The sequence below is a fragment of the Pseudomonas sp. NFACC25 genome, from assembly GCF_900100935.1.
In the GTDB taxonomy this organism is placed as follows: domain Bacteria; phylum Pseudomonadota; class Gammaproteobacteria; order Pseudomonadales; family Pseudomonadaceae; genus Aquipseudomonas; species Aquipseudomonas marginalis.
In genome coordinates this window covers 1-53367 of sequence record NZ_FMUC01000025.1, presented here as the reverse complement: position 1 = coordinate 53367, position 53367 = coordinate 1, and the positions used below count along the sequence as shown (strand labels likewise).

Here is a 53367-nt window from a genome sequence, read left to right as displayed (position 1 = left end):
CCAGACTGTTGAGCATCCTTTTGGAACGCTCAAATATTGGATGGGAGCCACCCACTTCCTGACCAAAACACTTCCGCGAGTAAGTACCGAAATGAGCCTTCATGTACTCGCCTACAACCTCAAACGAATGATGAGCATCTTCGGCATTGCAGGACTGCTTGAGGCGATCAGGGCGTGAATCCAGCCGCTTGGCTCGCCAGTTAGCGGCTGTTTGGGCCGCTAACGCGGCCCAAGCAGCATTACGAACGTCTATGTAGCTGACTAGTGCTATTCGCGCTTCCGTCTGCTGGTTTCGCAGACAACGCCCGTCGTTCTCAACTTTCGACGTATTTAGTGCGTTTTCACACAGCCTGGACCCAAACCGGCCCTCCGTGGATTTCAGGGTAGCAATACAACTGACAACCAGAACCAGAGCTATCTATACGATCTGAACGATGCTCATGTGATTGCCCAACCGAAGCAACACCCATTACTGCGCTGAGTTTTCTGAATGAAACCGTCTAGGTTCGGCGCCTTGATGCGTACAGGGTTGACCCTGTGTGGCAATGACAACCACTACGATCGCCCTGCCCTCCTAAGCCTGACCGCGTCATGAATGCCGTATTGTCAATGAGCCGCATCAAACTGCTGAGTCTCTAGGCTCTCTTGCCAGCGCTCATTGGTGTCCCATTCCTTACGACCCAAGCCAAGAGGGATCCGGGCCTCGAACATTTGAATTAATTTTTCGTATTCACCTAATGGCCCAGTGAAATCAGCCGATCTTATTGTTAGAGGGGTCCTAACCTTCATTCGTTAGAGGGCAGCTATAGCCCAGTTTTGTATTTTCTTCGTTCATTGATCAGCAACCCACTGCCGCCATCAATAACTCGTAGAAGCAGAAAGAAAATGATCGAACCCGAACGGATCGTCTCCCTCTCACGGGAAGTGGAGTCTCTGGCGAATCGTGGTGTCAGTGATATACATGCGATCACTCGCCAAACTCGATTGCTGGCAATCAATGCACTCATTGAAGCCGCACATGCAGGCAAGGCCGGGATGGGGTTCTCGGTTGTGGCGGAAGAAGTCAAAAATATCTCCGAGCGTATCTCGAAAATTGCCAGCGGGCTGACCGAGGACTTGCAGGTTTCGGTCAATGAACTGACGGCACTCGGTCGGGGCATGTGCTTTGACGTGCGCGGACAGCGATTGGCTGATCTGTCGCTTAACATGATCGAGATCATCGATCGAAACCTTTACGAGCGCACATGCGACGTGCGCTGGTGGGCAACGGATGCATCCCTGGTAGACGCGCTGACGAGTCACTCCCCGGAAGATTGCGCCCACGCCAGCGAGCGTCTTGGGATCATTCTCGACAGTTACACCGTGTACCTAGACATCTGGGTCGCTGATAACAGTGGGCGAATCTTGGCATCGGGCCGACCGGGAACCTTTGGCAGGGTGATCGGTGCCACTGTTGCAAAGGAGCCTTGGTTCAAGAAAGCAATGCAGCACGCTTCAGGTGATCAGTATTTCGCTGGAGAAATAACGGCCGAACCGCTGTTGAACGACTCGCAAACCTGCACATTCAGTGCGGCTGTGCGCAGCAAGGCAGGTAAACAGACCCCGGTGATTGGCGTTATCGGAATTTTTTTCGACTGGAAAAATCAAGCTGACTCGGTGCTCAAAGGCGTGCGCTTGAGCGAGGATGAACGCTCGCGAAGTCGATTGATGATCATCGACGGCAATCACAAGATAATTGCCAGCTCTGATACACAGAATCAGCTGGGCGAGCGAATTGAGTTGCAAACTAAAGCCGCCCAAACGAGTGGTTACAGCATCTTGAGTAAAAACCTCATCCAGGGTTACTCGATAACGCCTGGGTTTGAAACCTATGCCGGTATGGGATGGCTAGGCGTCATCGAACAACATTTGCCCACAATTGACGCGTAACCCAACGCGCTGAACCAACACTGCTAGCTCGCTTAGCAGATCTCTAAGCAGACATTAAAAATCAGCACAACTGGTTGCGTACAACGCAGATTTCTTATGTTTAGACTTCGTTACGGCGTTCAATCGGGCGCCGCGTGTATCCCCACATGTATCCCTAACCACACAACATATAAACAAAACAAATAAAATCAATATCTTATCCACCCAATTCAAATGACTGTGTACCACCAAGTACCGATCCATAGATGTCTACAGCAGTCTATGAATCACCTCAAGAAGCCCGCCTCGTGCGGGCTTTCTTGTGTCTGGCCGTTTATCCCTGTCTATCCCTCCCCACCCCGCACCATCGCTGCCCACTGGCATGCCGGACATCTATACCTGTCCTTTTTAACCAAACGGTTGTCCATTCGAGCCAAGCACACTTCATCTCCCCTAGATAATGTTCACTCCACGCCGTGTCCCTAAAAACACAAATGACGAGGTGTCTCATGCATCTACGAGAACAGCAGCGACTATCCGATTCATCCTGGTTTTTACACAGATGGGACATGGCACCCGAAGAGTTTGCCACTTACCTGCTGCAACTCGGGACCTTGGTGCTGCAACGCCGATGGAATGGGAGCAATCGTAAAACACCAACGTCCACGGCGATCTAGAACAGCGAACCGTCCGGTCAAGACAGAAATAAAGGAACCCCAGTCACGGACCATATCTCCCCCCATGGCCGCAGGACCAGTTCCGATGTCAGCATTCTGCGTCGGCTGCAAGCACGGTTTTCCTAAGCCGTTGTCCGTCTAGACCAAACGATTGTCCTTGCCAGCAAAGCGTGCGCTCGACAGCAGCTCTAATTTTGTATTCGTCGCACGTTCTCGCGCCCTTTATCAACCGTGCGGAACACGACATTGAGCGAATCAGATCGTCCCCAGCCGAAACGGAGAAACCGCATCATGACCGACCAGCAACCATCCGTGGAACAACAGCCCTCCCTCTATGCGCGTCTTGGGGGCTACGACGTCATTTATCAGTTCGCAGGTGCAGTTTTGAGGAAGACCATGGGACATCCCGCTATCGGCCATATCTGGGCCCACATGTCCGAATCAACATTCCAGAAGGAACACATCAACTTTGTCGATTTCCTTTCTGAACATTGGGGTGGCAGCGCCAAATACCGGGGCAGGGACATGGTCACCGCGCATCGCGGAATGGGTCTTACCGAGGTGCACTGGCAAGCCGTGCTCGATTGTCTTGAGGAATGCTACAACGACTACGATCTGGCACCGGACCTGCGCAAAGAGGTCAATGACTTTCTGATCAAGTTTAAACCCGCCGTGATTGGTAGCCCCTCCTACCGCGACGTAGTACTCGCACACCCCGAAATGGACCCCGCCAAAGGAATGAAAAGCGTTGGGGTAATTTGGCCGAAACGAGGAAAGTAACCTGTGAAAAAGCTGGCGCCGGATACGGGTATTGCTGCACTCGTCGAGTAATGCAGGGAGCGATTTCACCAACTTCAGAGGGGGCAAAGACATGAGCCATACGCACGAACATCATCACGATCACGACCACACTGAGCCACCGGAGGCCATAGCGCTACGCGTCAAAGCGCTCGAGTCCCTGCTGACGGAAAAGGGCCTGGTCGATCCCGTCGCCATGGATGCTTTGGTGGACACCTACCAACACAAGGTCGGCCCGAGAAACGGCGCCCAGGTCATAGCGAAAGCCTGGTTCGACCCTCTGTACAAACACAGGCTGCTGGAAGATGGCACTGCAGCCATCGCCGAGCTGGGCTTTTCTGGTGTTCAGGGTGAAGACATGGTGGTCGTGGAGAACAGCCAGACCGTGCACAACGTGACGGTATGCACACTGTGCTCCTGCTACCCGTGGCCGACCCTGGGCCTGCCACCGGTCTGGTACAAGTCCGCACCTTATCGCTCGAGGATAGTCATTGACCCGCGCGGCGTGCTGGCGGAGTTCGGTCTGACGATTCCTGATGACAAGGAAGTTCGCGTCTGGGACAGCAGCGCTGAGCTGCGCTATCTGGTATTGCCGGAACGTCCGGCGGGTACTGATGGCTGGAACGAGGAACAACTGGTCGAACTCGTGACTCGCGACGCCATGATCGGTACCGGACTGCCTAAGAATCCGGATCAAGTAGCCTGAACCTGAAAAGGAGAAAACCCATGAATGGTATACACGACCTGGGCGGCATGCATGGTTTCGGCCCAGTGCTCACGGAAGAGCACGAACCCATCTTCCATCATGATTGGGAGCGCAGGGTTTTTCCGCTCTTCGCCTCGCTCTTCGTCGGCGGGTACTTCAACGTCGACGAATTCCGCCACGCCATCGAACGCATGAAGCCGGCCGAATACCTGCAGTCGAGCTACTACGAGCACTGGCTGCACGCCTTCGAGACCCTGCTGACAGAAAAGGGCGTCATCAGCGCCGCCGAACTGCAGGGTACGGCCAAACCAACCCCACCGACACAGCCCGTCACGGTTTTAACTCCGGATATCGTCGACGCCGTCGTGCTCGGCGGCGCCTCGTCACGAGCAAAAGAAGATGTCCCCGGCCAATTCCAAGTCGGTGACCGGGTGCGGACGAAGTGCCTCAACCCAACCAATCACACCCGGCTGCCACGCTACGCGCGCGGTAAGGTCGGCACAATCGTGATTGCACATGGCGCGTTCGCTACCCCGGACACGATGGCCCACGGTTTGGGCGAACAGCCGCAGCAGGTCTATGCCGTACGCTTCAGTGCCGAAGAATTGTGGGGAGTACGGCGACCAGACAGTGTGTGCATCGACCTATGGGACAACTACCTGGAGGCCGTATGAACACGAGCATGCGCCACGCCTACAAGGCCGTCGGCCTCCCTCTCGACGATGAAGGCCCGGTGTTCGACAAGCCTTGGCAGGCTCAGGCTTTTTCCCTGCTGGTGCACTTGCACCAAGCCGGCGTGTTCCCCTGGAAGGACTGGGTGCAGGTATTCAGCGAAGAGATCAAGGCTGCCCCGGCGCAACCCGGAGAAAGCGTCAATGACGCCTATTACCGGCAATGGATCACGGCCATGGAAAGAATGGTCACCACCCTCGGCCTGACCGGGATGGAGGACATCGTCCAGCGGGGCGAGGAATGGAGGCAGGCCTACCTGAATACTCCCCATGGACAACCGGTGGTTTTGCTCAATGCAAGCTGTCCACCGGACCACGGGCACACCGGTGAGCATCTGCCGCATCGCGAGCCCGTGGCGATCAGCCGAGCCTCTCACTGAGGGCGGAGCAGTTTTTTGTTGTCCTTTTTTACCTAGCAAGCCGCAGAGGCGGCCAAGGAGTCATCGTCATGCATATCGAACCTGGCCTCGTGGAAGCCGGAAAACTCTGGCTGAGCTATGTTACCGCCGCAAGCGTCGGCACCTACACCGTCAAACTCGTTGCGGACGCCATTGGCGAACGCGGTGCCGTCTCGCTGGTGGTTCGCGCCGTCGCCACCACGGCGCTGGTGTTTGGCTTCTTTGAACTGCTACCGCATCATCCGGTTGGCGTCTCGGAGGTGCATCTCATACTCGGTTCGACGCTGTTCCTGTTGTTCGGTGCAGCACCTGCCGCAGTAGGTCTCGCTTTGGGGCTGTTAATCCAGGGTCTGTTCTTCGCCCCATTCGACCTGCCGCAGTACGGCATGAACGTCACCACCCTTTTGGTACCGTTGTTGGCAGTTGCTGCCCTGGCGCGGCGTATCATCGCGCCAAACACGCCCTATGTTGATCTGGGCTATCGCCAGGCACTGGGCCTGTCGACGGCCTTCCAGTCAGGCATCGTCGCCTGGGTTGCCTTCTGGGCCTTCTACGGGAAGGGCTTCACGGCAGAGAACGCACTGTCAGTCCTGACCTTCGGCAGTGCCTACATGACCGTCGTCATCCTCGAACCGCTGTTGGACCTGGCCGTGCTGGCCGGTGCCAAGGCAACGCATCGCCTGCGTAACAGCCGGCTGGTCGAGCGCCGTCTGTATCAGGCCGCCTGAGTCGACAGACGCCAGTCCAAGCCAGACTGCCCCGGGCATTCGAAGACCGCGATGCTCGGGGCATCAAGAGCGAGAACGACCTCAACACCTCGTGAGCAAAACTGGAGGTAGTTGATGCTTTTCAGAAATAGCCCCCGCAAGTCAGTCCGGGGAGTACCGCTGGCTCCATATTCATGGCGAAACGCGCCGTGATGAACGGGGACTACCAACAGATGACCGCGGGTCACCCTGCGCCGCATCCCATCCCATCCCGGCACCTCGCACCTTGATCGCCTTTGTAGTTCCTGAACCTTGTCTTCACCTGATCAGAAGATCCTGGACCGATCCACAACTGTTCGTTCCTGGCTTGGCTTCACCCTCTACGCTGGCTGCAAGCCCCCTTGGGGAAATCCCGAACCGCTGCTTGAACAACCGGGAGAAATGCGAGGCATCGTTAAATCCCCAGCGCAGCGCTACGGCGAGCACGCCAGGATGGCTGGAACTGCAGAGATCGCGCGCGCTGTGCCGCAAGCGCAGCTCCCGGATCAGGCCACTGACGGAAAATGGCTCTTCCTCGAACAGGCCATAGAGTGTCCGGCGCGAGACCTTGAATCGCGCCGCAAGCAGGTCCGGCCCGAGCCCGGGTTCAGATAAATGATCGGCTATATAGGTCTCGACCGCCTGGCGGAAGGCTGTCCGCAGCGGCACCCGGTCCTGTTCCTGCGCCTCCAGCGTGGCGCCCAGCGCGACGGCGATGACACCGTTGAGCGCGGCGCTAAGCCCGTGCTGCGCCTGTAGGCCGACGCTGGCGTCCATCTGTTCAAGTGAGCGGGCGAAGCGAGCCGCGACCAGTCCAAGTCCCGCTTGTCCGCTGACGCAGCGCGCTGTCGCCTGGCGCGGTGCCGCGAGCCTGGACACCAGTTGCTCCCTGGGTATACGGAATGACAGCACGCGCCAATCTTCCCTGAAATCGAGAAAGTAGGGACGCGTGGAGTCCACGACGGAGAAGTCACCGGGCAACACCAGTGTCTCCTGCCCATCCTGACGTACCACGCATGACCCTTCCAACTGGAAGTTCGCGAAGCAGAACTCGACCGGGTTGCGGCGGATTTCATCCCAGCGTCGTTGGACGAACTGCGCACGGGAAAACACGCGGGTCTGCGCGCTCATGGAGAGGGGCCGGGAGCTCACCTCGCCCGTGAAGTTCGATCCTGCAGGCTCTTGCTTGAGGATGGGATTGAGCGAGACGAAGGCTTCGCAGAGGACCTCACGCCAGTAGCTGAATCTTTCGCGCTGCACGCACGCTTCGGTAGTCCAGATTTGCATCCTGCGGTCACCCCTCAGTGGCGCAAAAGACAATCATCACGAGCGCAAGCCAGCGACTGATTTCTGAGCCAATGTCACGGTATGGCGGGCCGCTCAGACGTGTCATGTGGTCCTCCTGTTGCACAGATCGTCAACTGGTCTTGCACGCAAAGGCAAGTCGTCGGTTGATGGGCGTTCAGGCACCCTGGCACGGCATTTTCGTTTGTGCCTGCGCTGTGCACGGCGGGAATGCGAATGCGTCATGCCGGTGCAGTTTTCGCCGGATAAACAGGCGCAGGACTGAACCCATGTGACCTGCGGCAGGAAGACGCAAAGTCCGCGCCAGAACCAAGGGGGCATTCACCCGCCACAGGCTCTTTCTGCAGAAGGCACGACCTCAGTCGGGAAAGCCCTGTGCCCTTGCGCAAATCGTCAATTGGGCTTGCACGCTCCGGCGAGACCGAGGCAGTCCGGCTGCCTACGATGGGTTGTCCGTTACCTAACCCACCGCAAGAAAGGTCGCTTCCCATGGCTATCGATTTCCAGCTCACCGAATCACAGAAGGCTTTACAGGCAAGCGCGCGCACCTTCGCCGCCGAAGTCCTCAGCAAGGTCGCCCCCACTATCGCCCCAATCGCGCGACCGGAAGACCGGTTCTACGCCACGCGGCCGTTCTACGATGCAATGGTCGACGCCGGCTTCATCAAGGCGTTGCTGCCCGTCTCGTGCGGCGGCAGCGCCCTGACCACGCTGGATTTTGCCTTGGCAGCCGAAGAACTCGCCGCCACCGACGTCAACTTGCCTTCGGCCTTGCTGGGCACCGGCCTGGGTTTGCACGCGGTGCTGCACCACGGCACCGAGGAGCAGAAGCGCCGCTTCCTGCCGGACTTCGTCGAAGATGGCTCGCGCCTGGCCGCCCTGGCCTTCACTGAGGTCACCGGAGGCGCTAACTACGACAACCCCGACCCCTCCGCCGGCGTGCAGACATTCGCCCGCCTCGAAGGCGACGAATGGGTCATCAACGGCGCAAAGCACTACACCACCAACGGCACCGGTTGGGACGGCAAGGGCGCGCACCTGTACAGCGTCATATGCCGCACCGATGCGACCCTGCCGCCGCAGCAATCGCTGGCGGTCATCATGGTGCCCGGCAGCGCCCAGGGCATCGAGATCGCGGGCTTTCTCGATACCGTCGGCCATCGCGCGACGATCTCGCCGCGCATCCACTTCAACAATGTGCGCGTGCCGGCGGCCAATATTGTGGGCAAGCCGGGCGATGGCATTGCCATGGTGGAAGATGCCTTCTCCTGGACTGCGGCGCTCATCGGCGCGGCCTGCGTAGGTGTGATGCGCGCGGCCTTCGACGTCGCCTTGAAGTTTGCCCGCACCGACAAGCGCTCCGGCACGGTGCCTGTGATTGAGCACCAGAACGTTGGCTTCATGCTGGCCGATATCAAGATGCGCATCGAGGCCGCGCGCTACCTGACCTGGAAAGCCTGTCACCAGCTCGATATCACCCAGGGACGCAGCCGCGAACTGGCCATCATCACCAAGGTTCACTGTTCGGAACTGTGCGTTCAGGCTGTCTACGATGCCATGCGCGTTGTCGGTGTCGATGCCTATACCGACCTCTACCCGTTGGCCGGCCTGATGCAGGACGCGCTGTGTTTTCCCCTGTACGACGGCGGCAACATGGGGGTCCGTCGCCGGCAACTCCATGCGCTGCTGCGCTCGCCGGCCTACGACGCCATGGCCGGTGCAGAGGCACGCAGTTGAAGCGGCCGCCGTGCCACGAGGCGTAAGCGCCGAGCAGCTGTCCTTCCCAGCACAACGAATGACCGCCCCAACAAAGCGACTTGGGGCGCGTCCCCCCTATCTTTGTCATGCGCACTGCCGCGTTGTCCTGTGTCGCCGCACTTCGCCGACCGATCAATGACAGATGACTACTCGAGAGAGGACTTCCGTAATGACCCAAGCATTCTCCAGCGTCGCCCGCAGGACCGGCCACGTGTCAAAGGCCGGTACCCACTCGCCCCTGAGCAGCATGAACAAGGTATTGGCCTTGGCCTGTCTACCGATGGTCACGATGGTGCCGATGACCGCGCGCGCCATCGATGTGGACATCGGTGATTTCGTCCCGGCGCCGGAGGGTACGACGGCGGGGTTGCTGTACCTGCAGCATGCCGAGCGCAACAAACTCTATGCCCAGGGACGGCAGACGGCGCGGGATCCTCGGCTGGTCTCGGATGTCGGCATCGGGAGGCTGGTGCACTACACCACGATTGGCGGGCTGACGGTAGGCCCCCAGATCCTGGTACCGTTTGGCCGGCTGGATGCCGGGCGCGACACGAGTGCACTGGGCAAAACCAGCGGGGTAGGTGACGTTATCCTGGCCGCACCAGTCTGGTTGATCAACGACGCAGCGTCTCGCACCTATCTAGCCATAGCGCCCTATCTGTACCTTCCAACGGGTAGCTATAGCCACGACCGCCCGCTCAATCTGGGTGAAAACCGCTGGAAGTTTGATTTACAGGTAGGTTTCGTCAAAGGGCTGACCGACAATTGGTATGTCGACTTGACCGGCGACGTCATGTTCCACGGCAAGAACGACAACTACGGCGCTGCCGGCGACACGCTCAAGCAGAAACAGCTCTACCAGGGGCAGGGATATTTGCGTTACCAGTTCACCCCCGGCGCCAACGCTTTCGTCGGCCTGTCACAGACCTGGGGCGGTGAGACCCGAGTCAATGGCGTTGACAGCGACGACGAAGCTCGGCAACGAAAAATCAGCGTGGGTGGCAGTTACTTCATCCGCCCGAAGACGCAGGTGCTGGTGGCGCTCGGGCGCGATCTTGAGGTGGAAAATGGCTTCAAGGAAAGCGCCCGCATCAACGTTCGACTGTTGCAGGTGTTCTGAGCAAAAATCTCATTCAGGGCTACTCGATAACGCCTGGCGTTGAAACAACGCCGGGCATGAGGTGGCCAGGTGTAATCGAACAGCAGTTGCCCTCAATTGACGCGTAACCCGGTACTGATAACGGCTTACCGAAAGGTAGACCGTTTTTTATGCCTTGAAGAAAGTGCCTGGGGCATACTCGCAGCCCCCTCCTGGATACAGAACTGAGCCAATAGGATGCCCCTTCATGAGCCTTGATGTGTTCGCAATCATCATGCTGGGCGCTGCGTTGCACGCGACTTGGAATGCCGTGGTCAAGGGCGGTGACAACAAGCTGCTGACCACCTGCATGATCGCGTCCATTGCATCGCTGATCGCAGCGACGGTCATTCCGTTTCTGGAGTTGCCGGCCAAGGAAAGCTGGCCCTTCATCGGTGCGTCGGTGATTTTGCAGGTGGTGTATTTCGTGCTGGTCGCCTCGACTTACCGCATTGCCGACATGAGCCAGACCTACCCGATCATGCGCGGCACTGCGCCGTTGCTGGTGGCGACAGCGGGCGTAGGGCTGTTGTCCGAATCCTTGTCCTCATTTGCCTGGCTCGGTATTGCCATCATCTGCATCGGCATTTTGAGCATGGCTGCCGCCCCCAGCATCGGTCAGCGAAAAGGCATGCTCCTGGCGCTGGTCAACGCGGCAGTCATCGCCAGCTACACCCTTATCGACGGTGTGGGTGTGCGCAAATCCGGCGCGCCGGCGGCCTATACGCTGTGGATATTCCTGCTCACCGGCCTCGCGCTTGCCGTATGGGCATTTGCCGTCAGGCGGCGCGAATTCTGCCGCTATCTGGCGCGCCACTGGCGCCCAGGTGTTATCGGTGGCTTCGGCACCGTCGTGTCCTACGGCCTGGCACTTTGGGCAATGACGGCGGCACCGATCGCCACGGTTTCGGCGCTCAGGGAGACGTCGATCCTGTTTGGCGTGGTGATCTCGGCACTGGTGCTCAAAGAGCAACTGACCCGCCGCCGCATCATGGCTGCGTGCATCATTGCCGGCGGGGCGATGGTGTTGCGACTGGGCTGACGCGCCGGTCGAACCCATGACATGCCCGGCAGGACTGCTCTCCAAACAAATCACCCGCCACCCTATCAAATGAGACCACTTCTCATTAGTATGCCTGCTATTAGCGCAACGCCGCATCAGGGTATCGGGGCCATGGAGACAGGGACGCCAGGAGATCAGGAAAAACTCAGCGCCGTTTTTATCGGGCAGCGCAGTGCGTTAATCCGTATGCTGTCGCGCGTCGTCGGCTGTTCGAGCCAGGCGGAGGACCTGGCCCAGGAAACCTACCTGAAGGTGGCGAAAGCGCTGTACGCTCGCCCTATCGAACACTTGAAGCCGTTTCTTTATCAAACTGCGCAGTACCTGGCTTTTGATCATCTGCGCAGTGTGCGCAGTAAAAGGCGCTATGAGTGCCATCTGGCCGAAAGCCTGGTTGTCGAGGTGCCCACCACGGCACCCGGTCCGGAGAGCCAGGCCCAGGGCCAACAACAACTGCTGCAGTTTCAACAGGTGCTCGCTACCTTGCCCAAACGCCAGCAACAAATCCTGGTATTGCATCGATTGCATGACCTGTCCCAAAGCGAGATCGCCCAACGCCTGCAGGTGTCGTTGAGCACGGTGGAAAAAGATCTGCGCCAAGCCCTCATTGCCTGCGTCAAGCAAACGACCGACCATGATTGATCGCACCGACACCCCCGATGCCATACGTAAGCAGGCGACCGACTGGTTCGCCCAGCGCGATGAGACGGTGCGCAACCCCATCACCCGCCAGCGCTTTGAGCAGTGGCGCGATGCGGATCCCCGGCACGCCACGGCGTATGCGGAATTGGCCGCGATGTGGGAAAGCCGCGCCTTCGAGCAAGCCTTGAAAAACCTCGCCGGCGACCTGGAATTGCCCCCTGCCCCGCAAGCTGCCACGCACCGCAAGACACGCTTCATGGCTACCGCCGCTGCCGTATTGATCACGCTGGGCATCGGTTGGATGACCGATGTGCCGATGCGCCTGCAGGCTGACCACATGACCGACGTTGCGCAGTTGGAACGCTTTGACCTGGAGGACGGCTCGCACATCGTGCTGGGCAGCCACAGCGCAATCAGCATCGCCTTCGACGGCGCCCATCGCCGCATCAAGCTGCTGCGCGGCGAGCTCTACGTCGAAGCCGCACATGACTCAGAGCGCCCTCTCAGCATCGAAACCGCCGAGGCCAGCGTGACCGTAGTCGGCACGCAATTCAGCGTCAGCCAGCGCGACGCGGGCGTCACCGTCGCCGTGCGACAAGGCCGCGTGCGCTTCGCCAACCGCAAGGGCGAACAGAGCCTGTTGCAGGCGGGCAACTGGCAACAGTTGCTGGGTGGGCACCTGCAACCGCTGTCCCTGGAAGGTGGCGAACAGCAGATGGCCTGGATCAACGGACGGCTGTCGTTCCAGAACGCGCCGCTGGCACAGGTGTTGTCAGAGATCCGTCGCTATTACCCCTCACCGATCCTGCTATTGAACGATACCGCTGCCGGTGAGCGGGTCAGCGGCAATTACCAATTGGATGACCCCCAGGCGATCGTGCAGGCGTTGAGTAAAGTCACTTCCACCCACATCCAGCGCCTGCCGGGTGGCATCCTGATTATTCGCTGATACAGAGCCCCTGACACCGTCGCAAAAAGTTTTACGGCTTTCGAAGCTTCAACCCGTCAAGAACTTTGCCTTTGCAAATCATTCCTATTTCTAACGGGGCTCACATGTACTTTCCAGCACTCAATCCGACCCACGCCCGTAGCATCCTTGCGCTTGCCGTCTGCCTGGCGTGCAGCACTGCGGTTGCCGTGGAACCGGCGGGCAAGCCGGCCATTCGTGAAGCAGCAGATACCCGCAGCTTTGCCATAGCGCGTCAGTCGCTGGTCAATGCCCTGGATCAATTGAGTGTGCAGAGCGGGCTGCAAATTGCCTATGCGGCGGACTTGGCCCAAGGCGTCGAGTCGCCTGGCGTCAGCGGCCGCATGACCGCCCTGGAGGCGCTGGCCCAGTTACTCAAAGGCACGCCCCTGAGCTTCGAGCTCAATGGTCCCAACGCGGTCATACTGACCCGCACCGCACAACCCGGCGCGGCCCTGCAACTGGGCACCACCACCGTGATCAGCAACCAACTGGGCACCGTCACCGAAGGCACCGGCTCCTACACCCCGGGCACCATCGCCACGGCCACGCGCCTGGTGCTGACCCCGCGTGAAACGCCGCAGTCCATCAGTGTCGTCACCCGCCAGCACATGGATGACTTCGCCCTCGACAGTGTCGACGACGTGATGCGCCATACACCTGGCATTACCGTGTCGGCCTACGACACCGACCGTAGCAATTACTACTCACGCGGTTTTTCGATCAACAATTTCCAGTACGACGGTATCCCTTCGGCCGTGCGCAACGTGGCCTATTCGGCGGGCAACACCCTGAGCGACATGGCGATCTATGACCGGGTCGAAGTGCTCAAGGGCGCCTCCGGCCTGCTCAGCGGCGCCGGTTCCCTGGGCGGCACCATCAACCTGGTGCGCAAGAAACCTACGGCGGAATTTCTCGGCCACATCACCACGGCGGCGGGCACCTGGGATCACTACCGCACGGAAGTGGACGTCAGCGGCCCGCTGACCGAAACCGGCAATGTGCGTGGGCGTGCCGTGGCGGCCTATCAGGACAACAAGTCGTGGATCGACCGCTACTCGAACAAAAGCTCGGTGTTCTACGGCATTCTCGAATTCGACCTGTCACCCGACACCTTGCTCACCGTGGGCGCCGATTATCAGGACAGCAAACCCAAAGGCTCCACCTGGTCCGGCAGCTTCCCGCTGTTCAACCATGCCGGCGAGTTGAACAATGCCAAGCGCTCCTTCAGCAATGCCACTGATTGGAGCAGTTGGCAGCAATACACCCGCACGGTGTTCGCGAACCTGGAACACGACCTCGGCGACGGCTGGGTGACCAAACTGCAACTGGACCACAAGCTCAACGGCTACGACGCCCAGATGGGTGCGATCCAGTTCTACCAGCCGGCGGCGGACGGCACCGCCAATATCAACGCCCAGCGCTACAAGGGCGAAACCACCAGCGACTCGGCCGACCTGTATATCAGCGGCCCGTTCAATTTCCTCGGGCGTGAACATGATCTGGTGATCGGTGGATCCATCAGCACCGCCCACTGGAAGGGCAAGGGCTATTGGGACGAAACCTTCCCCACCGCCAACCTGGTCGACTACGTCAACTGGCATGGCAACCTGGCCAAGCCCGACTGGGGCGTGGCCTCCCAAGTCACCGACGACACCATTCGCCAGACCGGCATGTACCTCACCACCCGCTGGAACCTCAGCAACGACCTGAAACTGTTGCTCGGCGGGCGCGTGGTCGACTACACCCTGACCGGCAGCACCGATACCTACCGTGAAACCGGACGCTTCATTCCCTATGCCGGAGCCATCTATGACCTCACGGACAACCTGTCGGCCTATGTCAGCTACACCGATGTCTTCATGCCCCAGGAAAGCTACAACCTCGACCGTAACCGCAAGTTGATTGACCCGGACGAAGGCGAGAACTATGAAGTGGGCCTCAAGGGTGAGTTCCTCGACGGTCGCCTGAACGCCAGCCTGGCGTACTTCGAGGTGAAGGAAAGCAACCGCTCGCTGCCCGACGATGCGTACAACAACCAGACCCCGACACCGCCCAACTTTGCCTTCAAGGGCACCGACGCGACGACCAAGGGCTACGAACTGGAACTGTCCGGCGAAATCGCTCCAGGCTGGCAGTTGCAGGGTGGCTACACCCACAAGGTGGTACGCGACGACGCCGGCAAAAAAATCTCGACCTTCGAGCCCGAGGATCAAGTGAGCATGTTCACGATCTACAAGCTCAAGGGCGAGCTGGACAAAGTCAGCGTCGGCGGTGGCCTGCGCTGGCAGAATACGGTGTGGCAGGACATCTACAACAGCCCCAAAGACACCACCGAGAAATTTTCCCAGGAGTCCTACTGGGTGGTGGACCTGATGACGCGCTACCAATTCACGAAAAACCTGTCGACCACGCTGAACCTCAATAACGTGTTCGATAAGCCGTATTACACCAACGTAGGCTTCTACAACTCCGCCATCTACGGCGCACCACGTCACTTCATGCTGACCACGCGCTGGGACTTCTGATTGCCTGAGCCACACGGCCTATCCCGAGGGTAGGCCGCTTTTGACGCACTCACTTACCACTGTTAGTGTCCAGCCTCCCCCACGCACGGAGTGCTTCACGGTGAAACTGGACATCTACCAAGTCGACGCCTTCAGCCAACATGCCTTCGGCGGCAACCCTGCCGCGGTGTGCCCGCTCACCGAGTGGCTGCCCGATGAGCAACTGCAGCATATCGCCGCCGAAAACAACCTCTCCGAAACCGCCTACTTCGTGCCCCGCGATGGGTTCTATGAGTTGCGCTGGTTTACCCCGCAAGTCGAAGTCGACCTGTGCGGCCATGCCACGCTGGCGACAGCGTGGGTGTTGATTCACGCGCTGGCGGATGCACCCCAGATGCTGCGCTTTGCCACCCGCAGCGGCGAGCTACGGGTGACGCGCAAGGGTGATGAGCTGGCGATGGATTTCCCCGCCCGGCAACCACAGCGCTGCGAACCGCCCGCTGGAATGTTGAGTGCCCTGGGGATCGAGAGCGCCGACGTGTTCGGCACCGATGACTACATCGTGCTGGTGGACGACGAAGCCCAGGTCGCCGCGCTGACGCCTGACTTTTCGCGGCTCAAGGGCCTACCCAAGCGCGGGATTGCAGTCACCGCCAAGAGCACCCGGTTTGATTTCATTTCGCGCTGGTTCGGGCCGAATGTGGGGATCGATGAAGACCCGGTCACCGGTTCGGCACACACCTCGCTGGCACCGTTCTGGGCCGAGCGCCTGGGCAAGTCGCACTTGACGGCCGAGCAAGGGGGCCAGCGCAAGGGCCAGTTGCACTGCGAGCTGCAGGGCGACCGCGTGATTATTTCCGGCAAGGCAGTGTTGTACATGCAAGGCACGATTTACCTGTAAACCGCAGCGCCCCACGGACAACAGATCATTCGCACAATGAACGGAGTTCAGCACGTGTTTTCGATTTCCCGCCGCCAACTGTCACTCATGGCCGCAGCCCTGACCCTGGCTGCCTGCCACACCCCGGTCAACGACCAGCCACCGGCACCGGAGTTGGGCTCGGGCTATCGCACCGACCTCAGCACCCGCCATGCCGAGCGCCATATGGCCGCCGCCGCCAACCCGCTGGCGGCCGAGGCCGGCCGCGAGATGTTGCGCCAGGGCGGCTCGGCCATTGACGCCGCCATTGCGATGCAGGCGGTGTTGACCCTGGTGGAACCACAATCCTCCGGCATTGGCGGCGGTGCGTTCATCATGCTGTGGGACGGGAAAAACGTGCACGCCTATGACGGCCGGGAAACGGCTCCGGCCGGGGCGACCGAGCGGTTGTTCCTGAACGCCGACGGCACGCCGATGGCCTTCACCGACGCACAGATCGGCGGGCGTTCGGTGGGCACGCCCGGGGTGCTGCGGGCCCTGGAAATGGCCCATAGGAAGACCGGCCGCCTGCAATGGGCCAAGCTGTTCGAGCCGGCGATTCGCTTGTCGGAGCAGGGCTTCGCGATTTCACCGCGCTTGCACAGCCTGATCGCCGCAGACCGCTTTATCCCGCAATCGCCGGAGATGGCGGCCTACTTTCTGAATGCCGACGGCACGCCAAAAGCCGCCGGTACACGGCTGAAAAACCCGGCGCTGGCCGCTGTGTTCAAGCGCATCGCCAAGGAAGGACCGGACGCCTTGTACCACGGGCCGATTGCCGATGAGATTGCGCGCAAGGTGCAGGGCAACCGTAATGCCGGCAGCCTGACTCAAGCCGACCTCAAGGGCTACGTCGCCAAGGAACGCGCGCCGTTGTGCACCGATTACAAACGCTGGAAAGTCTGCGGCATGCCGCCGCCGTCCTCAGGCGGGATTGCGGTCGCGCAGATGCTCGGCACATTGCAGGCCCTGGAAGCCCGCGACCCGCGCCTGGCCATCGCGCCGATGACACCGATAAAAAGCGCTTCGCCTGCCGGGCTTGAGCCCACGCCCGAGGCCGTGCACCTGATCGCCGAAGCCGGTCGCCTGGCCTTTGCCGACCGTGCGCTGTACGTGGCCGATGCGGACTTCACACCGGTGCCGGTGGCCGGCCTCGTGGCCCCGAACTACCTGGCACAGCGTGCCACGCTGATCGGCGAGCGCAGCCTGGGCATCGCCAAGCCAGGCCGACCGGCCGGTATTCAAGTCGCGTATGCACCGGACCGTTCGCCGCTGCGCATCTCCACGTCACAAGTCGTCGCCGTAGATGACCTGGGTGGCGCCGTGTCGATGACTACCACGGTGGAAGCAGCGTTTGGCTCCCATGTAATGGTCCAGGGCTTCTTGCTCAATAACCAGATGACCGACTTCTCATTCATCCCCGAAGAAAACGGCCAGCCGGTCGCCAACCGCGTGCAACCCGGCAAACGCCCGCGCTCGGCGATGGCGCCGACCCTGGTGTTCGACCGCGAGAGCGGTGAATTGCTGGCTACGCTCGGTTCGCCGGGCGGCTCGCAAATCATCGAGTACGTGAGCAAATCCCTGGTGGCGCTGCTCGACTGGAAACTCGACCCGCAAGCCGCCATCGGCCTGCCCAATTTCGGCAGCCGCAATGGGGCTACCGAGCTGGAGGCCGGGTTGTTCAGCCCAGGCCTGAAGCAGGTATTGAAGGACAAGGGCCATGAGCTGAGCGAGATCGACATGACCAGCGGCATCCAGGCCATCGTGCTCAAGCGGGACGCCCAGGGTAAGGTGTCGCTCAGCGGCGGCGCCGACCCTCGGCGCGAAGGCGAGGCGCTCGGCGACTGATTTTATTGAACGGAGGTAAGCCCTTGCATCAGGCTGAAAATCTCGCTGCCATCCCTGGCATCGACCACGGTTTCTGTTCGATCGACGACCCACGGCGCCCGGATGAAGTGTTCATCTGCAAGCAAGTGCACAGCGCCTCTGTGATTGAATGGCAGGCCGGCCAGGTGGCCAATACGATCGAGGCCGATGGTGTGTTGACGCACCACGCTCACTCGATCGCGGTGATCACCGCCGATTGCCTGCCCATTCTGTTCGCGTCGAAAACCGGCGAACGGGTGGCGGCAGTCCATGGCGGCTGGAAGGGGCTGCAACGCGGGATTATCGCCAACGTCATGCAGCGCTTTGCCGCCGAAGGGATTGCAGCCGACCAGCTGCAAGTAGCTATCGGCCCCTCGATCAAGCCGTGCTGTTATGAAGTGAGCGACGGGTTTATCGCCGAGTTCCAGAGTGACCAAGGGCACCTGTGGCAACACGCCCAGGCGCCGTGGAGCTACGTGCAACCGGCACCGCTGCGGTCCCCGCAAATCAGTCCGCCCCATGCAAGGCAAGCAGGCAGTGCGTGGTTTGACTTGAGCGGGTATGGGTTGTTGCTGCTGCAAGCGGCGGGTGTCAAGCGTGAGCAGATCGACGTGAGCGAGGTGTGTACCTACTGCACGTCGCCGACGTTTGCCAGCTACCGCAGAAGGACGCATCAGCCGGAGGAAGCGAAGACGTTGATTTATTCGTGGATTGCTCGCACAGACTAATAGGAGAAGGCCTACAACACTCTTTCTCAAATCCTCTACATGTCTTCAGAGATTTACGGCAAGGGCGCTACGGAGAATATTCCAGCGCACATCCTGTACAAAATTGCGAAGGAGATGAACCATGCCTCTCACTGATAAACAACTGCAGGAACGTGACGCCAAACGCAATATCGGCGAAGAATTACTGAGCGCTGTTCAGGATGTTAAAGCAGGACGCTACGGCGCCATGCACCAGGTCGAAATCACTCAAGCTGCCGAAGCAAGAAGCAAGACAGGACTGTCGCAACCCAAATTTGCCGAGCTTTTGGGGGTTTCGGTAAGGACCCTTCAGGAGTGGGAACAGGGGCGTCGTTCCCCCTCCGGCGCAGCACGCTCACTGCTGCATATTGCGGCCATAAGGCCAGACGTTTTTCGGGAGGTCCTCAGTAAGGCCTGATGGCATTACTGGCCACTCCCTGAAGATCAACGGCTGATCTTCAACCCCTTCCGCCCCGCATGCCGCTCCAACGCCAGCTCGATCAACCGGCTCACCAGCTCGCTGTAGCTCATCCCCGCCGCCTGCCACAGCTTGGGGTACATGCTGATGCGGGTGAAGCCGGGCAGTGAGTTGATTTCGTTGATCAGCACTTCGCCGTCGTCGGTCAGGAACACATCGACCCGCGCCAACCCCGCGCAGCCCAACACCTCAAATGCCTCAAGGGCCAAGCGGCGAATCCGCTCACTGGCTGCATGGCTGATGTCCGCCGGCACCACCACCTGGGCCGCCTGGCCGTCGATGTATTTACTGTCGTAGGAGTAGAAACCGCTGTTCACCACGATCTCGCCGCAGCCGCTGGCCACAGGGTTTTCGTTGCCCAGCACGGCGCATTCGATTTCGCGGCCCTGGACCGCCGACTCCACCAGCACCTTTTGATCAAAACCCAGGGCCAGTTCAACCGCGGCGTGGTACTCAGCCTCGTTGCCAACCTTGCTCACGCCCACCGAAGAACCCTGGTTGGCCGGTTTGACGAACATCGGCAGGCCGAGTTTATTCACCGCTGTTTCAAAGGAAGTACGCGCGGCGTTGCTGCGGGTCAGGGTGATGAACGGCGTCACGGCAATGCCTGCGTCGCGCAGCAGGCGTTTGCTGATGTCCTTGTCCATGCACACCGCCGAGCCGAGCACGTCGGAACCGACGAAAGGCAGGTCAGCCATGCGCAACAGGCCTTGCAGGCAGCCGTCTTCGCCGAGGGTGCCGTGGACGATGGGAAAGATCACGTCGATGTGTGCCAGCAGGCCGTTACCGGAGGTTTCCACCACCTGCTGGCTGGCCTTGCCGGGTACCACCGCCAGTTCGCGGTTGGATTGGTTGAGTGCGATGAGTGCCGGGTTTTCCTGGTTGATCAGGAAGTTCGAGGTGTCGTTGAGGTGCCAGTGGCCGGCCTTGTCGATGCCGATCAAAACCGGCTCGAAGCGGGTGCGGTCGAGTGCATCGACAATATTGCGCGCCGACTGCAACGAGACCTCGTGCTCGGCCGAACGGCCACCAAAAATAATCCCTACCCGCACCTTGCTCATGACCCGGCCTCACTGTTGAAAGTAAGGCTTCTTACCACGGACGGTCAGCGATTCGCTACCAGGTGTGCGCCGAACAACACGTAGCAACCGCCGGCAAAACGGTCGAGCCATTTGCGCGAGCGGCTGTAGAGGTTGGCCATGTGCGCACTGGAAAACACCAGGGCCACGCAGGAATACCAGCTGAACGACAGGGTGGCCATGGTGATCACCGCCAGGGTCAGCAGCATCGGCGACGGCGACGGCGGCATGGTGGAGGCGAAGATGGTGGCGACGAACAACGCGGCCTTGGGGTTGGACAGGTTGCCCAGCAACCCCAGGCGCCAGGCGGAAAACAACGAGCGGCGCGCTTCGTCCGGCAACAGGCTCTGGCCCATCGCCGGTGCCGAGCGCTTGAACAGTTTCAGCCCCAGGTAAATCAGGTAGCAGCCGCCGATGATCTTGAACGCCAGGTACAACATGGGCGCGGCGGTAAACAGCGACTTGATGCCCAGCCCACCCGCCAGCCCCCACATGATCGTGCCAGTGGACACGCCCGCCGAAGCCACCACGCCATGGCGGCGCGAACAACTGGCAGCCAACTGTGCGGTGTTGAAGAAGTTGGGACCCGGCGTCACCACCGCCACCGTCCACAGCAGGGCCAGCGAGACCAGAGGCGCCACATAGGTGGGGTTGATAAATTCCATGGGGCGGCTCCATCAGCGCAGGGCACGAGCAGGGAGCATAGACCTCGCCCGCCGCCTGCACAATCGTACAAGACCCCGGCAGACAAGGGATGCAGACTGGGTTAACGTGTTTCCACCTCTTTTTGTGACAAGCCACCATGGGCAAACCGACCCGCAACTTCGACTGGCTGCACCGTGCCCCCCACGCCAGCGGCCTGGACCGTATCGAGGCGTACTTCGCCGGTTTCGCCTTCGACCCCCATCGCCATGACACCTATGCCATCGGGCGTACCTTGTCTGGCGTACAGAGTTTTCACTACCGCGGCGACATGATCCACAGCCTGCCCGGCACGACCATGGTGCTTCATCCCGATGAGACCCACGACGGCCACGCCGGCAGTGAGGAAGGTTTCAAGTACCGGATGATTTACGTGGAGCCGTCGCTGATCCAGCAGATCCTTGGCGGCAAGCCATTGCCGTTTATCCCCGGCGGCTTGTCCACTGACCCCAGGCTGTTCCGCGCCAGCGATGTGCTGCTGCAAAACCTGGATAACCCCATCGACCCATTGCAGGAACAGGACGCGATGTTCGACCTGGCCCACGCGCTGAGCAACGCCGCGGGCGCCATCGTCAGCCGCAAGGCGTTCGATTACGTCGCCGCCGAGCGCGCCCGGGAGTTTATCCACAGCGCCCTGGGCCGCAGCATCACCCTGGACGAAATGGCCGACCACGCCGGCCGCGACCGCTGGGCATTGTCGCGGGACTTTCGCGTGCTGTTCGGCACCAGCCCCTATCGCTACCTGACGATGCGCCGTCTGGACCTGGTGCGCAGTCTGCTGGCACAGGGGCAGTCGCTGGTGGACGCGGCGCTGACCGCCGGCTTCACCGACCAGAGCCACATGACCCGGCAATTTCGCAGCACCTACGGTATGCCGCCGTCGCGATGGGTGAAGATGCTCGGGCGTTGAGTACGCTTATAGCGAATGCCCATCGATGGGCTCGCCGATGCTCAGGAAATGACCACCCGCTACATGGTGCAAGGTGCGTAACTGATCATGCCCTTCAAAGTGCCAGCGGCCTTCGCTGAACACACGTTCGTCGGCATAGGCTGCGACCACTTCGCCGAGGAACAGGTCATAGGCCTGCTGGTTGTGGGGCTCGGGGAGCAAGCGGCATTCCAGCCAGGCTACACAGCCTTCCAGCAACGGCGCCTCAGTGTGTTCACCGTTGAAGGTTTGCAGGCCATAAGCGGCGAACTTGTCACGCTCGGTGCCGGTGGTATTGCCGACCGTCTGCACGAGGTCGACCTGGGCCACACAGGGCACCTGCAGCACGAAGCTGCCGGCACCTTCCAGCAATTGGCGAGTCCAGGTGGCCTTGTCCAGCACCACGGCGACTTTCGGCGGTTCGAAATCCAGCGGCATGGCCCAGGCGGCCGCCATGATATTGCGCTGGCCGTTGTGGGCCGCACTCACCAGCACGGTTGGCCCGTGGTTGAGCAAACGATAGGCCTTGGGCAACGGAACGGGGCGGCAGTGGGTAGGGCTCATGGAGGATCGGCTCTTCAAACGAAAAAACCTACGATACCTCAAGCATCAGCCCTATGGATCAGCTCGACAGTTGGTTAGCGAATTGTCCTACGGCGCTGACCACCTTCTGTGCGCCGTCCTGGATCTCCACGATCACCGTGCCCGCTTCCGCCGCCAGGGCCAGGCCTTGCTCGGCTTGCAGGCGGCCGTCGGTCATCAGGGCCACCGCGTCGCGGGCCATATCCTGGTTCTGACGCACCACACCAACAATTTCCTCGGTGGCTTTGCTGGTCCGTGATGCCAACTGGCGCACCTCATCGGCCACCACCGCAAAGCCCCGGCCTTGCTCGCCGGCACGTGCCGCTTCGATGGCCGCGTTGAGCGCCAGCAAATTGGTCTGTTCGGCAATGCCGCTGATGGTCTTGACGATGGTGCCGATCACTTGGGATTGCGCGTTCAGTGCCTCGATGCCTTCACCCGCCGCCTGCATGTGCGTGGCCAGGTCGCGCATCACCTCCACCGCCTGCGTCACCACGGTGGTACCGCGCTGGGCGCTGTCGTCGGTATGCAACGAGGTGCTGTAGGCAATGTTCGCGGCCTCGGCGACGGCTTGCTCCCGATTGACCTGATCGGTAATCACCGTGGCGAACTTGACCACTTTGTACAAACGATCATTGGCGTCCAGCACCGGATTGTAGGTGGCTTCCAGCCACACCACGCGGCCATGGCTGTCCACACGCTTGAAGCGCGCTGCGACGAATTCTCCGGCGTTCAGGCGTTTCCAGAAATGCTGGTACTCGGCGCTGTTGTACTCCTGCGGCTCACAGAAGATACGGTGATGCTTGCCCTGGATCTGCGCCAGGCTGTAGCCCATGCCGCTGAGGAAACGGTCGTTCGCGGTCAGCACGTGCCCATCCAGGTCAAACTCGATCACGGCGGTGGAACGCACCAGCGCGGTGATCAGGTTTTCATGCTCGCGCGACGCTTCGATGGTGCGGGTGAGGTCGCTGGAGTAAATCGAAAAATGCTTGATGCGCCCATCGGAACTGCGCACCGGCTGCACAATCGAGCGCAACCAGGCTTCCTGCCCGTTACCGCGCATCAGGCGTACGGCGCCGGCGAAATGCTCACCGCGCAGCAGGGCGTTCTTGAAGCGCTGCTGGAATTCGTCCTGGCGCACATGGGCGGGCACCAGGTCTTCGATGGGGCGCCCCAGCAGCGTGGAACTCTGGTAGACCAGTTCCTGCAGAAAGTTGGCATTGGCCCATTCAACCCGACCTTCTGCGTCCAGCGTCAGGCAGAGCATTTCGCTTTCCAGGCTCTCCCTGACCTGTTGCAAGCTGGACAGTTCTTCGCGAAGAGCGGACAGCTCCTGCTTCAAGCGGGTGTTAAACATAGGGCACCGAGGTCGATGGGAGAGAAGTATCAGATCTGCATCGGCCCTATGGGCTGTTTCTGAAGCGAACTCAGGCGCTACACCCCACTCTTTTTTTGACGCCATTAACTGCCGTTATTTCGGCACACGCCCATGACTTGGTACTCCAACGTGGTGAGCTTGCCGCTGGAGTCTTCATAGGTCATGCGCGAAGGCACGGTATTGCACGCGCGGATCGGCGGCGTCACGTTGACCACCTTGGCAATGTCCAGGTCCATGCCATAGCGATACACCTGGACCTGGGGCGCCGGCTTACCGTTTCTCTCGGCGTAGGCGGCCATGGCTTTTTCATTGCGTTCCATCATCAGGGCAAAGGTCCGGTCCCCCCCGCCTTCGGCCAATGCGCCGAATGACAGGACGGCCGTTAGTACACCCACGCCTGCGGTAGAAAAGTTCATCACCTGTTCCTCGACTGAAAGTTCAGTGCCGAGACTAACGAACGAACCCTGACGCGATGTTCACCAGAACATTACTTATTTGTTAGGTGGCGACGAGCTTCCAGAATTGTAATGTTCACGCCACCCAATCGTTATCCACGGTTTGCAACTATCAGCCCGGGCCAGATCAATAAGAACGCCCGCCTCCATAAGAAGCTGATAACTGCCAACACCGAGGAGCGAAACATGCGGATCCGTTATTACACCCTTCCCCTTTCACTGATCGCCACATTGCCCCTGGCAGCCGTGGCCGCGGAAGACAAACCTGAAGGGTTTATCGAAGGCAGCAGCGTGAACGTGCTGGCGCGCAATTTTTACTTCAACCGCGATGACCGCAAGGGCCAATCCAGCCCCACCGGTAATGGCTATTCCGAAGCCTGGGCCCAGGGACTGATCGGTCAATTCGAATCCGGTTTTACCCAGGGCACCGTGGGGTTTGGCCTGGACGCCTTCGCCATGGTCGGCGTGAAGCTCGACTCGGGCACCGGCCGCAGCGGCGGCAAGGGCTCGTTCGGCGTGCTGCCGGTGGACAGCAACAACCATCCTGAAGACAACTACAGCAAGGTCGGCGGCGCGGCGAAACTGCGGGTATTGGACACGGTGATCAAGGCCGGCGACGTGTTCCCGCTGACCCCCGTGGTGGCCTACGGCGATTCGCGGGTGTTGCCGGAAAGCTTCCGTGGCGTGACCCTGCAGAACACCAGCCTGGAAGGCCTGACCTTGCAGGGCGGGCGTCTGAGCGGCATGAGCCAACCCAACGAAAGCGGCATGAACAAGGGCTTTGCGACGTTTTACGCAGGCCCCGTGGACTCGCCCTGGATCGGCTATGCCGGTGGTGATTACCAACTCAACAAACACCTGAGCCTGAGCCTGTACAGCAGCCGCCTGAAGGACGCCTGGGACCAGTACTACGTCGGCAGCGCCGCCAGTTACCCGCTGAACGAAGACGTTTCGCTGTTCGGCGACATCAACTACTACAAGGCCGTGGACGAAGGCAAAAAGCTGCTGGGTGAATTCGATAACAGCATCTGGAGCGCCCGGCTCGGCGTGAAGGTGGGCGCCCACAGCCTGGCCGTTTCGCACCAGCGCAACAACGGCGATGACGACTTCGATTACCTGCGCCAGTCGGACTCGATCTTCCTCAACAACTCGATCCAGTACAGCGACTTCAACTCGCCCAAGGAGCGCTCGTGGATGCTGCGCTACGACCTGGACATGCAGCCATTCGGCATTCCCGGCCTGTCGTTCATGACCCGCTACGGCAAGGGCACCGGCGCCGACTACAGCAACGCCAACGCGGTGTATATGCGCCGCGATGCCGCCGGCGATCCGCTCACCGACCAACGCCGCTGGGAGCGGGATATCGAAGCCAAGTACGTGGTGCAAAGCGGCAACTTGAAGGACTTATCGCTGCGACTGCGCCAGGCCACCGTGCGCTCAAGTTCATTCGAGTCCGACCTTGAAGAAGTCCGCGTCATTATCGAATACCCACTGGCGGTGCTTTAAGACGCGCTTACATTCACTTGCCGATGCCCTACATCTGTTCACAGGTTGAAGTCTGTCAGAACTGTAATATCGGCCTCACCTTCTCGTTAAGTTGCACTTTTTATACTGCGCATCGAACACCTCTCATCTCTGCGGCTTTTGTGTAGCTCCTTTGGAACAGAGATGAATTTTATACGCCCCAGCCGGGGCGTTTTTTTTGCGTGCCCGGTCAGTGACGAATCGTCGCACCGGCCTGACGCGGCTTGACCCTAAAGCTACTTTAGGCTTCAGAGTTTTCCTACAGCCCATTCAGCCTCTATGAGGCCATCTCCTTTCGTTTTCCTTGAAGGTAAATCCCCATGCGTATCCTTGTGGTTGAGGACGAGCAGAAAACCGCCGATTACTTGCAGCAAGGCCTGACCGAAAGTGGCTACGTCGTCGATTGCGCCGCCAGCGGCATCGACGGCCTGCACCTGGCCCGGCAGCACACCTACGAACTGGTGATCCTCGACGTGAACCTGCCCAATACCGACGGCTGGGAGGTACTGGAACAACTGCGCCGGGACGGCAACCAGCGCGTGATGATGCTGACCGCGCGCGGCCGCCTGGCCGACAAGATCAAGGGCCTGGACATGGGCGCCGACGATTACCTGGTCAAACCCTTCGAGTTCCCCGAACTGCTGGCCCGTGTGCGCACCTTGCTGCGCCGCAGCGAACATATCCCGCTGCCGGATGTGCTGCGCGTCGCGGACCTGGAGCTGGACCCGCGTCGCCATCGCGCCTATCGCGGCAGCCGGCGCATCGACCTGACCACCAAGGAATTCGCCCTGCTGCATGTGTTGATGCGCCAGGCCGGCGAGGTAATGACCCGCACGCAGATCATCTCGCTGGTGTGGGACATGAACTTCGACTGCGACACCAACGTGGTCGAGGTCTCCATCAGCCGCCTGCGGGGCAAGGTCGATGACCAGAGCGAGGTCAAATTGATCCACACCATTCGCGGCGTGGGTTATGTGCTGGAGGCGCGCCAATGAGGACCAGCAGCCTGTCGATGCGCCTGGGGCTGACGGTCAGCCTCATGGGCGCCGGGCTGGTGGTGCTGTTGGCGACCCTGGCCTACCTGGCCTTGACCCATGAGCTGGAAAAGCTCGCGCGCAAGGGCCTGGAAAGCAAGATGGAACAGCTCCAGCACAGCCTAGCGCTGGGCCTGGACACCCACGCAATCAAAGCCCGCCCCCACTCGTTGCTGGACCTGGTGATGGGCCATGACAATTTCTACCTGACCATCGTCGGCACCGCACCCGATAACGCGGTGCTGCTCAGTGTCGGCGCCAAACCCCAGGAACCGTTGCTGACCGACTTCTCCCCTCGGGAAACCCTCGGTTACCTCAACTGGCAAGACCAGGACGGCAACCAGGTACTCAGTGCCTCCAGCCTGATGCGCCTGGCCAGCGGCGAGCGCGTACGGGTGTTGCTGTCGCTGGACCGCAGGGATGACCAGGCCCTGCTCAGTGCCTACCTGCGCGCCACCCTCATCGCCCTGCCGATGCTGCTGGTCCTGATCGGCATGGGCGCCTGGTGGCTGGTGCAGCGTGGGTTGGCGCCGTTGAAGCAGTTCAGCCATGTCGCGGCCCAGGTGACGACCCAGGACCTGACCCACCGTTTATCCATCGACAACCTGCCCCAGGAGCTGGGCGAGTTGGCGCAAAGCATCAACGTAATGCTGCGTCGCCTGGACGCCGGTGTGCAGCAGTTGTCGCAGTTCTCCGACGACCTCGCCCACGAGCTGCGTGCGCCGCTGACCAACCTGATGGGCAAGGCCCAGGTGACCCTGTCCCGCGAACGGCCCTCGGAGGAATACAAGGCGGGGCTGGAATCCTGCACCGAGGAAATGGAACGCCTGTCGCGCATCGTCTCCGACATGCTGTTCCTGGCCCAGGTCAGCCATCCGGCGGCGCGGGCCGGGTTTGGCCCGGTGTCATTGGGTGAAGAAGCACAACGGGTGATGGCGCTGTTCGCCCTCAGCGCCGAAGACAAACACGTGACCCTCAACCTGCGCGGCGACGCCTGGGTGACGGGCGATCGCCTGATGATCCAGCGGGCGATTTCCAACCTGCTGTCCAATGCCATCCGCCATACGCCCGAAGGCTCCAGCGTGCTGCTGCTGGTGGAGACCTACGACCAGAGCGTGGCGTTGTCGGTGGGCAACCCCGGGCGTGGCATCGAAGCGCACCACCTGCCGCATCTGTTCGAACGCTTCTACCGCGCCGACAGCAGCCGTACCCGCGCCGAAGGTGGCACGGGGCTGGGGCTGGCCATTGTGCAGTCGATCATGCAGCTGCATCAGGGGCACACCGACGTCAGCAGCCAGCCAGGCCGGTTTACACGGTTCAGCCTGGTGTTTCCTCTTCCTTGCGATGGGCCCACTGGTACAACGCCGGCAGCACCAGCAAGGTCAGCAAGGTAGAAGAAATGATCCCGCCGATCACCACCGTCGCCAACGGACGCTGCACTTCGGCGCCGGTGCCGGTGGCCAGGGCCATGGGGATAAACCCCAGGGAGGCCACCAGCGCGGTCATCAATACCGGGCGCAGGCGGGTCAGCGCGCCCTCGTGGATAGCCACCGACAGCGAGCGTCCTTCCTCGCGCAGGTTGCGGATGAAGGCAATCATCACCAGGCCGTTGAGCACCGCCACGCCGGACAAGGCGATAAAGCCCACGCCTGCCGAGATCGACAGTGGAATATCGCGCAACCACAGCGCCATGATCCCGCCGGTCAACGCGAACGGAATCCCGGTAAACACCAGCAGCCCGTCCTTGAGGTTGTTGAACATCATGAACAGCAACCCGAACACCAGCAGCAACGCCACCGGCACCACGATCTGCAAACGCTCGGCGGCTTCCTTCAACTGTTCGAACTGGCCGCCCCAGGTGGTCCAGTAACCCGCTGGCACTTTCACCTGCGCCGTGATCGCCGCCTCGGCCTCTTCCACGAACGATCCCATATCCCGCCCGCGCACGTTGGCACTGACGATCACCAGACGCTTGCCGTTCTCGCGGCTGATCTGGTTCGGGCCGAGCACCAGGTCCAGGCTGGCGACCTGGGACAACGCAATGAACCCCAACTGCCCCGCCGCATTCCCGGCCAGCGCCGGCACCGGAATCAGCAGCCGCGACAAGCCGTCGATATCAGTACGCAGCGCGTCGGACAAGCGCACAACCATGTCGAAACGCCGGTCACCTTCATACAGGGTACCGGCCTGGCGCCCACCGACGGCGACGGCAATGGTGTCCTGCACATCGCCGACATTCAGGCCAAAGCGCGCGGCCTTGTCACGGTCGATATTGATGGTCAGCACCGGCAGGCCGGACGTCTGTTCGACCTTCACTTCCGAAGCGCCATCGAGGCCTTGCAGGGTCTCGGCAATGTCTGCGGCGGTGGTGTTGAGCACCGCCATGTCGTCGCCGAATACCTTCACCGCCACATCACTGCGCACCCCGGAAATCAGCTCGTTGAAACGCAGCTGGATCGGTTGCGACAACTCGTACGCACTGCCCGGCACAATCGCACTGGCGCGCTGGATATCGGCGATCAGGGTGTCGCGGGATTTATTCGGGTCCGGCCATTGCGCCTTCGGTTTAAGCATCACGTAGCTGTCGGAAATATTCGGCGGCATCGGGTCGGAGGCGATTTCCGCCGTACCGGTACGGGCGAATACCCGCTCGATTTCCGGCACATGGGCCATCAAGGTTTTTTCCAGCTGCTGCTGCATCTGCACCGATTGCGTCAGGCTGGTGCCGGGCACGCGCAGGGCCTGTTGGGCGAAGTCGCCCTCGCTGAGGCTGGGGATAAACTCACTGCCCATGCGGCTGGCCACCACGCCCGACGCAACAATGGTCAGCACGGCCAGGCCGAACACCAGTGGCCGGCGCGCCATCACCCAATCCAACACCGGCCCATAGGCCCGGCGCGCGGTACGCATCACCAGGTTTTCTTCTTCCTTGACCTTGCCGGTGACGAACAGCGCAATCGCCGCCGGTACGAAGGTCACTGACAAAATCATCGCCCCCAGCAGCGCGATCACCACGGTGAACGCCATGGGGTGGAACATCTTCCCGGCCACACCGGTGAGGGCGAAGATCGGCAGGTAAACGACCATGATGATCAGCTGCCCGAAGATCAGTGCACGCCGCGCTTCCTTGGCCGCCGCGAACACCTCGTGCAGGCGCTCGCTGCGGGTCAGCAGGCGGCCATGGCGCTGCTGCGCATGGGCCAGGCGGCGGATAGCGTTCTCGACGATCACCACCGCGCCGTCGACGATAATGCCGAAGTCCAGCGCGCCGAGGCTCATCAGGTTGGCGCTGACTTTGTGGGTGAACATGCCGGTAAAGGTGAACAACATCGCCAGGGGAATCACCATCGCGGTGATCAGCGCCGCGCGGATATTGCCGAGGAACAGGAACAGCACCGCGACCACCAGCAGCGCACCCTCGAAGAGGTTTTTCTTCACCGTGGCAATGGCTTTTTCGACAAGGTTGGTGCGGTCGTAGACGGTCACCGCCACCACGCCTTCGGGCAGCGAACGGTTGATTTGTTCGAGCCTGGAAGCCACCGCCTGGGACACCGTGCGGCTGTTTTCTCCGATCAACATAAACACCGTGCCCAGCACCACTTCACGGCCGTTTTCCGTGGCGGCGCCGGTCCGCAGTTCACGGCCGATCTCGACCTGGGCGACATTGCGCACGCGGATCGGCGTGCCGTCGGACGTGGTGATGACGATATTGGCGATGTCGTCGATGGACGCCACCTGCCCCGGCGCGCGGATCAACAATTGCTCGCCGTTGCGCTCGATGTACCCGGCGCCGACGTTGGCGTTGTTGCGCTCCAGTGCCGTGACCAGATCGTTCAAGGTCAGGTTGTAGGCCGCCAGGCGCTTGGGGTCGGGGGCGATCTGGTATTCCTTGGCGAAGCCGCCGATGGTGTTGATCTCGGCCACACCGGGCACGTTGCGCAGTTGCGGCTTGATGATCCAGTCCTGGATCACCCGCAGGTCGGTCGGCGTGTAGGGCGTGCCGTCGTCCTTGCGGGCGCCCTCTTCAGCCTCCACGGTCCACAGGAAAATCTCCCCGAGGCCGGTGGAAATCGGCCCCATCGCCGTTTCAATCCCCACAGGCAATTGCTCGCGGGCAACCTGCAGGCGCTCGTTGACCAACTGGCGGGCGAAGAACAGGTCGGTGCCGTCCTTGAAGATCACCGTCACCTGGGACAAACCGGAGCGTGACAGCGAACGGGTCTGCTGCAGGCCCGGCAAGCCGGCCATCGCGGTTTCGATGGGAAAGGTAATGCGCTGCTCGGTCTCCAGCGGCGAAAAACCGGCCGCCGCCGAGTTGATCTGCACCTGCACATTGGTGATGTCGGGCACCGCGTCGATGGGCAGTTTCTGATAGCTGGCAATGCCGACACCGGCCATCAACAGCACCGCCAGCAGCACGATGATGCGCTGCTCGATGGCGAATTGGATAAGGCGCTCAAACATGGGAAATCACTCGCAGGATCAATGGGCGTGCTCGGCCGAGCCCTTGCCCAATTCGGACTTGAGGATGAAGCTGCCGGTGGTGGTCACCTGGGCTCCGGCCTCCAGGCCCTGGCGCACTTCGACGTAGCCGTTTTCACTGGCGCCAAGCTCAAGATGGCGGGTGATAAAACCGTCTGGGGTGCGTACGAAGACCGAGGGTTTTTCCTCGACGGTCTGGATCGCCGTTTGCGGCACGGTGACCTTGGCCTGGTAAGTGTCGGTGGCCAGTTGCACGGTGACGAACAGTCCAGGGCGCCAGGCGTCGTCGGGGTTGGGCACCGTCACACGTACGGTGGCGGTGCGCGTTTGCTCGCCGAGCAAATTGCCGACATAGGCCACGGTGCCCAGCACGTCGGTGCCCATTTCCGTGGAGCTGACTTTCACCGGTTTGCCGAGCCGGACCTTGTTCAAATCCTTGGGAAATACGCCGAAGGTGACCCACACCTGGGACAGGTCAGACAGCGTGAAGGCGTTACTGGTCTCGCTCACCACCTCGCCGACACCGAGGTGCTTTTCCACCACCACGCCCGCGAACGGCGCACGCAGTTCGTAACGATTGCCGCCGGCCAATACCGTGTTGCCGCTGAGCGCGGTCATTTTTTGGCGGGCATTGTTCAGCGCGATTTCGGCTTCTTGCAGGGTTTGGCGCGCCAGCAGGTAATCCTGCTCGGCGGAGATTTTGTCCTGCCACAACTGGCGTTCACGCTGGAAGGTGATACGCGCCAGTTCAACCCGACGCTCGCTGGCCGCCAGCTCACTGCGCTGGTCGGAAATCTGCTGGCTGGCGATCACCGCGAGCAGCTCGCCCTTCTTCACCGCCTGGCCAAGATTGACCTTCACGGATTCCACCACACCGGCCGCGCGCGGGACGATATGCGAGGTACGGTCTTCGTCGAAACGCACCTCCCCTGGCAGCGTCAGCAATGTGCTGATCGACCGGGGTCGGGCCTCGGCGAGCTCGATGCCGGCGGCCTGGATTTGTTGTTCAGTCAGCTCGAGGGTGCCTTCTTCTTCCTCGGCGTTGGCCACGCCGGACAGCATCAGGCCCAAGGCGACGGCAAGCGCCACGCCGTGTCGTTTATTCATAAGGCACTCCAGAAAAAATCAAAACCGGGCGAGGTCGCCGTAAATCCGTTCGATGCGCAGCCAGGCATCGGTGGCCTGGGCGGTGGCCGCAAGGTATTGGGTGCGCGCCGCGATCAGGGTGCGCTGGGCGTCGAGCACGTCGAGGAAGTTGAACTTGCCCATCTCGAAGCCGCGGGTGGCGCTGTCCACCGCGCGTTGGGCGGCGGGCAGAATCTGCTGGTTGAATGCGCGCACTTCGCTGTTCGCGGTTTGCCACAGGTCCAGGGCCTGGCGCGTTTCGGTACGCAGGCGCAATTCGGCAGCGTTGCGCAGGTCGCGGGCCTGATCGGCACGGCGCGTGGCGGCGAGCACGTTGCCCTGGTTGCGGTTGAACAACGGAATCGGCATCGACACGCCGACCAGGTTCACCCGCTCGCGCACACTGGCGTCGTACTGACTGCCAATGGACACATCCAGGTCGGGAATACGCTGGGCTTTTTCCAGGCCCACGCTGGCTTCGTTCTGCACAATCTGCAGTTCGGCCAGGCGCAGTTCGGCGGTCTGTTCAAGGCGCGCCAACAGGTGCGTGGCGGACGGCAACGGCGGTGTGGAGTGGCTTGGCGTGGCGACGGCCTGGAAGTCGGTCGCCGCGCTGCCGGTACTGGCGGCCAGGCGACGATAGGCGTCGGTGAGGCCCATGTGTGCGCGGTTGAGTTCGAGGCGAATCTCCGACAACTGCACCTGGGCACGCGTGGCTTCCACCGGTGAGGATTTGCCGGCAGTCACGCGGCCGTTGGCGACCACCAGCCCGCGCTCGGCCAAGGCCAGGGAACGCTGGGCCAGGTCGAGACGTTCCTGGGCGCGCAGGGCGCCGTAATAGCCCTCGATCACCTCGGCGCGCAACGTATTGCGGCGCTGTTCCAAGGCCAGTGCGGCGGCGTCCTGGGCACGCGTCGCCACGTCAATGCGGGCACCGCGCTTGCCGCCCAGTTCCAGGGTTTGGCTGAGCTTGAGGGTGGTGGTGCGCGTATCGCGACGAGTGTCTTCGGCATCCCAGGACGCCACCGGATTGGGGATCAGCCCGGCCTGCTGGCGACCGCCCGCGGCGATCTCGATGTCCCATTGCGCAACCGCCAGGTCAGGATTGTTGGCGAAGGCAGTTTGCAGGGCGGTGTCGAGGGTAAGGGTTTGTGCCTGGGCAATGCTGGCGGCGCCCCACAACAGCGTCGCCCCCACCAGCTTTCTAACGGAAATTGCCATAACGAGAGTTCCACGCCCATAAAGTAAAAGCCGGGAGAATGTAGCGTTCGCGACTTATCAGGGCGGTGGAGCAAAGATTACAAATCCGACAGCAATGGCTCTACGGCGGGCGTTATCAGGTATGCTTTTGGGGCAGGAAATAAAAAGAAACAATTTTCCCAACCTGTTCGATAAGGAGTCCCGCCTTGGCGTTATCGACTGCCGCGTGGATGGTTCACGACACCCGTCTCATGCTCTGCGTACTGCTGGCCATCGCCAGCATCATCGTGCTGATCAGCGCGACCAAGTTGCCGCCGTTCCTGTCGATCCTGATCGGCACCTTTATCGCCGGGGTCGGCGCCGGGCTGCCAGCGGAAGAGGTGGCCAAGGCCTTCAGCAAGGGCGCCGGGGCGATCCTCGGTGAGGCCGGGATCATCATTGCCCTGGGCTCGATGCTGGGTGCGCTGATGGCGGAATCCGGCGCGGCCGACCGCATCGCCACCACCCTGCTCGGGCTGGGCAAGGGCAAGTCGTTGCCATGGGTGATGGCGCTGGTGGCGATGGTGATCGGCCTGCCGCTGTTCTTCGAAGTAGGCCTGGTGATGATGGTGCCAATCATCTTTGTGATGGCCAAACGTTCGAACCAGCCGCTGTTGAAAATCGCCATCCCGGCGCTGGCGGGCATGACCACCTTGCACGCCTTGATGCCACCGCACCCGGGGCCGCTGATTGCGGTGGGCGCGTTGCACGCCGACCTGGGCCTGACCATGTTGCTGGGCTTTTGCCTGGCGGTGCCGGCGGTGATCCTCGCCGGGCCGCTCTATGGCAACTGGCTGTCCAAACGCCTGCATGTGGATGAGCCGGCCGACATCGGCGCGCTGTTCAGCGCCCCGCCCAAGGCCCCGCGCCAGCCGAGCTTTGGCGTGTCATTGCTGATCATTCTGTTACCGGTGATTCTGATGCTCGGCAGCACCCTGGCCAAAGTCGCGCTGCCAGCGGAAAGCAGCGTGGGCCTGACCCTGAAATTCCTCGGCGAACCGCTGATCGCCCTGGGCCTGGCGGTGATCGCCGCCGTGATCTGCCTGGGCTGGGCCGCCGGGATGCCGCGCGCTGAGGTCGGCAACACCCTGCGCAAGGCCCTTGCCCCCATCGCCGTGTTGCTGCTGACCATCGGCGCCGGCGGCGGCCTCAAGCAAACCTTGCTGGATGCCGGCGTCAGCCAAACCATCAGCAAAGTCGCCGAAGGCGCGCACATGCCGTACCTGCTGCTGGCCTGGTTGATCGCCGTGGCGCTGCGCCAGGCCACCGGCTCGGCCACGGTCGCCACCACCACGACCGCCGGCATCCTCGCACCGATGATGGCCGGGTTGGCGGCGACGCAAAGCTCACTGGTGGCGCTGGCGATCGGCGCAGGTTCGGTGTTCTTCTGCCACGTCAATGATGCGGGGTTCTGGATGGTGCGCGAGTACTTTGGCTTGCAGCTGAAGCAGACGATTTGGGTGTGGTCGGTGTTGCAGACGATTGTTTCGGTCGTCGGCCTGATCGGTACCCTGCTGCTCTGGCACTTTTTGACCTGAGTTTCATCCAACCAGGGTGTGGCGCTTGCCAAACAGCGCCACACACACCACCCCCACCGCGCCCATCACCACGCAATACCCCACGCAAATCCACGGGCTGGTCGGCATCAGCGCGATCAGCATCAGCGGCGTGGTACTCGCCCACAGTGCGTAAGCGATGTTGTAGGTGAAGGAAATACCCGACACCCGCACCTGCGCCGGAAACAGGCCGACCATCACCGACGGCACCGCGCCCACCACCCCGCAACTCAAGCCCGCCAGCGCGTACGCCGCGCCAAGCCAGATGCCGCCGCTGATCAGGCTGGCGTACAGCAGGAAAATACCCACCGGCAGCAGCAGGCTGTAGACCAGCACCGCGCGCCAGGCACCGATGCGGTCCACCAGCAGGCCGGCGAGGACGCAGCCGATGTTCAGGAAGACGATGCCCAGGGCGCTCAAGGCAAAGGTGTGGCTGGGGCTCATGCCGAAGGTTTTCTGCATCATGGTCGGGGTGATGACCACCAATACCACTACGGCGGAGGTTAGCACGCAGGTGAGGATCATCGCCGGCAACAGTACGGCGCGATGGTCACGCAGTACGGTGCGCAGCGGCAGTTCGGCGGCGGCCTGGCGGCGGGCCTGCATTTCGAGGAAGACCGGGGTTTCGCTGAGCCAGCGCCGCAGCCACACGCCGATCACGCCGAACACACCGCCAAGCAGGAAGGGGAAGCGCCAGGCATAGTCGAGGATTTCGGCCGGGGTGAAGACCTGTGCCAGCAGCGTGGCAGTCAGCGCACCGAGCAGGTAGCCGAAGGTCAGGCCGGCTTGCAGGAAGCCCAGGGCATAACCACGATGGTTGCGCGGTGCGTGTTCGGCGACGAAGGTCCAGGCGCTGGGTACTTCACCGCCCACCGCCGCACCTTGCAGCACGCGCAGCACCAGCAGGATCAGCGGGGCGAAATAACCGATCTGCGCGTAGGTGGGCATGATCCCGATCAGCAGGCACGGCAACGCCATCATCAGGATGCTCAGGCTGAACACACGCTTGCGCCCCAGGTGATCGGCGAAGTGCGCCATCAGGATGCCGCCCAACGGGCGCGCCAGGTAACCGGTGACGAAGATGCCGAAGCTTTGCAGCAGGCGCAGCCACTCGGGCATTTCCGGCGGGAAGAACAGTTGGCTGAGGGTCAGCGCAAAGAACACGAAGATAATGAAGTCGTAGATTTCCAAGGCGCCACCCAGGGCGGCCAGGCCCAGGGTTTTGTAGTCGGAGCGGGAAAAACGCTGCGCCTGTGGCACAGAGGTGGCAGTCATGTTGAGGCTCGGCAGACAAACAAAATGGCGTGCAGGTTATGAGCTGAGCCGGTTGATGGCAATCGCGGCAGATATATTTGTTTTCCTCATGGATCGATGAAGATAACTGCATTCCCATATCAATGGCCGTGGAGGAACATGCCGAAAAATTGCCGACACCATAATAACTACAAGAGGAAAGACTCGTGGCCGATGCTATCGAAGAAAGCCGCTATGCCCGCTTTGCCCTGCGCTGCTCGAACTTTGCCGAGCGCTGGTTTCCGGACTCCTGGGTGTTCGCCGCCCTCGCCGTGATCATCGTCGCCGTGGCGACCCTGGGCATGGGCGCCGCGCCGACCGAAGCCGCCAAGGCCTTTGGCGACGGGTTCTGGAGCCTGATCCCGTTCACCATGCAGATGGCCTTCGTGGTGATCGGTGGCTACGTGGTCGCCAGCTCGCCACCGGCGGTCAAGCTGATCGACCGTCTGGCACGCATCCCGAAGAACGGCCGCTCCGCCGTGGCGTGGGTCGCGTTGATCTCTATGGTGGCGTCATTGCTCAACTGGGGCCTGTCCCTGGTGTTCGGTGGCTTGCTGGTGCGTGCGCTGGCCCGCCGTACGGATTTGCGCATGGACTACCGTGCTGCAGGTGCGGCGGCCTATCTTGGGTTGGGCGCGGTGTGGGCGCTGGGGCTGTCGTCGTCAGCCGCACAATTGCAGGCCAACCCGGCCAGCTTGCCGCCGTCGATCCTGTCGATCACCGGGGTGATCCCGTTTACCGACACCATCTTCCTGTGGCAATCCGGTGTGCTGTTGCTGGCACTGATCGTGGTGTCGCTGATCATCGCCTACGCCACCGCGCCCGGCCCCAACAGCGCCCGTGACGCCAAGGCCTGTGGCGTCGACCCGGCCTTCAACCTGCCCAAGCTGCAACCACCGGGTCGCCCCGGCGAATGGTTGGAACACAGCCCGTTGCTGACCATTCTGCTGGCATTGCTGGCGGCGGGCTGGTTGTTCCATGAGTTCTCGACCAAGCCGGCGATCAGCGCGATTTCGGGGCTGAATACCTACAACTTCCTGTTCATCATGGTCGGTGCCCTGCTCCACTGGCGCCCGCGCAGTTTCCTCGATGCGGTGGCCCGTGCAGTGCCGACCACCACCGGCGTGTTGATCCAGTTCCCGCTGTACGGCTCGATTGCGGCGCTGATGACCGTGGTCAAGGGCGGCGACGGCCAGACCCTGGCGCACCATATCTCGACCTTCTTCACGTCCATCGCCTCCCACGACACGTATGCACTGCTGATGGGCGTGTACTCGGCGGTGCTGGGCTTCTTTATCCCGTCTGGCGGCGGCAAGTGGATCATCGAAGCGCCTTATGTGATGCAAGTGGCCAATGACCTGCAATACCACCTGGGCTGGGCGGTGCAGATCTACAACGCGGCCGAGGCGCTGCCGAACCTGATCAACCCGTTCTACATGCTGCCGTTGCTGGGAGTGCTGGGGTTGAAGGCGCGGGATTTGATCGGGTTTTCGTTTGTGCAGCTGCTGGTGCACACACCGTTGGTGCTGTTCCTGCTGTGGGCGCTGGGGACGACATTGAAGTATTTGCCGCCCGTCATGCCGTAGGATCAGTTGCAAGCCTCAAGCCTCAAGCTTGAAGCGTGAAGCTTGAGGCTCATAGCTTGCAGCTGCCTTAATTCCGTCACATTGCATTGCTACCGTCCTGCGAAATATCTTGCAACATCTCGCCAGCAAGGACTCCCCGCAATGAGTGATGATCACGAAGACCGCCCTTCCCCTGATGCCATGGCCCAACCGCCGGTAGACACCGGCCGTCGGCGCTTCCTGGGGGGCGCGGCGGTGTTGGGGGTTGGCGCGACCTTGAGTGCCTGCGGCAATGGCGGTGAGGCGCCGGGCAAGCCGGTGGCGCGGCCACTCACGCCCCAGGAGCTGGACAAGGCCTTGCACGACCAGGTGAAGACCGTGGTGGTGATCTATGCCGAGAACCGCAGCTTCAACAATCTGTTTGCGGACTTCCCAGGCGTTGAGAAACCGCTGTCGGCGCTTTCCGCCGCCGACACACAGCAACGCGACCGCGACGGCAGCCTGTTGACCACCCTGCCCCCGGCCTGGGGCGGTGTGCTGCAAGTGGGCCCGCAAAGCGTGGACGGGGTGACTTACCCCAGCGAAGTGCAATTCCAGGAAAACCTGCCCAACGCCCCGTTCGCCCTCAAGGGCCCGAACGCCGAAGACCTGCCGTTGAGCCTGGTCACCCGCGACTTGTGGCACGTGTTCTACCAGAACCAGATGCAGATCAACGGCGGCAAGAACGACGGTTTCGTCGCCTGGGCCGACGCCGGCGGCCTGGTCATGGGCCATTACGCCCAGAGCCGTTATTCCCTGCGCCTGTGGGATGTCGCCAAGGAGTTTGTGCTCTGCGATAACTTCTTCCAGGGCGCGTTTGGTGGCTCGTTCCTCAACCATCAATACCTGATCAGCGCCACCGCGCCGTTCTACCCGAATGCCGCGCAGTCGGTGGCCAAGGCGCAGATCGCCACGCTGCAAAGCGATGACCCCACCGACCCGCGTCTCAAACCGCTGGATAAATCCCCGGCGAGCGCCATGACCGGCCCGCCACAGTTCGGCCCCAGCGCGCTGACCCCGGACGGCTACGGCGTGAACACCCTGGCGCCGCCGTATTGGCCGACCTGGATTCGTGACCCGGAAAACCCGGACTACGCAAAAGCCGACCTGCCCAACGTGCTGGTGCCGCAAACCCACGAACATATCGGCGACAAGCTGTCGAAAAAGAACGTCGACTGGGCGTGGTACGCCGGGGCGTGGCAGGCGACGCTGGACCAGTTCAAGGATTCGGGCGGCATTCCGAAGATCCCCAACTTCCAGTACCACCACCAGCCGTTCAACTATTTCAAGCAGCAGGGCCCCGAGAACCGTGCCGAGCGTGACAAGCGCCTGCGCGATGGCGGTTTGGGCGATGAGGCGAGCACCAATAAATTCTTCGCCGATGCCCAGGCCGGCAAGCTGCCGGCGGTGAGTTTCTACAAGCCCCAGGGCAACCTGAATATGCACGCCGGTTACGCTGACGTGGCGTCGGGCGACCGCCACATCGTCCGCGCCTTGAAGGTGCTGCAGGAAAGCCCGCAATGGAAAAACATGGTGGTGGTGGTGACCGTCGATGAAAACGGCGGCTGGTGGGACCACGTCGCCCCGCCCAAAGGCGACCGCTGGGGCCCAGGCACGCGGGTCCCGGCGCTGGTGGTCTCGCCCTTCGCGCGTAAAGGCACCGTGGACCATACGGTGTACGACACCGCGTCGATCCTGCGCTTGATTACGCGGGTCTTCCAGCTGGAGACCCTGGACGGGCTCAAGCAACGCGATGACGCCATGATTGCCCGGGGTCAGAAACCCATGGGGGATTTGAGCAACGCGTTGCAGTTCAGCGTGTAGGACGCTTATCCAATAGCGACATGCCTGGCGATTTAGCACGCGGTTTTCCTGGCCAACCGCTACTGTGAGGAGGTGGGCTTTCACCCCGCGCAGACGGGCTTTCGCTGACAAGGAATCAAGTATGTTCAAACCGACCAGGTTGTCCTTCACCCTGGCCGCACTGATGGCCAGTGCGGTCGTACACGCCGACATCGAAGTACCGTTGGGCAGCACTCAACGGGTGACCCAGTTGTTCGCTTACCCCAATAACTGCAATGTGATCTGCTTTCGGCCATGGACGCTGGAGCAGACCGCCGAGCACTACCTGAACCAAAGCCTGCAGCGCGATGGCTACAGCCGAGCCAAGGTCAGCGTCAAGAACCATGAAGGGCAGCTCGCCGCGACCTTCAGCGGTGTACCCGACAGTTACGGCCAGCCCCTGACCGCGCTGCTCAATACCGCTGACCTGGCCTACCAGGGCGCGAGCAGACTCAACAGCGACGGCAAGTGGGCGTACAACTGGTACCTGTTCCTGCCACTGGGCATGGCCCTGGAAAACCGCAAGAGCATCGAGTTGCTGCATTTCCCGCCGGATTATTCGCTGACCCAGGCCCAGGATTACCTGGAGTCGGCCACCACCGACCGCTGGGCCAGCCTGCTCACCGATAACGGCGTGCCGGCCACCGAAACCCCGGCCTACCAGACCATCATCGATATCGCCCCCATCGCCGCCCCTTCCAATGCGGGCAAGGACCTGGAGAACGTCTACGGCTACTTCACCGACTACCAGACCCGCATGGTCAGCGAACTGAGCCTGCACCCCAACGGCTCGCTGCCAATGGTCGCGTTCGGCGCGCCGGTGCGCAGTTGGATCAAGCAGCAATACGGGCAGACCGTGGGTGTGCTGGGCCTGGCGCAGATCAGCCCTGCCGCGGGCAGGACCGTCTCGGTGCTGGGCGCCAACCACCCCAGCTACATCTGGTACGCGGCCAGCCCGGACACCTATGACGGTAACGAGCAGAAAGCCGACGAAGCCGGCTTGAAAGTGATGGGCCAGGACTTGAGCGCCGCCTGCTGGCAGGCCGGAATGGGCCAGAAGCCCGCGAGCGATCCGAATGTACTGCTCAAGGCCTGCATGAACACCTGGCAGGTCACGCGCAAAGAGCAGACCTGCGAATTGTTCTACACCTCGGTGCGCAACCTGACGCCGGAACAGGCGAACGCCAAATGCGCCACGCCTTCGATCAAGACGCAGCTCAAGCAGCTGAAAAACGCAGCACCCGCCCCCAGCATCACGGCGCCTGCGCTGTAGACAGCAAAAAAATCCGATTTCTACTGTCAAAGTTGACAGTAGAAATCGGCTCCACGTTCAGCGAGTCTTGAGCCGGGCCCATCCGCTGCAAGACTGGTAGTCAGCCACCACCCGCAGGTCGATGCAGCCTAACCAAGGAGAGTTATGAAAACTCAAGCCATGGACCAGGCTAAAACCGTTGTGGGTGATGGTTTGTACCCGTTCAAGACACTGCTCGTTGAACAGGGCTACCCTTCGGCCAAGCACTTTAAGGTTGAGCGCGACGGCGGCGGCGTCAGGGCTCGCGTGGATTTTGACGGCCGCGTGCGCACTGCCCGGGTGTCCGGTTACGCCGTGAACGAGCGACGCCCACGTACGCTGCAGCTGTCGGCCCGCATCCACCTGTATGACAGCTGGTTCTGCGGCCTGCTGCGACACTCCTGCAACCCGAATGTGTTTTTCGACACCACTTACCTGGAACTCTGGACCGTACAGCCCATCCCCGCCGGCGCCCCGCTGACCCTGGACTACGCCAGTACCGAGGACACCTTGTTCCGACAGTTCGCCTGCCAATGCGGCGAGCTGAACTGCCGGGGCTGGATCACCGGCAGCACAGAGTGTTTGAACGCCGAGGGCCAGGCGTTCATGACCCATTGGCGCGAACGCAAACGGCCTTAGGCTTCGCCCAGCGGACGCAGGCGATACTGCGGCGGCAGTTGCTCGAAGCCACTGATGGTGGTGTTCAAGCTCTTCCAACGGCCGTCCTTGATGCCGTAGATGCAACCGTGGATCGACAGGCTCTGCCCACGGTGCCAGGCATTTTGCACAATGCTGGTGTGGCCGACGTTGGCCACCTGCTGGATCACGTTCAGCTCGCACATGCGGTCCACACGCTCCTCTTCGGTCGGCAGTTGGGCCAGCACGTCACGGTTTTCGTAGTAGAGATCGCGGATGGTGCGCAGCCAGCCGTCGATCAGGCCGAACTGGCGGTCCTGCATCGAGGCGCGCACGCCGCCGCAGCCATAGTGGCCGGTGACAAGGATATGTTTGACCTTGAGCACATCGACCGCGTACTGGATCACCGACAGGCAATTGAGGTCTGTATGCAGCACCACGTTGGCCACGTTGCGGTGTACGAACAGATCACCGGGCAGCATGCCGACGATCTCGTTGGCCGGTACCCGCGCATCGGAACAACCGATCCACAGGTATTCAGGGGTCTGCTGGCGGGCGAGCTTGGCGAAGAATTCGGGATCTTCCTGTTTGATCGCATCCGCCCAGCGTTCGTTGTTATCAAGCAGGTCTTGTAGTTCGTTCATCAGGGAAAGCCTCAGGAATGATGCGCAGCTTTGACAGACGACCGCCCGTCCGGGTCACGCCGATCATAAAGATAGCCGGCGGGCAATTACTTGAATCTTGGGGGGCCATGCCTGTCCACACACTATAAGCCCCACAGTATGAGGATTGGCCATGACTGAATCACGACGTCCCTACGGCGCTGCACAGCCCGAACCGATTGACGACAACGAAGACCGCATGGGCTCGATGCGCGAGCTGGATTTTGACGAAGACGAGCCGACGGCGGAGATCGGTGATGAAATACCTCGTCGCGAGCGCGAGCACCTGATCCCCGAAGAACGGGTGCGCGAGGCCGGACTGACCGGGGCTTCAACGGCGGATCATGAGTCGACCGATGATGACATGAGCCCGGAAACCCTGATCCATGAAGACGGTGCGCGGGAGGCTCGGGAGGCGGGCGAAGACAACCCGGCGGATTTTGACCTGAGCATTGTCGATGAAGATGACATTGGCGGCGGCAATGGCCTGGATGAAGCGGAACTGGCTGATCTGGACCCGGTGGACGGAAACCGCTGACACTGCGCAAATCCAAATGTGGGAGGGGCGACCTGCCCCCTGCCACGTTGGCTTGTGTGTTTAATCGACCAGGGTACAGGCCATCACGACTGCATCCTCACGCCCCCCCACGGCTGGGTAATAGTCCCGACGACGCCCAATCTCGTTGAAGCCATAGCGCTCATACAGGCGGAACGCGCCGGTATTGCTGTCGCGCACTTCCAGGAAGCATTCCCGCGCGTTGGCGGCATAGGCGCGGGACATCAGGTGTTCCAGCAGTGCCAGGCCCAGGCCACGGCCCTGGTTTTCCGGCTTGACGGTGATGTTCAGCAAATGCGCTTCATCGAGGATGATCTGTACCACGCCGTGACCTACCTGCTGCTCGCCTTCGAACATCAGCCAGATCTGGTACTTGCCCAGGCCGTCGAGAAAGATCCCGCGGGTCCAGGGATGGCTGAACGCCGCGTATTCGATTTTCAGCACGGCGTCGAGGTCGGCCTCGGTCATCGGGCGGAAGGATAAAGCCTCACTCATCGGTTGTTTTCCAGCGCGCCATCAGCCGGCGCATGGCTTGCCAGACATCAGCCTTACGCTGTGGCTCTTCCATTAATAATTCCAGGCCCGGCAGGGCCCATACAGAACCCAGGCCCTCGACCTGCAGTTCGCGGTACCAGGCTTCTGCGTTCGCTTCACCGGCAAATCGTACGGCGGGCAGGCCGATCAGCCACAGGCACACGCAGGGTTCGTCCTCCAGGCGTGCCGAGACGAAGCCTTGCACGAAATCCCGCGCCGCTTCCGGGCCCTGGTTCATGGTGCCGCGTACCAGCAGCGGCCAACTGACCGGGTCGCCGACGATTTGCGGGCTGTCGGGCAGGCCGGCGGCGCGCAGCATGTCCTTGAGCAGCATGTAGGCGGGGTCGCGGGTCTGGAAGCGCTCGCCGGTGGGTAACTCCACCAATAGCAGGCAACGCCCGGCCCGCAATAACTGCAGGGCAAAACGTGGCGGCGGCACCACGGGGGCCTTGGCAACCGGCGCAGCCGCTTCGGCCACCACGGGCTTGGCCATTGGCCCCGGGCGCGGCACCTCGACCTTGACGCGTTCAACCGCAGGACGAGCTTCCAGTACGGGTTTGACCACGGCCACCGGTGCAGCCGCCTCCTCCCCCGAAACCTCGAACGCCTCATAGGGCTCAAGCGCCGCTAACAGCTCGGGCCGCGACGGGGCGGCGAACGGCAGTTCGGTGCGGGGCAGCCAGTTGACCACCTGCATGGCGGTCAAGTAAGCGCGACGTCGGGACTCGATAAGCACAGCTCGGCCACTTGTGGATAAGTAAAGAGCGGGGATTCTACCGCTGTTCGGTAACAATCGCCCACTGTGCACTGACCGGCTGTGGATAAATCCCGCGCCTGATGCAGTACAATCGCGACTTTTAATCGCCAACCAGCCGGCCATTCCCATGATCGAACCCAAGCGCGTCCTGCGCGCCCTCGCCGAACACTGGGCCTTACTTGAGCCACTGTGCGAACACTTCGACCAAGGCACCCTGAGCCTCGGCGAGCTGCGCGCACAACTGGCCGCCCAACAACTGGACAGCACGCCCCAGGACATCACCAGCCTGCTGGACGTGTGGATTCGCCTGGATATCCTGGTGCCTGTCGCCAAGAGCCCGAACCGTTTCGAGCTCAACGCGCAGATCCACGACTTCCTGGCTTATCTTCGCAAGGAGCACCGGCTTGGCCTGTGCCTGGAGATCGAAGCCTACCTGCGCCATCTGGAGCGCCTGGCCGGTTATATCCAGGATGCCTTCGACATTCGTGATGGCCACGACCTGGCCCGCCAACTGCGCCTGCTGGACATGCGCGTACGCGACGTACTGAAAAAACTCGCCAACGACGAACAGGCCCTCGCGGCCGTGGCCGACCGTGCCAAGACCAGCGACCGGCAGATCCCGCTGCGCCAGCGTTATGCTGAAGTCCTGGCAACCTGGGACGAGTACGTCGAACCGATGATCCAGCTGGTGAACGCCGACGGTGCCTTCGAGCAAGGCGTGCGCAAAGTGGAAAACGTGCTGCTGCGCATGCTCACCGAGCAACAGCGCCTCGGCCACCTGGTGGACGACGACATGCTGCTGCGCACCCACGCGCGCATCCTCGAAATGCAGACCAGCGCCCAGTTGACCTTGCGGCATGCCCGCGAGCTGCTGTTGCCGCTGCGCGAAGAAGCGCGTCGGCACAACGCCGTGACCCGCGGTGCGGCGCTGGCGCTGTCGGCCATCCGCCGTAAAGGCCTGGACGCGGTGCCGCAGGCGGCGATGCCGATGTTTACCCGACCGCAAAGCACCTTCCTCGGCAGTGCCAGCCAGGTCGAAGCCTATGTGTATGCCCTGGCGAACTTCGAGCCGAAACCGGCCCGGTTCCCCAAGGCGCACAAGTCCCACAAGGGCGAAGCCCAGCGCGCACCGCGGACGGTCAAGGAAATGCTCGAGCGCTGCGAAGACGCGCTGCCGATGCCGGACCTGATGACCTGGCTGCTGGAGCAGGAACCGGACGGTGCCACCGACGAATTGCTGTACTGGTTCTCGCGGCTCTCGCGGGAGAAACGCTTCAAGCGCGAGCGCCTGGAACGCCGCGACTACCACACACACGAGCACCAGGTCAGCCTGCGCTCATTCGCCCTGCTCCCGGCCGGCACCGACGCCGCCGAGCATTCTGCGAGTACACCTCATGCATCTTGATCTATCCGAACTGTCCCAGCTGGCGCCGATCTTTCGCGAGCTGTTCAAGGGTTACCACGTCAGCCGCCGCGACCCCGAGCTGTACGCGCAACTGTCGAACTTCCAGGACCAGTACCGCACGCTGTTCAAGGCCCTGGGCTTTGAGCTGGTGTGCGATACCCGTGGCTTCTACTACTTCGTGCCGGACTCCGCGATTGCCAGTGCGCAGGTCAACAAGACCGCCCAGCGTCTGGCGTTGTTCACCTTCATCATTGTCGAGCACCTGGCCGACCAGGGCCGCGACCCGATCGCCGTGCTCGACGGTGGCAGCCTCGGTCGCGATGAACTGCCGTCCCTGCTGGAAAAGTACCGCGACCTGTTTATCCAGGCCGAAGTGCAGACCCAGGAAGAACTCGAAGAAAAGATCATGCGCCGCATGACCCAGCTGGGTTTTGCCAGCGAAGACAACGGCATCTACCGCTTCCTGCCACCGATGCACCGCTTCCTCGACGTGTGCCTGTCGGTGCAGCAAGACCGTGACCTCGCGGCCAGCGTGCACAGCGTGTTGCCGTTGCCGGCACCGGTGATCATCGACGAAGACAGCGATGAGAAGCTGCTGAAGACCGATGACCCGCTGGACTTGAGTGACTTCGCGGAAGAAAGCGAAGAAGACGCCCTGGCCCGCGCCATTGCCGAAGAACAGGAGACCGACGCATGAGCAAGGAACGCTACGGCATCCGCCGCTTCGCCCTATTGAACACCGCCGGCTACAGCTTGGGCTTGTTCCCGCTGGAAGAACCGCTGTCGGTGTATGGCGCCAACAACCTGGGTAAATCCGCGTCGATCAACGCCTTGCAGTTCCCGATCCTGGCGCGCATGTCGGACATGAGTTTCGGCAAGTACACCCTGGAGCAATCGCGACGCTTCTACTTCGCCACCGACACCAGCTACATCCTGGTGGAAGTCTCCCTGCCCCATGGCCCCCACGTAATCGGCGTGGTCGGGCGCGGCCCGGGCGGCGGTTTCGGGCACCAGTTCTTTGCCTACGCCGGCAAGCTGGACCTGGCCCACTATCAGAAAAACGACACCTGCCTGCGTCAGAAGGAGCTGTTCACCAACCTTGAGCGCGAAGGCCTGAAAGCCTACGAACTCAAGCCGGATGAACTGCGCCGTTTGCTGGTGGGTGGTCATACGTCGATCCCGCTGGACCTGACCCTGATCCCGCTGCGCTCCACCAGTGAGCAAAGCCTGAAAACCTTCCGCGCGTTGTTTATCAACCTGCTGCACATGCGCGAAATCACCGCGGCCAAGCTCAAGCAGCTGTTCCTCGATGCGTTCGAGCACAGCCTGCGTTCGGGCAGTGTGGATTACATCGCAGCGTGCGAAGAAGCCTTCCGCGACGTACGACGTATGGAGCAGGACTACAATTCCCTGGTCGCAGCCGGCCCGCTGGTGGAAGCCCTGGCCAACGGCGTTCGCCAGCGCGACGTACTGCGCGGCAAGCTGCATCGCCTGTCGCCGCTGCTGGATTCGCTGCTCGGCACCTGGTCGGACTATGCCAGTGCGCGCAAGGAAGAGCTGACCATCCAGGCCGAGCACTACCGCAACGAGCAGGACGCACTGCAGAACGACCAGCGTGGCGGCACCCAGGAGCTGATGCGCCTGGAGCGGGAAATCAGCGGCATCCAGCGTTGGCTGGGCGAGCTGTCGGTGCTCAAGCATCGCTTTGCCCTGGTGGATGACGTCAAGGTCCTGGAGCAGCAACTGCTGGCGGCCAAGGATGCTCACGATGAACTGGCGGGCGCCCTGGCGCAGTCGCGGCAGTTCAGCGCCGAGGATCTGGACGAGCGTCTGCGTGACCTGGAAAAACGCTTGAAGTCGGTCAAGCAGCAGCTTGATCACGCGGATAACAACAGCTACGCCAAGCTGCGCGAAGAGTTTTCGCAGCAGGACGTCGAGCGCCTGATGCGCCTGTTCAACAGCTCGTTGTTCAGCCTGCCATTAGGTGAACACGGCATCACCCTGGACGAGGACGGCCAGTGGGTCAAATCCCTGGAGCAGATCCTCGATGGCTTCAAGGGCGAGCGCTTTGAAGTGCCGGGGCTGTCCATCGACATCTCCCACATCGAACCACCGGCGCTGCAGGCCCTGGCGGATCGCGCGGCGTTGCGCGACCAAAAGGAACGCCTGGAGAAAGAACTCAAGCAGCTGAAAACCCAGCAGGCCGTGGCCTCCGACCGCGCGGCGAGCAAGACCCAGACCGAAGCGCTGTACCAGCAGGTGCTGGACGCGCAAAAGGCGCTGGAAGACTTCCGTCGCGCGCAAACCCTGAGTGCCGAAGAAGGCGAAAAACTGGAAAACCTGGCACAGATGGAAGCGGCCCAGGATGAATTGAAACGTTCCAGCGATGCGTTCACCGAGCGCGTCCAGCAACTGTCCGCCAAGCTGCAACTGGTGGGCCGCCAGATCGGCGATATGGAAGCCAAGCAACGTACGCTGGATGACGCCTTGCGCCGCAGGCAGCTGTTGCCGGCCGACTTGCCGTTCGGCACGCCGTTCATGGACCCGGTCGATGACTCCATGGATAACCTGCTGCCGCTGCTCAATGACTATCAGGACAGCTGGCAGGGCCTGCTGCGTGCCGATGGCCAGATCGAGGCGCTGTATGCTCAGGTGCGCCTCAAGGGCGTGGCCAAGTTCGACAGCGAGGATGATGTAGAGCGTCGTCTGCAATTGTTGATCAACGCTTATGCGCACCGCACCGATGAGGCGCTGACACTGGGCAAGGCGCGCCGCGCGGCGGTCACTGACATTGCGCGAACCCTGCGTAATATCCGCAGCGACTACGACAGCCTGGAACACCAGCTGGCGCTGTTCAACCGCGAGATCAACAAGCGTCAGGTGTCCAACCTGCAGAGCTTCCGCATCGTACTCGCGCCGAACAAGGAAGCCCTCAAGCATATCGACCAGATCATCCACAGTGCTGGCCAGTACGAAGAAGGCGAAACCCTGTCGGTGTTCGACCTCAGCCAAAGTGCCGAGCAGGACAACAAGAACGAAGAGGCCAAGGAATACCTGGCCCGCCTGGTGGCCGCCAACCATAACCAGTTGGGCCTCAAGGACCTGTTCGAGCTGGCCTTCGAAATCACCAAGGTGCACGGCCAGCCGGTGACCCACACCGACATCGATGGCGCGGCGTCCAACGGCACCACCATGACCATCAAGGCGCTGACCAACATGTACTTGTTGCTGCACTTGATGGACCGTGACCAGGCCGGGCGTGTGCGCTTGCCGTACTACCTCGACGAAGCAGCGGATATCGATGAGAAGAACCAGGCGGCGTTGCTGGAAACCAGTTTGCAGCTGGGCTTCGTGCCGATCCTCGCCAGTGTGAAGCCGCAGGTGTCTGCCCAGGTGGCAATCGACCTGGAAGGCGGCAGCGGGCCGAACGGGATCTACATCGATGAGGCGGACTGGAAGTACATCCGTCGCCATGATGTGGTGAAGGCGACAGTGAATGTGCAGGCGGATGAACCGGAGCTGGATGAGGTCTGACGTTTTGCGCTGAAATGCAAAAAGGCCGCGATCCATTGGATCGCGGCCTTTTTTTGTAGCTTTATTTGCCGAGTGGGATTTTCGGTGCCCAGGTCAGCCATTCCTCTTCGAATTTGTCGAACAGCGGGAAGGTTTGCTGCGGCCGCGCGGCGTTGCCCATGCGCTCGCCGTCTGGCGTGGCAAAGGCGATACCGCCGGCCACCAGCGTCTCCAGGGATTCGGTGCGCACCGTCGCGCCCTTGAACAGACCGAAGTCGAGGCCAAAGCCGCTGGTGTTCCAGAAGCGGCTGCCACTGCGTACCAGCGGTGCGTACTTGGGCTCGATGAGGATGTGGATCAGCACCCGATCGGCGGTCTGGCCCAACTCGTAGCCGGTGACTTTGCCCACGGTGACTTCACGGTAGGTCACCGGTACACCTTCTTTCAACGAGCCACGGCGTGCGGCGCTGAGTGTCAGGCTCAGGCCAGCCTCCTGACGGACAGCTTCAGGGGGTTGGCCCAGTGCGACGAAGCTCTTCTGCGGACCGGCGTTTTTCGCAGCCGGCTGCACCTCGATGTATTGCCCGGTGACCAGGGTTTCCAGGTTGGAGGTTTTCATCAGGCCCAGCTCTGGCTTGACCACCCAGAACTGGCTGCCGACGCGCGCGATGCGGTCCGCTACTTGGGTAATACGTGCACTGAGCAACACCGATTGCATATCGGCACTGAGGTCCACGCTCTCGATCTTACCGACATCCAGGCCTTTGAAACGTACCGGTGTGCCTGGACGCATACCGTCAGCACGCTCGACCTTGATGGTCACCAGGGTGCCATGCTGATTGGCCGCCTCACGGTCGGCAAACAAACGGAAACGTGGAATGCGCTTTTTCAGCGGTACGTTCGGCTGCGGCGTTTCGAAGGCAATACCGCCGGCCATCAGGCTGGCCAGGGACTCACTCTTCACCTGGATACCACCGGTAAGGCCGCCGGTCAGGGTCACGCCGCTGGCATTCCAGAAACGTGTCGAACCGTTAACCAGGTTTTCGTATTCCTTCTCGATATGAACGCCGATCACCAGTTGCTTGTTCTTGCGCGAGAACTGGTAGCTCTGCACCGAGCCGACCTTGACCTGTTTGTAGAGGATCGGGCTGCCGACATCCAGGGAGCCGAGGTTGTCGGTGAACAGCACCATGTGCAGGCCAGGGGAACGCAGGTCCAGCGGCGGCGCCTTTGCGCGGGCGACGAATTCGCGCTGCGGGGCGCTGCCTTTGTCACCAGGACGAATGGCGATGTAATTACCTTTGACCAGGGCTTCCAGGCCGGTAATGCCGGCCAGCGAGATGGAAGGTTTGACCACCCAGAACTGGGTGTCCTGAACCAGGTAGTCTTCGGCCAAGGGGTCGAGGGTCAGCTCGGCGTTGGCGCTGGACAGGTCCGGGTCGATCTTCAAGGTTTTCAGGCTGCCCACCTGAATGCCTTTGTACATCACCGGTGTACGCCCGGCCTGCAGGCCTTCGAAGTCCGTGAGCTTGACCTTGGCCTTGATACCGGCAGCGGCTGCGTCGAAGTCTTCGTACAGGCGGAACGGCAGGCTCGGATCGGTCGGCGGGCTGTCCTTGCGATTCTCCGGCGTGGCGAAGGCAATGCCGCCGGCGACGATACTGGAGAGGGATTCGCTGCGCACCTTCACGCCGGAGAGATTGGCATCGATGCTGATGCCGCTGGCGTTCCAGAAACGGGTGTGCTTGCGCACAAGGTGAGCGTAGGTCGGCTCAATGTAGACCTTGATCTCGACGGTGCTCTGGTCTTCGGAGAGCAAGTAGCTTTTGACCTGGCCGACCTGTATCTGCTTATAGAACACCGGACTGCCACGGTTGAGCGAGCCGAGGCGGTCGGCCTTGATGGTCAGATGCAGGCCAGGCTTGGCGTCGGACAAAGGCGGCTCTTCGGAGAGCGCCTTGAATTTGCGTGTGGGCTCACCGTCACCGGGGCTGGCGGCGATGTAGTTACCCGAGACCAGGGTTTCCAGGCCGGTGATACCGGCAAGACTGACACTGGGCTTGACCAGCCAGAAACGCGTGTTGGTCTTGAGGTATTGCTCGACATCCTTGTTCATCTCAATGGTGGCAATCACCCCGCGATTATTGCCCTCGTCGTCAAGGGCAAGGGTCTTGACCTTACCCACGGACATGCCTTTGTAGACCACTTCGGTTTTGTTGGCCTGGATGCCTTCGCCGCTTTCAAAGCGCACCTGGATCTCAATACCCTGCTGGGAATAGGCACGCCACCCCAGCCAACCACCGATGATCAAGGCAATCAGGGGAAGAACCCAAATGGCTGACCAGTTGGAGGCCGGGCGGGTTTTAGCTTTAGGCAAATCACTCATGGTCGTCGTCCGACTCCGTGTTATCCCAAATCAGTCGGGGATCAAAAGTTACTGCGGCAAGCATCGTCAAGATCACCACACTGGCGAACGCTGCAGCACCAAGGTTGGCCTCGACGCTGGCAAGCCGCCCGAAGTTTACGACCGCCACCAGGATGGCGATCACGAAGATATCCAGCATGGACCAGCGGCCAATGAATTCGATAAAGCGGTACATGATAATGCGTTGCTGCGCGGAAAGCGGTTGGTGACGCTGAACCGAGAACAGTAAAAGGCCAATGCCCACCAGCTTGAACGTCGGCACCAGGATGCTGGCGATGAACACCACAGCCGCAATCGGGAACATGCCGTGCTGCACCAGTTGGATGACTCCGGCCATGATGGTGCTGGGCTCGCCCTGGCCGAGGGAATTGACGGTCATGATCGGCAACAGATTGGCGGGGATATACAGAATGGCCGCCGTGATCAGCAAGGCCCAGGTACGGGTGAGGCTGTTGGGGCGACGGGCATGGATCAGCGCACCGCATCGCGTGCAGGTTTGCTCATCGGTGTCAGGCTCTTGTTTGTTCAGCTCGTGGCATTCAGTACAAATCAGAATGCCCGCATCAATCGCCCGCATGATCATCCTCTCCTGACAGTGCTTGCCAGATCTGGTGCGGCGACATCACCACCTCAAGCAGAACCTGAACCATTAATAGGCTGACAAAGCAGACCAGACCCAGGCCGATGGTGATTGAGGCCATGTCGGCGAGTTTCACGATCGCCACCAGTACGCCCATCAAGTAGACCTCCAACATTCCCCAATCTTTCATATGGTGGTAAATGCGGTACAGCAGCAGGCCGTAACTACGGCCGATCTTCCAACGAATACTGAGCAGCACCACCAGCTGGCAAAGCAGCTTGAGCAGCGGAATACCCATGCTGCATAGGAACACCACGGCGGCGACGCCTTGCATCCCGGTATCGAATAGACCGACTACGCCACTCCACACAGTGTCCTCTGAGGACTGCCCGAGCAGATTGAGCTGCATGATGGGCAGAAAGTTCGCCGGGACGTACAGCAACAGCGCGGCGAGTACCAGGGCGAGGCTGCGCTCAACGACATTATGGCGGTGAGCGTAGAGTTCATAACCGCAACGCGGGCATTGGGCTTTTTCACCGAGGGCGAGCATGGGTTTGCGCATCAGCAAGTCGCACTCATGGCATGCCACCAAGTTGTCCAGTGGTAAATCCGACACCTCAAGGGCATCAACCGGATCCGGCATAGATAGGGCTCTGACTCTAAAAAAGGTTAGGTGCCTATTCTAGTGGTCTGGTTCAGAAATAACTGTGCAAATTTGTCGTGCATCTTTGCGCACTTTTCGAGCGCCCAAAACAAAACCCCATCTGCTTTCGCAAATGGGGTTTCGGAATTTAATCTTGACGATGACCTACTCTCACATGGGGAAACCCCACAC

Annotated in this window: 45 protein-coding genes and 2 pseudogenes; 30 read left to right on the top strand and 17 right to left on the bottom strand. The window is 61.3% G+C overall.

The window, feature by feature from the left end; genetic code table 11:
* The 7 genes from BLQ09_RS31210 to BLQ09_RS30640 all read left to right on the top strand — a co-directional run.
* On the top strand, positions 1-178 hold a 178-nt coding region (locus BLQ09_RS31210; protein WP_139202149.1), incomplete at its 5' end, for a transposase.
* Positions 179-885: 707 nt separating this feature from the next.
* Positions 886-1929 (top strand): methyl-accepting chemotaxis protein, encoded by a 1044-nt coding sequence (locus BLQ09_RS30665; protein ID WP_092359803.1) that lies wholly within the window; start codon positions 886-888, stop codon positions 1927-1929.
* Between the two features lie 947 nt (positions 1930-2876).
* Positions 2877-3365 (top strand): group I truncated hemoglobin, encoded by a 489-nt coding sequence (locus tag BLQ09_RS30660; protein ID WP_027606923.1) that lies wholly within the window; start codon positions 2877-2879, stop codon positions 3363-3365.
* A gap of 91 nt (positions 3366-3456) precedes the next feature.
* On the top strand, positions 3457-4089 hold the full coding sequence (gene nthA / locus BLQ09_RS30655) for a nitrile hydratase subunit alpha (protein ID WP_027606924.1): 633 nt from the start codon (positions 3457-3459) through the stop codon (positions 4087-4089).
* Between the two features lie 20 nt (positions 4090-4109).
* Positions 4110-4763 (top strand): nitrile hydratase subunit beta, encoded by a 654-nt coding sequence (gene nthB, locus BLQ09_RS30650; protein ID WP_027606925.1) that lies wholly within the window; start codon positions 4110-4112, stop codon positions 4761-4763.
* The gene (locus tag BLQ09_RS30645) at positions 4760-5200 is read left to right on the top strand and encodes a nitrile hydratase accessory protein (protein WP_092359801.1); all 441 of its coding nucleotides are present in this window, start codon (positions 4760-4762) and stop codon (positions 5198-5200) included. The genes nthB and BLQ09_RS30645 overlap by 4 nt, the downstream gene beginning before the upstream one ends.
* A 68-nt stretch (positions 5201-5268) precedes the next feature.
* Entirely contained in the window at positions 5269-5946 is a 678-nt protein-coding gene (locus tag BLQ09_RS30640; RefSeq protein WP_027606927.1) for an energy-coupling factor ABC transporter permease, read from the top strand.
* A 297-nt stretch (positions 5947-6243) separates the two neighbouring features.
* Here BLQ09_RS30640 and BLQ09_RS30635 read toward each other — a convergent pair whose 3' ends face one another.
* The gene (locus BLQ09_RS30635; RefSeq protein WP_051429384.1) at positions 6244-7251 is read right to left on the bottom strand and encodes a helix-turn-helix domain-containing protein; all 1008 of its coding nucleotides are present in this window, start codon (positions 7249-7251) and stop codon (positions 6244-6246) included.
* A 507-nt stretch (positions 7252-7758) separates the two neighbouring features.
* On the opposite strand from BLQ09_RS30635, the gene BLQ09_RS30630 reads away from it, so the two are divergent.
* From BLQ09_RS30630 to BLQ09_RS30585, 10 genes are all read left to right on the top strand, one after another.
* On the top strand, positions 7759-9006 hold the full coding sequence (locus tag BLQ09_RS30630) for an acyl-CoA dehydrogenase family protein (RefSeq protein ID WP_027606928.1): 1248 nt from the start codon (positions 7759-7761) through the stop codon (positions 9004-9006).
* A 190-nt stretch (positions 9007-9196) separates the two neighbouring features.
* Positions 9197-10147, top strand: a complete 951-nt coding sequence (locus BLQ09_RS30625) for a transporter (protein ID WP_223841665.1) — start codon at positions 9197-9199, stop codon at positions 10145-10147.
* A gap of 226 nt (positions 10148-10373) precedes the next feature.
* Positions 10374-11207: an EamA family transporter gene (locus BLQ09_RS30620; RefSeq protein WP_027606930.1), complete on the top strand. Its 834-nt coding sequence runs from the start codon at positions 10374-10376 to the stop codon at positions 11205-11207.
* A 132-nt stretch (positions 11208-11339) separates the two neighbouring features.
* Positions 11340-11867: an RNA polymerase sigma factor gene (locus BLQ09_RS30615; RefSeq protein ID WP_092359799.1), complete on the top strand. Its 528-nt coding sequence runs from the start codon at positions 11340-11342 to the stop codon at positions 11865-11867.
* Entirely contained in the window at positions 11860-12816 is a 957-nt protein-coding gene (locus tag BLQ09_RS30610) for a FecR family protein (protein WP_092359797.1), read from the top strand. Before BLQ09_RS30615 ends, BLQ09_RS30610 begins: the two co-directional genes overlap by 8 nt.
* Before the next feature lie 104 nt (positions 12817-12920).
* Positions 12921-15362, top strand: a complete 2442-nt coding sequence (locus BLQ09_RS30605) for a TonB-dependent siderophore receptor (RefSeq protein WP_092359795.1) — start codon at positions 12921-12923, stop codon at positions 15360-15362.
* 100 nt (positions 15363-15462) lie between these two features.
* Positions 15463-16242, top strand: coding sequence for a PhzF family phenazine biosynthesis protein (locus tag BLQ09_RS30600; RefSeq protein ID WP_027606931.1), 780 nt, complete (start codon positions 15463-15465; stop codon positions 16240-16242).
* Positions 16243-16278: 36 nt separating this feature from the next.
* A complete protein-coding gene (ggt, locus tag BLQ09_RS30595; protein ID WP_051429385.1) occupies positions 16279-18108 on the top strand; it encodes a gamma-glutamyltransferase in 1830 nt (609 codons plus the stop codon).
* Between the two features lie 23 nt (positions 18109-18131).
* The gene (gene pgeF / locus BLQ09_RS30590; protein ID WP_027606933.1) at positions 18132-18854 is read left to right on the top strand and encodes a peptidoglycan editing factor PgeF; all 723 of its coding nucleotides are present in this window, start codon (positions 18132-18134) and stop codon (positions 18852-18854) included.
* Positions 18855-18975: 121 nt separating this feature from the next.
* A complete protein-coding gene (locus BLQ09_RS30585; RefSeq protein ID WP_027606934.1) occupies positions 18976-19290 on the top strand; it encodes a helix-turn-helix domain-containing protein in 315 nt (104 codons plus the stop codon).
* A gap of 26 nt (positions 19291-19316) precedes the next feature.
* Here BLQ09_RS30585 and ddlA read toward each other — a convergent pair whose 3' ends face one another.
* Together ddlA and BLQ09_RS30575 are read right to left on the bottom strand one after the other, a co-directional pair.
* On the bottom strand, positions 19317-20411 hold the full coding sequence (gene ddlA / locus BLQ09_RS30580) for a D-alanine--D-alanine ligase (protein ID WP_027606935.1): 1095 nt from the start codon (positions 20409-20411) through the stop codon (positions 19317-19319).
* Positions 20412-20455: 44 nt separating this feature from the next.
* The gene (locus tag BLQ09_RS30575; RefSeq protein ID WP_027606936.1) at positions 20456-21094 is read right to left on the bottom strand and encodes a LysE family transporter; all 639 of its coding nucleotides are present in this window, start codon (positions 21092-21094) and stop codon (positions 20456-20458) included.
* Between the two features lie 137 nt (positions 21095-21231).
* On the opposite strand from BLQ09_RS30575, the gene BLQ09_RS30570 reads away from it, so the two are divergent.
* On the top strand, positions 21232-22041 hold the full coding sequence (locus tag BLQ09_RS30570; RefSeq protein WP_027606937.1) for an AraC family transcriptional regulator: 810 nt from the start codon (positions 21232-21234) through the stop codon (positions 22039-22041).
* Positions 22042-22047: 6 nt separating this feature from the next.
* Here BLQ09_RS30570 and BLQ09_RS30565 read toward each other — a convergent pair whose 3' ends face one another.
* The 4 genes and pseudogenes from BLQ09_RS30565 to BLQ09_RS30555 all read right to left on the bottom strand — a co-directional run bounded on the left by BLQ09_RS30565 (position 22048) and on the right by BLQ09_RS30555 (position 24435).
* The gene (locus BLQ09_RS30565; RefSeq protein ID WP_092359793.1) at positions 22048-22623 is read right to left on the bottom strand and encodes a flavin reductase family protein; all 576 of its coding nucleotides are present in this window, start codon (positions 22621-22623) and stop codon (positions 22048-22050) included.
* 58 nt (positions 22624-22681) lie between these two features.
* Positions 22682-23110, bottom strand: a pseudogene (locus tag BLQ09_RS32115) (methyl-accepting chemotaxis protein); the annotation flags it as partial.
* Between the two features lie 111 nt (positions 23111-23221).
* Positions 23222-23908: pseudogene (locus tag BLQ09_RS32110) on the bottom strand (PAS domain-containing protein); the annotation flags it as partial.
* A gap of 194 nt (positions 23909-24102) precedes the next feature.
* Positions 24103-24435, bottom strand: a complete 333-nt coding sequence (locus tag BLQ09_RS30555; RefSeq protein ID WP_092359791.1) for a DUF2790 domain-containing protein — start codon at positions 24433-24435, stop codon at positions 24103-24105.
* Positions 24436-24660: 225 nt separating this feature from the next.
* On the opposite strand from BLQ09_RS30555, the gene BLQ09_RS30550 reads away from it, so the two are divergent.
* The 3 genes from BLQ09_RS30550 (at position 24661) to BLQ09_RS30540 (ending at position 28426) form a co-directional block, all read left to right on the top strand.
* Complete coding sequence (locus BLQ09_RS30550) at positions 24661-25980, top strand: OprD family porin (RefSeq protein WP_027606941.1); 1320 nt, start codon at positions 24661-24663, stop codon at positions 25978-25980.
* 338 nt (positions 25981-26318) lie between these two features.
* Positions 26319-26993, top strand: coding sequence for a heavy metal response regulator transcription factor (locus BLQ09_RS30545; protein WP_027606942.1), 675 nt, complete (start codon positions 26319-26321; stop codon positions 26991-26993).
* Entirely contained in the window at positions 26990-28426 is a 1437-nt protein-coding gene (locus tag BLQ09_RS30540; protein WP_092359789.1) for a heavy metal sensor histidine kinase, read from the top strand. Before BLQ09_RS30545 ends, BLQ09_RS30540 begins: the two co-directional genes overlap by 4 nt.
* Here BLQ09_RS30540 and BLQ09_RS30535 read toward each other — a convergent pair.
* From BLQ09_RS30535 to BLQ09_RS30525, 3 genes are read right to left on the bottom strand one after another with little or no spacing between them, the layout of a single operon-like run.
* Complete coding sequence (locus tag BLQ09_RS30535; protein ID WP_092359787.1) at positions 28350-31496, bottom strand: CusA/CzcA family heavy metal efflux RND transporter; 3147 nt, start codon at positions 31494-31496, stop codon at positions 28350-28352. The two genes, BLQ09_RS30540 and BLQ09_RS30535, sit on opposite strands and share 77 nt — an antisense overlap.
* Before the next feature lie 18 nt (positions 31497-31514).
* Entirely contained in the window at positions 31515-32621 is a 1107-nt protein-coding gene (locus BLQ09_RS30530) for an efflux RND transporter periplasmic adaptor subunit (RefSeq protein WP_092359785.1), read from the bottom strand.
* A gap of 18 nt (positions 32622-32639) precedes the next feature.
* Positions 32640-33860: a TolC family protein gene (locus BLQ09_RS30525; protein ID WP_092359783.1), complete on the bottom strand. Its 1221-nt coding sequence runs from the start codon at positions 33858-33860 to the stop codon at positions 32640-32642.
* Positions 33861-34045: 185 nt separating this feature from the next.
* Here BLQ09_RS30525 and BLQ09_RS30520 point away from each other — a divergent pair, with 185 nt between their 5' ends.
* On the top strand, positions 34046-35416 hold the full coding sequence (locus BLQ09_RS30520; protein WP_027606947.1) for a GntT/GntP/DsdX family permease: 1371 nt from the start codon (positions 34046-34048) through the stop codon (positions 35414-35416).
* A gap of 3 nt (positions 35417-35419) precedes the next feature.
* On the opposite strand, the gene BLQ09_RS30515 is transcribed toward BLQ09_RS30520, so the two are convergent.
* Positions 35420-36709, bottom strand: coding sequence for an MFS transporter (locus BLQ09_RS30515; protein ID WP_027606948.1), 1290 nt, complete (start codon positions 36707-36709; stop codon positions 35420-35422).
* A 185-nt stretch (positions 36710-36894) separates the two neighbouring features.
* Here BLQ09_RS30515 and BLQ09_RS30510 point away from each other — a divergent pair, with 185 nt between their 5' ends.
* The 4 genes from BLQ09_RS30510 (at position 36895) to BLQ09_RS30495 (ending at position 42103) form a co-directional block, all read left to right on the top strand.
* The gene (locus BLQ09_RS30510; protein ID WP_027606949.1) at positions 36895-38313 is read left to right on the top strand and encodes a short-chain fatty acid transporter; all 1419 of its coding nucleotides are present in this window, start codon (positions 36895-36897) and stop codon (positions 38311-38313) included.
* A gap of 141 nt (positions 38314-38454) precedes the next feature.
* A complete protein-coding gene (locus tag BLQ09_RS30505) occupies positions 38455-40155 on the top strand; it encodes an acid phosphatase (protein WP_027606950.1) in 1701 nt (566 codons plus the stop codon).
* 121 nt (positions 40156-40276) lie between these two features.
* Positions 40277-41446 carry a hypothetical protein gene (locus BLQ09_RS30500; RefSeq protein ID WP_027606951.1) on the top strand — a complete coding sequence of 390 codons (1170 nt, stop codon included), beginning with the start codon at positions 40277-40279 and terminating at the stop codon, positions 41444-41446.
* Between the two features lie 144 nt (positions 41447-41590).
* Positions 41591-42103 carry an SET domain-containing protein-lysine N-methyltransferase gene (locus tag BLQ09_RS30495; RefSeq protein ID WP_092359781.1) on the top strand — a complete coding sequence of 171 codons (513 nt, stop codon included), beginning with the start codon at positions 41591-41593 and terminating at the stop codon, positions 42101-42103.
* Here BLQ09_RS30495 and can read toward each other — a convergent pair.
* Positions 42100-42744, bottom strand: coding sequence for a carbonate dehydratase (gene can / locus BLQ09_RS30490; protein WP_003188288.1), 645 nt, complete (start codon positions 42742-42744; stop codon positions 42100-42102). The genes BLQ09_RS30495 and can overlap by 4 nt on opposite strands.
* 151 nt (positions 42745-42895) lie before the next feature.
* On the opposite strand from can, the gene BLQ09_RS30485 reads away from it, so the two are divergent.
* Positions 42896-43300 (top strand): serine kinase/phosphatase, encoded by a 405-nt coding sequence (locus BLQ09_RS30485; RefSeq protein WP_092359779.1) that lies wholly within the window; start codon positions 42896-42898, stop codon positions 43298-43300.
* Positions 43301-43360: 60 nt separating this feature from the next.
* Here BLQ09_RS30485 and rimI read toward each other — a convergent pair whose 3' ends face one another.
* Both rimI and BLQ09_RS30475 read right to left on the bottom strand, forming a co-directional pair.
* A complete protein-coding gene (gene rimI, locus BLQ09_RS30480; RefSeq protein WP_003188286.1) occupies positions 43361-43813 on the bottom strand; it encodes a ribosomal protein S18-alanine N-acetyltransferase in 453 nt (150 codons plus the stop codon).
* Positions 43806-44549, bottom strand: a complete 744-nt coding sequence (locus BLQ09_RS30475; protein ID WP_092359777.1) for an energy transducer TonB — start codon at positions 44547-44549, stop codon at positions 43806-43808. Before BLQ09_RS30475 ends, rimI begins: the two co-directional genes overlap by 8 nt.
* A 187-nt stretch (positions 44550-44736) precedes the next feature.
* Between BLQ09_RS30475 and mksB the strand changes: the two genes are divergently transcribed.
* From mksB to mksF, 3 genes are read left to right on the top strand one after another with little or no spacing between them, the layout of a single operon-like run.
* Positions 44737-46014: an Mks condensin complex protein MksB gene (gene mksB / locus BLQ09_RS30470; protein ID WP_027606955.1), complete on the top strand. Its 1278-nt coding sequence runs from the start codon at positions 44737-44739 to the stop codon at positions 46012-46014.
* Complete coding sequence (gene mksE / locus BLQ09_RS30465) at positions 46004-46711, top strand: Mks condensin complex protein MksE (protein ID WP_027606956.1); 708 nt, start codon at positions 46004-46006, stop codon at positions 46709-46711. Before mksB ends, mksE begins: the two co-directional genes overlap by 11 nt.
* On the top strand, positions 46708-49548 hold the full coding sequence (mksF, locus tag BLQ09_RS30460; RefSeq protein ID WP_092359775.1) for an Mks condensin complex protein MksF: 2841 nt from the start codon (positions 46708-46710) through the stop codon (positions 49546-49548). The genes mksE and mksF overlap by 4 nt, the downstream gene beginning before the upstream one ends.
* A gap of 61 nt (positions 49549-49609) precedes the next feature.
* Here the strand turns inward: mksF and BLQ09_RS30455 are convergent, their stop codons facing one another.
* Genes BLQ09_RS30455 through BLQ09_RS30445 form a run of 3 tightly spaced genes read right to left on the bottom strand, consistent with a single transcriptional unit; the run spans position 49610 to position 53175 of the window.
* Positions 49610-51913, bottom strand: coding sequence for a PqiB family protein (locus BLQ09_RS30455; protein ID WP_092359772.1), 2304 nt, complete (start codon positions 51911-51913; stop codon positions 49610-49612).
* Positions 51906-52529, bottom strand: a complete 624-nt coding sequence (locus BLQ09_RS30450) for a paraquat-inducible protein A (protein ID WP_027606959.1) — start codon at positions 52527-52529, stop codon at positions 51906-51908. The genes BLQ09_RS30455 and BLQ09_RS30450 overlap by 8 nt, the downstream gene beginning before the upstream one ends.
* A complete protein-coding gene (locus tag BLQ09_RS30445; protein WP_027606960.1) occupies positions 52516-53175 on the bottom strand; it encodes a paraquat-inducible protein A in 660 nt (219 codons plus the stop codon). The genes BLQ09_RS30450 and BLQ09_RS30445 overlap by 14 nt, the downstream gene beginning before the upstream one ends.
* Positions 53176-53367: the final 192 nt, after the last annotated feature.

Excerpts from the sequence above, each read along its gene's own strand:
- rimI (WP_003188286.1), bottom strand. The coding sequence starts at position 43,813 with ATGAGTGAGGCTTTATCCTTCCGCCCGATGACCGAGGCCGACCTCGAC.
- mksE (WP_027606956.1), top strand. The coding sequence starts at position 46,004 with ATGCATCTTGATCTATCCGAACTGTCCCAGCTGGCGCCGATCTTTCGC.
- BLQ09_RS30575 (WP_027606936.1), bottom strand. The coding sequence starts at position 21,094 with ATGGAATTTATCAACCCCACCTATGTGGCGCCTCTGGTCTCGCTGGCC.
- mksB (WP_027606955.1), top strand. The coding sequence starts at position 44,737 with ATGATCGAACCCAAGCGCGTCCTGCGCGCCCTCGCCGAACACTGGGCC.
- BLQ09_RS30570 (WP_027606937.1), top strand. The coding sequence starts at position 21,232 with ATGGGCAAACCGACCCGCAACTTCGACTGGCTGCACCGTGCCCCCCAC.
- BLQ09_RS30625 (WP_223841665.1), top strand. The coding sequence starts at position 9,197 with ATGACCCAAGCATTCTCCAGCGTCGCCCGCAGGACCGGCCACGTGTCA.
- BLQ09_RS30615 (WP_092359799.1), top strand. The coding sequence starts at position 11,340 with ATGGAGACAGGGACGCCAGGAGATCAGGAAAAACTCAGCGCCGTTTTT.
- nthA (WP_027606924.1), top strand. The coding sequence starts at position 3,457 with ATGAGCCATACGCACGAACATCATCACGATCACGACCACACTGAGCCA.
- BLQ09_RS30540 (WP_092359789.1), top strand. The coding sequence starts at position 26,990 with ATGAGGACCAGCAGCCTGTCGATGCGCCTGGGGCTGACGGTCAGCCTC.
- nthB (WP_027606925.1), top strand. The coding sequence starts at position 4,110 with ATGAATGGTATACACGACCTGGGCGGCATGCATGGTTTCGGCCCAGTG.
- BLQ09_RS30505 (WP_027606950.1), top strand. The coding sequence starts at position 38,455 with ATGAGTGATGATCACGAAGACCGCCCTTCCCCTGATGCCATGGCCCAA.
- BLQ09_RS30605 (WP_092359795.1), top strand. The coding sequence starts at position 12,921 with ATGTACTTTCCAGCACTCAATCCGACCCACGCCCGTAGCATCCTTGCG.
- BLQ09_RS30515 (WP_027606948.1), bottom strand. The coding sequence starts at position 36,709 with ATGACTGCCACCTCTGTGCCACAGGCGCAGCGTTTTTCCCGCTCCGAC.
- BLQ09_RS30535 (WP_092359787.1), bottom strand. The coding sequence starts at position 31,496 with ATGTTTGAGCGCCTTATCCAATTCGCCATCGAGCAGCGCATCATCGTG.
- BLQ09_RS30665 (WP_092359803.1), top strand. The coding sequence starts at position 886 with ATGATCGAACCCGAACGGATCGTCTCCCTCTCACGGGAAGTGGAGTCT.
- BLQ09_RS30445 (WP_027606960.1), bottom strand. The coding sequence starts at position 53,175 with ATGCCGGATCCGGTTGATGCCCTTGAGGTGTCGGATTTACCACTGGAC.
- BLQ09_RS30645 (WP_092359801.1), top strand. The coding sequence starts at position 4,760 with ATGAACACGAGCATGCGCCACGCCTACAAGGCCGTCGGCCTCCCTCTC.
- BLQ09_RS30525 (WP_092359783.1), bottom strand. The coding sequence starts at position 33,860 with ATGGCAATTTCCGTTAGAAAGCTGGTGGGGGCGACGCTGTTGTGGGGC.
- BLQ09_RS30450 (WP_027606959.1), bottom strand. The coding sequence starts at position 52,529 with ATGCGGGCGATTGATGCGGGCATTCTGATTTGTACTGAATGCCACGAG.
- BLQ09_RS30635 (WP_051429384.1), bottom strand. The coding sequence starts at position 7,251 with ATGCAAATCTGGACTACCGAAGCGTGCGTGCAGCGCGAAAGATTCAGC.
- BLQ09_RS30455 (WP_092359772.1), bottom strand. The coding sequence starts at position 51,913 with ATGAGTGATTTGCCTAAAGCTAAAACCCGCCCGGCCTCCAACTGGTCA.
- ddlA (WP_027606935.1), bottom strand. The coding sequence starts at position 20,411 with ATGAGCAAGGTGCGGGTAGGGATTATTTTTGGTGGCCGTTCGGCCGAG.
- BLQ09_RS30660 (WP_027606923.1), top strand. The coding sequence starts at position 2,877 with ATGACCGACCAGCAACCATCCGTGGAACAACAGCCCTCCCTCTATGCG.
- BLQ09_RS30495 (WP_092359781.1), top strand. The coding sequence starts at position 41,591 with ATGAAAACTCAAGCCATGGACCAGGCTAAAACCGTTGTGGGTGATGGT.
- BLQ09_RS30610 (WP_092359797.1), top strand. The coding sequence starts at position 11,860 with ATGATTGATCGCACCGACACCCCCGATGCCATACGTAAGCAGGCGACC.
- mksF (WP_092359775.1), top strand. The coding sequence starts at position 46,708 with ATGAGCAAGGAACGCTACGGCATCCGCCGCTTCGCCCTATTGAACACC.
- BLQ09_RS30485 (WP_092359779.1), top strand. The coding sequence starts at position 42,896 with ATGACTGAATCACGACGTCCCTACGGCGCTGCACAGCCCGAACCGATT.
- BLQ09_RS30565 (WP_092359793.1), bottom strand. The coding sequence starts at position 22,623 with ATGAGCCCTACCCACTGCCGCCCCGTTCCGTTGCCCAAGGCCTATCGT.
- BLQ09_RS30630 (WP_027606928.1), top strand. The coding sequence starts at position 7,759 with ATGGCTATCGATTTCCAGCTCACCGAATCACAGAAGGCTTTACAGGCA.
- can (WP_003188288.1), bottom strand. The coding sequence starts at position 42,744 with ATGAACGAACTACAAGACCTGCTTGATAACAACGAACGCTGGGCGGAT.
- BLQ09_RS30475 (WP_092359777.1), bottom strand. The coding sequence starts at position 44,549 with ATGCAGGTGGTCAACTGGCTGCCCCGCACCGAACTGCCGTTCGCCGCC.
- BLQ09_RS30620 (WP_027606930.1), top strand. The coding sequence starts at position 10,374 with ATGAGCCTTGATGTGTTCGCAATCATCATGCTGGGCGCTGCGTTGCAC.
- BLQ09_RS30640 (WP_027606927.1), top strand. The coding sequence starts at position 5,269 with ATGCATATCGAACCTGGCCTCGTGGAAGCCGGAAAACTCTGGCTGAGC.
- BLQ09_RS30555 (WP_092359791.1), bottom strand. The coding sequence starts at position 24,435 with ATGAACTTTTCTACCGCAGGCGTGGGTGTACTAACGGCCGTCCTGTCA.
- BLQ09_RS30545 (WP_027606942.1), top strand. The coding sequence starts at position 26,319 with ATGCGTATCCTTGTGGTTGAGGACGAGCAGAAAACCGCCGATTACTTG.
- BLQ09_RS30585 (WP_027606934.1), top strand. The coding sequence starts at position 18,976 with ATGCCTCTCACTGATAAACAACTGCAGGAACGTGACGCCAAACGCAAT.
- ggt (WP_051429385.1), top strand. The coding sequence starts at position 16,279 with ATGAACGGAGTTCAGCACGTGTTTTCGATTTCCCGCCGCCAACTGTCA.
- BLQ09_RS30530 (WP_092359785.1), bottom strand. The coding sequence starts at position 32,621 with ATGAATAAACGACACGGCGTGGCGCTTGCCGTCGCCTTGGGCCTGATG.
- BLQ09_RS30500 (WP_027606951.1), top strand. The coding sequence starts at position 40,277 with ATGTTCAAACCGACCAGGTTGTCCTTCACCCTGGCCGCACTGATGGCC.
- BLQ09_RS30550 (WP_027606941.1), top strand. The coding sequence starts at position 24,661 with ATGCGGATCCGTTATTACACCCTTCCCCTTTCACTGATCGCCACATTG.